The organism is Hydrogenibacillus sp. N12 (genome assembly GCF_019645935.1).
GTDB lineage: Bacteria > Bacillota > Bacilli > Thermicanales > DSM-22653 > Hydrogenibacillus > Hydrogenibacillus schlegelii.
In genome coordinates this window covers 801,839-859,509 of sequence record NZ_CP080953.1, presented here as the reverse complement: position 1 = coordinate 859,509, position 57,671 = coordinate 801,839, and the positions used below count along the sequence as shown (strand labels likewise).

Below are 57,671 nucleotides of genomic sequence, written 5' to 3'. Positions count from 1 at the left end.
GTTTTCTTACGACCGTCGAGGCGCCCATTTTTTCGCGTTCGTCATGAACGCGCGTCGCCATCCCGCCCCCCTCGCCGAAGAACGAGCCGGTGGTTGGCGAACGTATACGGTCCGGACGCGACCATCTCCCGCGGTTCGATCCGCTCCAGAAGAAAAGACGATCCGCCGTCTTGGCCGTAAACGTAAATGTAGAGCAAAAGGAGCGCTTCCTCCGGGCGTTCCGGCGCCCATTCGGCGAGCTCCATCGCCTGGCGCGAACCGAGACGCTCCCGGACGGCGGCCTCGACTTTGGCTCGCGTGATGGCCGTCTGAAGACGCTTCCTGCTCTCGGCCTGAACCGCCTGCCGAAGCGCGTCCGGGACGGGCAAAACGACGTGTGGCGCCATCTGATGCGCACGGGCGCGCCTTCTGGGCGTCATGAGCGAATCCGGAACGGCCGCTTCCGCGCGTCTGAAGGGAAACAGCGAAGGCAGCGACACCGCCTGAGTCCTTTCCGGAGCGCTCCCCGGGACGTCTTCCGGGGCATACGACGTGCCTTCCGGCGCAAACGCCGGTTCGTCCTCCGAAGACGCCCCGAATACGCTCTCTTCCGGCGCCCGGGCCAGGGCGTCCAGGATTTGCGCCAGCGCCTGATCGAGCCCGTCGTGCTGGCGGCTTAAGTATCGCGCCCGGTCGAAGGAAGCCCGCACGTATTGATGATGCCGCAAATCGATCTGATAAAGAATCTCGTCCATGTCGTTGTAGACCGATTCGATCGTATCGAGCGCCGACGTAAGATCCCGCTCGGCCTCTTCCCGCGAAGCGTAAAATTTCTCCTCCAGACCGTTTCGGATCGTCTGCTCCATCCGCTCGGCGTCGAGGCGCCACTCCCGAACGGTATTTAAGATCTGCAGCCGATAGCGGGAGACGTGGTCGGACGTCTTCAGGCGATGATAGCTTTTGTCGATGATCTCGCTTTGATACACCTCAAAATGGTGGACGAGCACGTCTCCCAGCGACGACTGCTTAACGACCGTTTCCATGTGGTGCTTCATGTTCTGATAGAGCGTCAAAAGCTCCCGTTCAAAGGAAAGCGTCATCTCCCGCGCTTCACGGACGGCGAGCGCCGGGCGGCGTCTGGCTTCCTCGCCGGTGAGCACGCCGTACGTGGCGAAGGCAAAGCGCTGGTATTCGATCGCCTTTGGATCCGCAAGTTCGTTCAGGAGCGCCAAAAAGCGGTTCGTATAGGCAGGCAGGACGACGTAATCGCGGAACGACTCCCGCGTCTCGATGTCGATCCAGCCGATTTCCGCCAGACGGCGGATGAGCGCGTTCGCCTTCTGCCGCGCATCTTCGGTCATACCCGGAAGGTTTTCGGGCGTTCCAGAAGGGTTCGTTACCGAACTTTCTGGCGTTTCCGGAGCGCCTTCGTTCGCTTCCCCGTCGAATTCGTCCAGCGCGCCGCTTAAGCCCTGTTCGATCCATGACTCAAACAGTTCTTGAAACGAGTCGCGGAGCACTTCGAGCGGAATGCCGAACCGCGCTTTCCGCGACTCCTCGTAGAGAAGGAGCGCCGCATCAGCGTAGATGTGCTTGTTCGGACCGGAAAGCGGCGAAAAAAAGCGCTCCGGCAACACTTCAAAGAGTTTCATTGTCCTGGCATCTCCATGTCGTCCTGGCATCCCCCTATCATCGATCGTCAACCGGCGTCATACAGCCTCCAAAGACCGCGCAGCGCATTGAAGTAGATCGCCGGGACCTCCCGAAGATGGCCGACGATTTCCTCCGGCCAGTATTCGCCGACGAAAACCCCCGCGTACGACGCTTCAACCTCCGTGAAGCGGGCGAGCAGCATGGCGCGAAAGAGATGAAAACGGTTGGAGACGATGATCGCCGTCGCGTCGCCGCGCTCGGCCATGATGCGGCGGGCGTGGATGAGATTTTCCAACGTCGACGTCGATGAAGTCTCCGCCACGATCGCCTCCGGCGGTACGCCGCGGGCGATCAAATAGTCGCGCCCGGCGATGCCCTCCGAAATCGGCTCCGTCGGCCCCTGTCCCCCGGTGGTGATGATCACCGGGGCGTAGCCGGCCTCATACAGCCGCACGGCCTCATCCAACCGCGCCCGATAGAACGGCTTCGGCCCGCGAGCGTCGACGTTGGCGCCGAGGACGATGATGACGTCGGCGGAGGCGGGCTTCGACCAGAACGGAAAGCCGATCACCAGCCCTTCGGGGATTAAAAAGAGAAGGGCCAGCGTCAAAAGCGCGATCCGCAAACGGCTCCGCTTCGCGCGCCGCCTTCGCCCCAACGTCAAGCGACCGAAAAGCGCACGCCATGCGTCCATCTCTCAAGGCACTCCTCAACCGTTTACGGACACCTTGCCTTCAATTTTAATGCATCGCTCATTTTAACGCATCAGCCACCCGCACCGAGGTCCCGCCTTGAGCAAAATGAGCATCACGTCGACGTGGTTGCCGGGCGGCCTAAGCGCGTTTGCCGGGCGGCCGAAAAGAAGCGCGCTCTCCCTACTGCCGAACCATCAGCCGTTCGGTGCACAGCCGTTCGTCAATGTGGCGGTACAAACGGAACACAGGAGTAGCCCCGAAGAGAAACAAAGGGGGCTTATGATCGGGATCCTACGTTATTTTCTTTAACGAACGCACCGACTCGGCGGCGGCCTTAACCTCACCCACCTCCTTGCCGAGGGCAGCTTCGACCGCTGCCGCGATCGCCCCTTCCACGAGCGGCGCATCAGCGATGACGACCCTTTCGCGAAACGGCTCGTCGAGAAGTTCGAGCGCCGCGGTGCTGCTCAGATAGGCGCTTCCGAGATCAAAAAGGAGGACCGCTGCCTCTCTTGCTTCAAGCGCCTGAAGGAGCGTCCGGCGAACTTCCTCGGTATCGGTGCCGAGTCCGCCGTCCGGCGTCCCGGCGGCGACATAGATCGCCACGCCCGGGCCGCCCATCCCTGCCGCAAGCTCCCGCACCCCTTCGGCCAGGGCGCGGCTGTGGGAGACGATCACCAAAGCGACGTTGCCGGCCGCCGTTTGCATCGTTTCACCGCCTTTTTGAGCCTGCCCGTCCATTTGGAGACGCCAACCGTCCGCCGCCGACTTTGCCGACCCCACCGATTCACCGGCCGGCGGCGCCGCCAATTTGGCCGCCGTCCTCCCCGGATTTCTTCGGAACCTCCCCGGCCGCCGCCTGGAACAAAAGCGCTGCGCTCAGCGACCCCGGATCCCGATGGCCGCGGGCGCGTTCGCCGAGGTAGCTCGCCCGGCCCTTTTTCGCCACCAGCGGAATCGTCGCCTCGGATCCGGCCAGGGCCGCCCGGTGGGCCGCCTGAAGCGCTTCTTCGAGGGAACGACCCGAACGAAGCGCCGTCTCCAGCGCCTCGACGGCCGGCCGAAACGCATCGACCATCGTTTTGTCTCCGGGCGCCGCCTTGCCCCGCTCTTCGATCCCGGCAAGGGCGGCTTGAAACGCCCGGAGCACGTCTTCCGGCGAAAGTGCCGGCAGCCCTTCGACCGCCCGGGCCGCCCGCAAAAACGCTGTCCCGTAAAGCGGTCCCGCGGCACCGCCGACGTGGGAAAGGAGCGCCATCGCGGTGCTTTTCAAGACGTCTGCCGGCAGAGCATCGCCCTCCGGCAACCGTTCGAGGGCCTTTTTCAGGCCCCGGTCCATGTTCGTCCCGTGATCGGCATCGCCGATGGCGGCATCGAGCGCCGTGAGCTCCTCCCGGCGCGCCTCGATGAGGGCGGCGTATCGCCGGATGAACGCCCGAACCGCCGCGGCGTCGATCGCGTCCCGGCCGCCCGTCACCGTCCATCCCCCCACCGGAGTGCCGGAGTCCGGACCGGCCGATCCCAGAGGTGCAAAAGCTCGTCGTCGGCCTTGAGAAGGGTCAGCGAGACGCCCTGCATCTCGAGACTGGTGATGTAATTGCCGACAAGCCGCCGGTCGATCGACACGCCCAGAGCAGAAAGTCGGGCATGAAGCCGCCGGTAGACGATGTAAAGTTCCATGAGCGGCGTGCCGCCCATGCCGTTGACCATCGCGATGACCCGATCGCCGGATCGGAGGGCGAGCTCCTCGAGGATCGGCTGAAGCAACCGATCCGTCAGCGCGTCGGCCATCTCCCACTTGATCCGCTCCCGCCCCGGCTCGCCGTGGATGCCGATCCCGAGTTCAATTTCATCGTCGGCGAGCTCAAACGTCGGCACCCCGCGGGCCGGCACCGTACACGACGAAAGCGCGAGGCCCATCGAGCGCACCCGCTCGCTCGCCTTTTGCGCCAGGCGGGCGACCTCTTCCAGCGTGGCGCCGTCTTCGGCGGCGGCACCGGCGATTTTCTCCACGAACACGGTGCCGCCGACCCCCCGTCGACCGACGGTATAGGTCGAGTGTTCGACGGCAACATCGTCGGCGACGAGCACCGACCGGACGGACAGTCCTTCGTCCCGCAGCATCTCCTCCGCCAGCTCGAAATTCATCACGTCTCCGGTGTAATTTTTGACAATAAAGAGGACGCCGGCGCCTCCGTCGACCGTTTTGGCCGCCGCCACCATCTGATCGGGAACCGGACTGGTAAACACCTCTCCCGGGCAGGCGGCATCGAGCATACCGACGCCGACATAACCGCTGTGGAGCGGCTCATGCCCCGAGCCGCCGCCGGAGATGACGGCGACCTTGCCTGAGCGCGGCGCACCGGCGCGGTAGACAAAAAGGGGATCCGGCGACCACCGCAAAACATCGGCATGAGCGGCCACCAGCCCCTCCGTCGCTTCCCGGACAACGTCTTCGACGCGATTGATCAGCTTTTTCATCGGACTCCCTCCCCGCCGAGATGGCCTTGCTCCACCGCCGGAGCCCCCATGCCCGCCCGGTATTGGCCCATTATTTTCGCTCGTCCGCTTCCTTTTTCCTTATTTTTCATCGCTCGCGTCAGTCGGATCGGTTTGGATTCGATCGGTTTGAAGCCGTCCATCTCTTAGTTCCTTTTTATTTAGCTCCTTTTTATTCTATGCTAATTTTTTTCGCGCCGTTATCAAGGGGGCGTCTTTTTACCGCTCGGCCGCCTCTTTCTCGGCCGCTTCCTTAAGGAAAGAGCGCACTTCCGTTGCCGACGCCTTCGCAAGCGCCTCGTCCGCTACGGCCGCCCACGCCCTCGCCGACGTCTCGCGGATGATCGCTTTTGCCGCTGACACCCTGCCCGGGCTCATGCTGAACTCATCGAGCCCGAGGCCGAGGAGAAGCGGGATCGCCTCCGGATCACCGGCCATCTCGCCGCACATGCCGGCCCACTTGCCCGCGCGGTGGGCGGCGTCGATCACGTGCCGGATGAGCCGAAGCACCGCCGGATGAAACGGCTCGTAAAGACCGCTGACGCGCTCGTTCGTCCGGTCGACGGCGAGCGTATACTGCACGAGGTCGTTCGTCCCTATGGAGAAAAAGTCGACTTCCCGGATCAGCCGGTCGGCGACGAGCGCCGCCGCCGGCGTTTCGACCATGATACCGACTTCATACAACTCGGGCACCGGCAACCCTTCCCTCCGGAGTTCCGTCTCGACCGTCTTCAAAAGACCTACGGCCGCCCGGACCTCCTCCACCGAGGTGATCATCGGGAACATCACCCGGAGCCGCCCATATGCGCCGGCTCGCAGGATGGCGCGAAGCTGGGTCCGAAAGAGCGCTTCATACTCCGGAAGCAGCCGAATCGCCCGATAACCGAGGAACGGATTCGCCTCGGCAGGAAGCTTCAGGTACGGAATCGGCTTGTCTCCCCCGATGTCGAGAGTGCGGAGGATGACGGGATGCGGCCGCACCGCCTTCAGGACGGTCCGGTACGCCTCAAACTGCTCCTCTTCGTCCGGCGCCGCGTCGCGGTCCATGAACAAAAACTCGGTTCGAAACAGCCCGACGCCTTCTGCGCCGCTTTCGAGCACGGCCGGAAGCTCCCGCGGATGGCCGAGGTTCGCCGCGACCTCCACCCGCCGGCCGTCCCGGGTGACGGCCGGCTCGCGACGAAGGCCCGCAAGGCGTTTCTTCTTTCTGTCCGCTTCCTGCCGTCGGACTTCGTAGGCGCGCCGTTCCGCTTCGTCCGGGTCGACGATCACCCGCCCGGCGGCGCCGTCGACGAGGAGCCACTCGCCTCCGCGGACGTGCGCCAGAAGATCCCGCACGCCAAAGACGGCCGGAATCCCCAGCGCCCGCGCCATGATCGCCGCGTGAGACGTCGGCCCGCCGGTTTCGGCAACGAGCGCCAAGACGGTTCGGCGGTCGAAAAGCGCCGTATCGCCCGGAGAAAACTCGTGCGCCGCGAGGATGACCGGCTCTTTCAGATCGTCGAGGGAGGGGAGCCCGCCTTCGCCCGAAAGCGAGTTCAGCACCCGGCGCTCAATGTCCTTCAGATCCTGGGCCCGTTCGCGAAGATACGGATCTTCGAGTGCCGCCAACTGTTCGACGTATCGCGCCGTGACGCGCTCGAGCGCCGCCTCGGCGGTCACGCCCTCCGCGCGGATGAGGGAGATCATCTCCTCCCGCCAGACGGGATCGTCCAGCATGACTTGCTGTGCCTTGAGAATCTCTGCCGCCTCCGCCCCCGCCCGGCGGGCCGCCGATTCGATGAGACGATCCGTTTCGGCGCGAGCCGCCTCGAGCGCCTGTAGGAGGCGATCAATTTCGGAATCGACGGTGACTTGGGCTTCATCTTGAGATGCTGCATTTTCGTTCGGCCCCGGATGTTCATCGTTCAGCTCCTGTTTCGGCCCCAACGCTTCCGACCTTTGCCGATCGATGTCCCCCATAGAACTTGTGCTTCCCGCGTACAAGCGATCCTTCCGACCGTCTTGCCGCTGCCAGACGACCACCGGAGCCATCACGATCCCTTCAGAAATTGCAGCACCTTGAAGTTCGCGCCGTGCCATCGCGCCCCTCCTCGCAGAGGCTTGCTTGCCCAATCGTTCTACCGCGTTTCCTCATCGACGCGGGTCAACAATCGAATCAGCACTTCCATCGCTTCATCTTCATCGCTCCCATCCACCCGCAAGGTTACCGTCTCCCCTGGGGCAACGCCGAGGCCGATAACGCCCATGATGCTTTTGGCGTTGGCCATGCGCCCGCCTTTGACTAAAGTGACCTCACTTTTAAATCGGTTGGCCGCTTGAACGAACTGTGCCGCCGGACGGGCGTGAAGGCCGTTCGGCAGCCGTACGTTGACTGTGCGTTCGATCATGCTGTAATTTCCACTCCCTTCGAATCGTCGACACGAATTGCGAAACGCGCCGATCCAAAACCGTATTGTCCATTAACCTTTTCGTTTTGATTATCTCTTAATTTCTACTTTCATCAGCAGTGACCTTCCGGCTTGGATATCGCCAAAGGGAAGTTTTTCAAGCCTCAAAATCCGCTCCATATTGGTAATCACAATCGGTGAGATGGCTTTCGCGCGCTCCCGAACCAAAGAAAGATCAAACGTTAGCAAGGGAGCACCGGCCTCCACCTGAGCCCCTTTTTTGACGTGAAGCGTAAAGCCCTCCCCTTTTAACCCCACCGTTTCTAGGCCGATGTGAACAAGCAATTCCAGTCCGGAAGGCGTTCGGAGGCCGACGGCATGTCCCATGGGAAAAACTTGCGCGACTTCTCCCGTCACCGGAGCCACGACGATTCCATCGGTCGGATCGATGGCAACGCCATCGCCGATCATCTTCTCACTGAACGTCGGATCGGGGACCTCCGCAATGTCAACAGAGCGACCGTTCATTGGAGCCACGATGTCGATGATGTTTCGGCCTTTGAACAACTTTTGCAGAAAGGTCATTGTCTCCCTCCCGGAAAACCCTTTACCGCAGCGGCGATGCGGCCATCCTTCGATACGTGTGGCGCCTGCCCCGAATCGCCAGCGAATACGCCATCACGTTTTCCGGAGGCGCGATGCCGCCCGGACCGCCATCCCCGATGTGGAAGAGATCCGCACCGCTCATTTTCCCCATCATCGCGAAGGAACGGATCGTCTCAGGATCCGCGCTTTCCTGGCTCGTCCCGACGGTCAGCATCGCCAGCGCTCCCTGAGCATGGACAATCTGCACCCAGGCCGACGCCGCTCGACGGTGACCCCGGGGACGGTTCCCGGCGCGGGAAGAAGAACGACGTCGGCGCCGGCGGCCGTAAGTTCCTTTAAAAACGACGCATCGACGATCCCTTCTCCGCTTTCCCCGGAAACTCCGGCGCTATGCATCTTCCCGGCGATAATCATCGTTTCAGGGCCGAGCACCTCCCTGGCGATCCGGACGGCTTGGATCAGAGACCGGTGTGTGACACCGGTTTTGGGATTGCCCGTAAGACAAAGAAAATCCACGCCCAACGTTTTGACCTGTTCATATGTCTTTTTTTCGGCGCGACGCCCTTTCGGAATCGAAAGCAGCTCCTCTAACCCTTCGGCGTCTGCGTCGACCGGCTCGAGGTTGATCCCGATCGGACGACCGACCAGCCGCCGCAGTTGTGCCACGGTCTGCCGCGCCTCCTCGACCGGAACACCGGCTACATAGGGTTGAAAAACATCAAACATATTCAGCAAAATCAAATCTGCTCCGAAGGATGCTGCAAGCTCGGCGTTGCTGATCGGCGGAAAAAGGGGCGGAGTGATCGCGATTACCTCCGCCACGATCGTCCGCCCCTCGGCGGCCCGGATCGATTTGACGAGCGCCCGCCCGTCCATTTGCGCAAAATCGCTCGCATCACAGTCAAGGATGCGTTTAATCATCATCCGATGCCTCCCCTTTGATCAGCGCACGCATTTCGTTCGCCACAAACTCCACATCGGTGCCGACGATGACCTGCAATTCCTTATCGCTTAATTTGACCATCCCTCTGGCACCCAAGCGTTTGAGCGCCTCTTCGTCAACTTGACCGGCATCATGAAGCGTCAGCCTGAGCCGCGTGATGCAGTTATCCAACGCCGCGATGTTCCCCTTACCGCCCAGCGCCGTCAAATACCCCTGCGCAAGCTCGCGATAGCGCCGCTCCCCGGTCTCTCGATCACTCTCTGCCGTGATGTCGGTATCTTCGCGCCCCGGCGTTTTCAAATTCAACTTCACGATCAATGCGTAAAACACGACGAAGTAGACCACGCCGTAGACGACGCCAACCCCCAGTAGCTCCCACGGATGCCGGGCAATGCCCATGTTCAGGAAGAAGTCGATGGCACCGGCAGAAAACGTAAAGCCGTGGTGAATGTCCAGCCAGTACGCGATCATCATCGAAAGGCCGGTGAGAAGCGCGTGAACGAAATACAGAACCGGCGAAAGGAACATAAAGGCAAACTCGATCGGCTCGGTGATTCCCGTGAGAAAGGCGGTAAACGCCACGCTGAACAACATGCCGGCCACCGCTTTGCGCCGGTCTTTCCGAGCCGCCGCCCACATCGCCAGGGCTGCTCCAGGCAGACCGAACATCATGACAGGGAAAAAGCCCGCCATGAAAAAGCCCGCCGACGGATCTCCGGCAAAAAAGCGGTGAAGATCGCCGGTCGCACCGTTGTACTCCCCGAACACGAACCACACCAGGCTGTTGATCACATGGTGCAAACCCAGCGGGATCAGCAATCGGTTCAAAACCCCGTAGAGGCCGACACCGATCGCCCCGGCGGTCGTAATCCATTCGCCGATCGCGTAAATGCCGCTTTGAATCGGCGGCCAGATGTAGCCGAAGATAAACGCCAGGACGATCATCGCCAGTCCCGTGATGATCGGCACAAAACGCCGACCGCCGAAAAATCCCAGCCAATCCGGAAGTTTTGTATCTTTGAATCGGTTATATAACAGCCCGGCAACCACACCCGAAAGAATACCGCCCAGGACGGACATGTTGATGGATTCATTGATGGTTCCGGCTCCTTTGGTTAAGACGAAATACGCGACGGCGCCGGCGAGGGCGGCCGCGCCGTTATTGTCTTTGGCCAATCCAACGGCTACCCCGATGGCAAAAAGGAGCGGCAATTGATCAAAGATGGACCCGCCGGCCGCCGCGATAAAGGGGATGTTGAGCAAATCTGGCTGCCCAAAGCGCAAAAGGAGTCCGGCGATCGGAAGCACGGCGATCGGAAGCATTAAGGCCCGGCCGATGCGTTGCAGGAACGCCAACATCTTAACACCTCCCAACAAAATGGAACCTACGAGTCCTTGGTAAAAAAAGGAATCGACGGTCAGCAGCAAAACGATCACTTAAACAGTTGCAGGATATTCCCCAGTATAATGCCCACAAATGCGAAGTCAGAGTCGCCAAACGTCGTGGCTTCAAATCCGAGTGAACCGAGGACAGGGAGCAGCAAAGCAGGCAAAAAGCTGATCAAAAGGCCGTTGGCCATCCCGCCGAGCAGGGCCCCTCTCAAACCGCCGGTGGCGTTCCCGAATACACCGGCCGTCGCTCCGGTAAAAAAGTGGGGTACAAGTCCCGGAATGATGACCGCCAGTCCCAGCCAGGGCATGACAAACATCAACGCCAGCCCCGTCCCAAAGCTGGATAAAAATCCGATGATCACCGCGTTTGGCGCATAGGGGAACACCGTGGGACAGTCGAGCGCCGGTTTTGCCTCAGGGATCACTTTATCGGCGATACCTTTGAACGCCGGCACGATTTCCGAAATCAACATGCGAACGCCGGCCAGAATGATGTAGACGCCTGCGGCAAACGTAATCCCTTGAATGATCGCGTAAACCACAAAGTTCGTTCCATCGCTCAGCGAACGCTCGACGTAACTCGGCCCGGCAACAAGCGCCACAAGCAAGAACAACACGGTCATGGTCAGTGAAACGGCGACGGATGAATCGCGTAGAAACCCAAGCGATTTTGGGACTTTGAGATCTTCGGTAGAGACCTTCCGATCGCCGAACCATTTTCCGATCGTTCCGGCTGTAAAATAGCCCAGCGAACCAAAGTGCCCGACGGCAAAATCATCGGAACCTGTGATCTTGCGGACGTAGGGTTGTAACAAAGCCGGAAACAAGACCATCGCCAGGCCGAGGAGGAGCGACCCAATCACCACCATCGGCGCCCCGGTGACGTTGGCTGCACTTAATATCGCCGAAAGCATGGCTGCCATATAAAACGTATGATGCCCGGTCAAAAAGACATATTTGAACGGCGTAATGCGCGCAACCAAAAGGTTAACAAGCATGCCGAAGACCATGATCCAAGCCGTTTCCCTGCCAAACATTTTTTGGGCTACGGCGACGATCGCCTCATTGTTCGGGACAACGCCTTTTAATTGAAACGCTGCCTGAAACATATTTCCGAAGACATCCAATGTCCCGATGATCACCTGAGCGCCCGCGCCGAGAATGACAAAGCCCATGATCGTCTTGAGCGTACCGGTCATGATCTGAACAAAACCTCTTTTCTGCAACACCAAACCGATAAGCGCAAAAAGTCCAACCAAGATAGATGGATTTCCGAGAACATCTTGCATAATCCATTTGGCCATGGTTTAACCTCCTTCGATATGCCGTCGAATTGCTTCTTTTAAGAACTGACGATCCATAATGTTGAGCACCTTGATCACTTTCCGTGTTCCATCCTCGAGTTGATCGGCGATATCTTGCGTTGCGATGTACAAATCGGCGCGTTCACTCTTCGCGCTGCTGAAATCGATATGACCGATCTCGGCTTCGATCCCCAATTCCTCGCATGCCTTACGCGCAGTCATCGAAAGCATAAAGCTGCTTCCCAGGCCATGCCCGCAAACGACCAAAATTCTCAACAGTGCAACCTCCTTCGTTAAACAGCATAACGGTCGATCAAATCGATAATCGATTCTTTTTGCTTGGCAGCGATAAGTTGTTCAATGTTATTATCCTCTGCCAACAAATTGGTCAATTGCGACAATGCCTTGAGGTGGGATGCATTGTCCACCGCCGCCACGACGAAAATCAAGTGTGCGCATCTCTCTTCGCATTCCGTCCGTGAGAAATCAACCGGCTCATTTAACTTCAGTAAGCTCATCGACAAGCGGCGTACGCCGTCTTCCGGACGAGCATGGGCCAGCGCAACGCCTGGAGCGATCACGATATATGGGCCGTATTTTTTTACGGTCTCGATCATCGCTTCAATATAATGTTCCGTAATCGCACCCTCGTCGAGCAGCGGCTTTGCAGCTTCTTGAATGGCCTCTTGCCAATTGTTCACGCGGTCCAAAATTCGAATTCTTTCGGTTATCAAAATTTCATTGAGCAAGGGTTCTTGATTCCTCCTTTCAAAAAAGACGGCAGTCGGATAACGATATCTCTGTCTGATAAAGCGTGACAACTCTAGTCTCAACCCATTTTCTTCCCTTACTTCGGCATATTTAGTTATGAGACGAAGTAAGTCCATTACAATCCTTTCCGCCTGGTTGATGTTAGCCAAAACCTGTTCGATCTTTTCTCCAAGACGAATTAGCCGATTTTGACTCAAAAAAGGTTCAACGAGAATCACCGGTTTGTTTAGGCTGGTAGTGATGGGCACGGTCGTCAGCACCAGATCCACCGAATCCAAATACTGATCGAGGGACCGGGTCGAGACCGTCGCCACGACATCAAGGAGGGGGAGGTGTTTGATTACTTCCGCCTTCAACAATTGAGCGGTTAATTTTCCCTGAGGACAGACGATCAATGCACGATACTGAATCAAGGAGCGCCTGTTGCGCTCGCTCTCGGAGATCGCTAACGCTAAATTAATAGCAATTAAAACATCATACATCTCTCGCCACTCATCGCCAATCAATCGTCTGGCCGCTGGTGCTATTCTCCGGGTCACGGAAAGCAGATCCACTTTTAGATTTAGATGAGGATGTAGCATTTTTACTCCCGAAGAAGGGAAAAGATCGAACTGGTGGCGATAATACAGTGCTCTCAACGATTCATAGATGCGCCAAACAATCGCGTCAACATGCTCGAAGTGAACTGCCGCTAAGCGCTGAAACTGTTCCACAATCTTTTGTGCCGTTAGGTATACACGCCTGTCGTCTTCTGAATGGAATTGGGGTTCGTGTAGTGGCGATTCGTTCCCGGAGAGGCGCTCTGTCCCCGCAAGCACTGCCGTCCAAAAAAACCGCTCGCTCTCCGGAACACGCCGTTTATGCGCATTTTCTATATAACGCACGATATGCAAAGCCGCTCTATCTTCAGGAAGCGCTTTCAAACGGGCGGTGTGTTTTGAATCGAGCTCCGCTACAAAATGCCCCTGATTCAAGCGGAAAGTGCTGAGGGCAATAAGAAGCGCCAATTCATCCAGATCGTCATCCGAAAAACGGAACTGTAATTCTTTCTCTACCCATGGAAGCACGTTATTTTTGATCGTTTCGACGTGAACCGTTAGATCGCTTTTCCCGGCAAACGGGGTTTCCACCATCTTTCTTAAGGGATGTTCAACAGGAATGGACCGCAAAAAACGTAAATCTTGTACGGCCTTTAAGCGAATCTTTCGTTCATCTCCACCGAGAACATAACCGCACCCTTTCTGATAGGTTAATGTAATCCCAAACTGCAAAAGCTCCTCTCGCAACCGCTTAAAATCTTGAGTGATCGTCACCCGACTCACGCCCAGCCAATCAACAAGGCGGTCCAGCGTAAGGTCTGACCAGAAGAAAACCGCTATGAAAATCCCGGCCCGACGCTCCTCATCGGTATAAACGTAGTGTGACGGCGGGATCTCGCTCATTAACTGTAAAACTTTGCTCTTGGTCACCTCCGTTAGATAAATGCCAGCATTTGGGCGACGTTGAACGGGTGGAAGGCGATTCGTCCGAAGCCAGTCATCAATTTTGCTCAAATCGTAATATAGCGTGCGCTTGGAGACACCCAAATCCATGCTGCACTCTTCAAGAGAAAGCGGCTCCACAGCCTGCAGCAGTCGGTAAAGTAGGTTGGTGCTTCGCCGGTCGAGCATCGATCCCCCCTCCCGCTTATTCAAAGTATAATGAATGGAGAGCGCTTTAATGAAGAGCGGATTTTGTACAGATGTAATCGAAAAACTTTACCGCAGTCCGCTTGGTGGTCTCTTACCTTGACTGATCGATAAAAAGCTGGCCACTTTATCGGTTTTCTCACGCTTGAATATGCACGAGCCGCCCCCGCACCCACACCATCCGCACCGCAAACGACCCATCGAGCAGCACGACGTCGGCCAGTCGGCCCGGCAAAAGCGCGCCCCGTTCCCCGTCGAGGCCGAGCGCTCGAGCCGGGTTGAGCGTCGCCGCCCGGACCGCCTCCGTCAGCGGAATGCCGGCGTCAACGAGATGTTTGAGCGCTTCGTTCATCCGAAGGACGCTCCCGGCGAGCGTCCCGTCCGCAAGTGTCGCCCGGCCGCAGCGCACCGTCACTTCCCGGCCGCCGAGCTCGTAGACGCCGTCCGGTCGCCCTTTCGCCCGGATGCCGTCGGTGATGAGGACGACCCGCTCCGTCCCCTTGGCCCGAAACACGAGCCGAAACAGCGCCGGATGGACGTGCACCCCGTCGGCGATCAGCTCGACCGTCAGCCGCTCGTCGACGAGCGCCGCGCCGAGAGCGCCCGGCGCCCGGTGGTGAAGCGGCCGCATCGCGTTGAAGACGTGGGTGACGTGCCGCGCGCCGCGATCGGCGGCGGCGACGACCGTCTCGTAGTCGGCGTCCGTATGGCCGACGGAGACGACCACGCCGGCCCGGACGAGCTCCGGGATGAGCTCAAGCGCCCCGGGAAGCTCCGGCGCCAGCGTGATGAGGCGGATCCGCCCGCCGGCGGCCTCGTTCAGCCGGCGAAACGCCGCGAGCGACGGCGCCCGAAGCGCCTCGACCGGCTGGGCGCCGGCGCGGTCCGGGTGAAGAAAAGGACCTTCCAGGTGAACGCCGAGGAGGGCGGCGCCGGCCTCCCCCGCGCGGTCGCCCGCCTGCTCGATGGCTTCCGGAGTCCGGCCGTCCGCCTTGGCTCCCCCCTGAGAGGAAAACGCCGACGCCGCCAAAGCTGAAGCCGCATCGAAGGACGCCGCGACGTTTCGAAGCGCCCGGACGAGCCGCTCCTCCGACGCCGACATCGTCGTCGCGCAAAAGGCCGTCGTCCCCTCCCGAAGAAGCGCCCGGGCGATCGTCCGGAGCGCTTCGGGCGTCCCGTCCATCACGTCCGCGCCGTCCGCCCCGTGAACGTGGAGGTCGATCATGCCCGGAATCGCGACGAGATCCGGCCCGAGGGCCCGTGCGTCGATCACCCGCGGCCGCTCTTCTGCGAAAGAAGAATCTCCGTCAGCGGACCAAGTTTCCTCGGGAAGATCGCCGCCCGAAGAACCGTTCTCGGCCGCCGCGCCATCTTCCCCGCCGCCCGCTTCTCCGACGAAGACGATGCGTTCTCCCCGCGTCCGGATGATGCCGTTCGGGAGCAGACGATCCGGAAGGACGACCTGCACGCCGCGAATCTCCCACGACATTTCGGTCATCGATATTTACGCCTCCTTCGGCGACGACCAGGTATCCGGCAAAAACCCCCGAGCCCGGAGCGCCTCGACGAACCGCCGGTAGCGCGCCTCGTAAAGGGAAACCCGATCCGGATCCGGCTCGATCACCTCGACCGGCCGGACCCAGGCCCCCACCATCGCGGCGACGCTTTGCCCCAAAACATGGGCGCCGGCAAGAATCGCGGCGCCGTAAGCCGCCTCCGGCATCGCCGGAACCGAGAGGGGGCGATTCAAAATGCTCGCCCGCACCCTGAGCCAGGCCCGGTTCCGGACCGTGCCGCCGGCGACCCGGATCGGCCCCTCGATCACCGCGCCGAGGGACAAAAGCCGCTCCAGAGCAAGCCGCTCAATGTAACCCATCCCTTCGAGATAGCCGGCGAAAAGCGCCGCCTCCTCCCGCTCCCCCGGCTCCCCTTTCGACCCGCTCGCCGCTTCTTCCGCCGGCACGCTCGTCGGACCGGGAGGGGCGCCCGCCGGACCGGTCGGATCTCCAACCGGCACGACAAACCCCTCGGCCGCCGGCGCGAGAAACGGAAACCGCTCCCCCCGACCGGCGAGCGGATAGACGAGGTACGGCGACGGAAACCGGGCCAGACGGCTCAACCGCTCCAACCGATCGGCTCCGAACCGTTCGACGAGCGCCTGCCCGCCGGCGTTGCTCGCCCCGCCGGGCATCCACCAGCCGTCCGGATGCCGGTGAGCATACACCCCGCCGTCCGGATCGGCAAGCAGCGTCCGGGTGACTCCTTTCACGACGAGGGTTGAACCGATGACGCTCGCCCACGCCCCCGGGAAGGCGGCGCCGGCGGCAAGCTGCGACGTCGCGCCGTCGGTCATCCCGGCCACGACCGGAAGCCCGACCGGAAGCCCCGTCCGCTTCGCCGCCCACCGCCCGATCGTGCCGAGGACCGCCCCCGAAGGGACGACCCGCGGCAGCCGCGCCGGATCGACGCCGAGGGCCGTCAGCACCTCCGACGGCCACCGCCGCTCGAGGAGATCGAAGCCCATCTTGAGGGCGTCCGATTCGCTCGTCACCCCGGCTTCGCCGGTCAAAAGGCCGACGACATAGTCCGCCGCGTGGACCACCCGCGCCGTCTCTTTCCAGACCGCCGGCTCATGGCGCTTCACCCACAGCACCTTCGGCAGGGCAAACGCCGGCGTCATGCGATACCCGAGGCGTCGCCAGAGCGACCGGCCGGCCGCATCCACCTCCGCCGCTTCCCGAACGGCCCGGAGATCCCCGTAAAGGATCGCCGGTCGAAGCGGCCGGCCGTCTCGGCCGAGAAACACGACCGTCCCCGACGTCCCGGTCACCGAAAGCGCCCGAAGTTCCGGGCGCGCCCGCCCCGTCATCCCGGCGCGTGCCATCTCCGAACCCGTCTGCGTCTCCGGCCCGGCGCCCGGCGCCGCCCGGCCGCCTCCGATCGACGTTTTGCCCGCCCCGTCGGCGCGGTACGCCTGAAGCGCCTGCCGCACCGCCCGTTCCACCTGCGGCCACCACGCCTCCGCCGGCTGCTCCATCCGGCCCGGCATCGGACGGTCCGGAGACGAAAGCGGCGCCCGTCCTTCGGCGAGCGGCACCCCGTCCTCGCCGACGATGAGCGCCCGCACCCCCGACGTCCCGAGGTCGATGCCCATGACCGCCATTCCGAGCCCTCCCCGATCTGCCGCCGGCGCAAAGCACGCCGGCCCTTCGTCGCCCTTGAAGCCGCGCCCCGGCTCCCGCCCCCGAGGACGCACTTCCCAACCGGAACCGCCGGTCTCAAAACGATCGTTCCAGCCGGTCCTTTCGCGCCGTCTCAGCTGCGCCTTCCGTGTCGCCTCAGCTCGGCCTGCTTAGCCGCTTCAGCCCGGCCCCTCTCCCCCTTCCTTCCGCCACGCGTGCATCGCCCGAACGGCCGCCCGAAAACCATCCATCGACCGCCGCGCCGCCTCCGGCGTAAGACCCAGCGCCTCCGCCAGCGCGTCATTCACCGCCTCCGCCACGCCGAGGCCGTTGTCCGGGCTGAACAGCGCCTCCGGATAGCGCCGGAAGAGCACGTCCTCCAGCGTGCGGGCCTGCTCCCGGACCGCCGCCCGGGCGACGGCCCGAAGCACCCGCGCCCGAAAAGAAAAGGCCGCCCCGACGGCCCCGCCGGCTTCCGCGGCGGCCTCCCGCGCCGCGTCCTCCAGGATCGCCTCCGCCTCCTCCGGACTGAAACAAAACAAAAGCCGCGCTCGCCATGCCGCCCATCCTTCCGTCTCGTCGGCCGGTTCCCTGCCGTCCGGAGCGAAAGCCTCGATCCGATCTTCCGGCCCAAAGGCGCCGGCTGCCGGGACGCGCTCGCCGGCACCGCCCGGCCCGCCGCCCCCCGAGGCAGCCCGCCCCTCTCCGATCGCCAGCGCCGCCCGGCGCGCGAAAGCGGCGCCCGGCGCGCCCCCTTCGACGGCAAAATCGGGCGCCTCGCCCCCGGACAGCGCCTTTTTTCGCCGGGTCGTCGGAAAGAGGGCATCGACGATGTGCCGAGCCATCGCCCGAAAGGCGGTGAGCTTCCCCCCGCCGACCGTCACGAGCCCCGACGGCGCCGCAAACAGCTGATAGTCCCGGGACACGGCGCTCGGGTCAGCCACGGACCCGGACGGCGCCACGAGCGGCCGAATCCCGGCCCACGTCGCGACGACGTCGTCCGGCCCGACGCCCGCCTCCGGAAACGTCTGCCGAAGCGCCCGAAGGATGTACGTCACCTCCTCCGCCTCCGCCCGCGGCCGGACGAGGTCGCCCGCATACGGCGTGTCCGTCGTGCCCGCATAGACGAAATCGTCCCGCGGCACGGCAAACATGAGCCGCCGATCCGGTCCCCGGAGGACGACCGCCTGCCGGAGCGGAAGCCGCCGCCGCGGCACGACGACGTGCACCCCTTTGGTCAAAAAGAGAAGCGGCGCCGCCGCCGGATCGTCGAGGCGCCGGACGGCGTCCGCCCACGGCCCGGCGGCATTCAGCACCGTCCGGGCCCAAATTTCGATCCGGGGCGCGCCGTCCGACCGATCGGCCGCACCGTTCGATGGACCTCCGCCGCGTTCCCGCCTTCCGGCCGCCGCCGGACCCGCCTTCTTCCCGGCGTCCGAAGCTTCGGCGCCGGCTTCCCCGCTCCCCCCGGAAGCAGGCGCCCCAGCCTCCGCCGCCCGATCCCGGGCGACGACCCCGACGATCCGCCCCGACGCCTCCCGCAAAAACCCGACCGCCGCCGAGTAGTTCACCGCCACGACGCCGGCCGCCGCCGCCTCCCGGAGCACCGCCATCACCAGCCGGGCGTCGTCCGTCACGGCGTCGACGTACATCGCCGCGCCGAGAAGCTCCGCCGGCGCCAGCCAGGGTTCCTCCCGAAGCGCCTCCTCCGCCGAAAGCCGCCGGTGGCGGTACGGCCCGAGCGCCGGCCCGGCGAAGCGATCGTACAGCCAGAGCCCGAGGCGAAGGAGCCAGAGCGGATCCGGATCGCCGCGGTAGACCGGAAAAAGAAACCACGCCGGTCGCACGAGATGCGGATACTGCCGCATGAGCGCCATCCGCTCCGCCACCGACTCCCGGACGAGGCGGAACTCCCGTTCCTTCAGGTACCGGAAGCCGCCGTGAATGAGCTTGGTCGACCGGCTGCTCGTCCCGGCGGCAAAATCGCACGCTTCGATGACCGCCGCCGAAAGCCCCCGCCGGGCCGCCTCGACGGCGACGCCGAGGCCGGTGATCCCGCCGCCGATCACCAGAAGATCCCACCGCCGCTCCGCCAGCGCCTCCAGCGCTTTTCGGCGGCGCACCCCGGGGTCGCCGGAAATTCGAACCGCTTCGCCGCCCATCGCTTGCGATGCACCTCCCCCGTCGGCAGACCACGGCGACCGGCCCGAAACCATCGCCAGCGCCCCTTCCGCCGTCGCCGCTTACCCGCCTTCCGACCGTCATTCCCCGCCCGAAGAACCCGGGGGAGCCGCTTGCCGCTCGCCCCCGGCCGACGCCCACCCCTTCGCCCGCTCGACCGCCCGCTTCCAGCCGGCATACGCCGCCTCCCGCCACGCCGGCGGCTTTTTCGGCTCAAACCGCCGATCCGCCTGCCAGAGCGCCCGGATCTCCTCGAGATCCCGGTACCACCCGGCCGAAAGTCCGGCGAGATAGGCAACCCCGAGGGCCGTCGCCTCCCGCTCTCGGGCCCGTTCCACCGGCAGGCCGAGCACGTCCGCCTGAAACTGCATCAACCAGTCGTTGGCCGCCGCGCCGCCGTCGATCCGAAGGACCGAAAGCGCCGTCCCCGCCGCCTCTTGCATCGCCTCGACGACGTCCCGCGTCTGATAGGCGATCGCCTCGAGGGCCGCCCGCACGAGATGCCGCCGGTCCGTCCCCCGGGTGAGCCCGACGATCGTCCCCCGGGCGTACGGATCCCAGTGCGGCGCCCCGAGGCCGGAAAACGCCGGCACAAAGTACACCCCACCGCTGTCCGGCACCGCCGACGCCAGCGCCGCCGTCTCCGCCGCTTCCCGGATGAGGCCGAGGCCGTCCCGAAGCCACTGCACGACCGCCCCGGCGATGAAGACGCTTCCTTCGAGGGCATATGCCGTCCGGGCGCCGAGGCGCCAAGCGACGGTGGCCAGAAGCCCCGCTTCGGCGATCGCCGGCCACTCCCCGGTGTGAAGGAGCAAAAACGCCCCCGTCCCGAGCGTGTTTTTCCCTTCCCCGGGTGAAAACGCCGCCTGGCCGAAGAGCGCCGCCTGCTGATCGCCGAGGACGCCGGCGATCGGGATCTCGGCGCCGAACCAGCGGGCTTCGGCGACGCCGAACGGTCCGTCCGAAGGCCGGATCTCCGGCAGCATCGCTTCGGGAACGTCGAACAATGCCAAAAGCGCCGGATCCCAGGCCCCGTCGGCCAGGGAAAACAGGAGCGTCCGGGACGCGTTCGACGGATCCGTCCCGTGCACCCGCCCCCCGGTGAGCCGATCGATGAGCCAGCTATCCACCGTCCCGAAGGCGAGGTCCCCCTGCTTCGCCTCGTCCCTCCGCCCCGTCGCCTCGAGGATCCAGCGGACCTTCGACGCCGAAAAATACGGATCGAGAAGAAGCCCCGTCCGCTCCCGGACGAACCCCTCGACGCCTTCCGCCCGAAGCCGATCGAGCCACTCCGCCGTCCGCCGGTCCTGCCAGACGATCGCCGGATGGACCGGCCGCCCCGTCCTCCGCTCCCAAACGATCGCCGTCTCCCGCTGATTCGTGATGCCGATCGCCGTCACCGCCTCCGGGCCGACGCCGGCCGCCGCGAGCGCCTCCCGCCCCGCCTCGACGACCGAACGGAACAGTTCCTCCGGGTCGTGCTCCACCCAGCCCGGCCGGGGATAATGCTGCCGGATCGGCCGCCGGCCGGCTCCGAGCGGCCGGCCCTCCCGATCGAAGACGATCGCCCGGGAGCTCGTCGTCCCCTGATCGAGGGCGAGAACGACGGCGCCCTTCTTCATGCTTCGCCCTCCCAGTACGGCATCACGTCTTCCATCGCCGCCTTCAAAATCCGGACGATCTCCTCCGCCTCGCTTCGGCCGATCGTGATCGGCGGCGCGATCCGGGCGACGTTGCCGTAGAGGCCGCCTTTGCCGATGAGAAGCCCCCGCTTCCGGGCCGCCTCCATCCAGCGCCGAAGAAGATCCGGCGCCGGGCGCTTTCCGCCGTGGACGAGCTCCACGCCGACCATGAGCCCCTTCCCGCGAACGTCGCCGATCGCCGGATAAAGTTCCTGAAGCGCCCGAAGGCCGTCCTGAAGCGTCTCCCCGACCCGTTCCGCGTTTTCCGGCAGATTTTCCGTCTGCACGACGTCCAGCACCGCCAGCGCCGCCGCCGTCGAGACGGGATTGCCGCCGAAGGTCGAAATCGTCGCCTTTCGGAACGCGGCGGCCACCTCTTCCGTCGCGATCGTCCAGCCGATCGGAAACCCGTTCGCCATCCCCTTCGCCGAGGTCATCACCTCCGGCACGACGTCCCAGTGCTCGATACCCCAAAGATATCGCCCCGTCCGCCCCCAGCCCGTCTGCACCTCATCGGCGATAAAAATTCCGCCGTACCGCCGGACGATGGCGACGACTTCTTTGAAATATTCCGTCGGCGGCGTGATGAACCCGCCCACGCCCTGGATCGGCTCGGCCATGAAGGCGGCCACCTCGCCGCCGGCGGCGGTGAGGATGACATCTTCCGCGTCTTTGGCGCAGCGGAGGTCGCACGCCGGATACGTCAGACCGAACGGGCAGCGGTAACAGTAGGGACTCGCCAGGTGATAAACGCCGGGGAGCGACCCGCCGGCCTTGTACGCCCCCTGTCCCCCGGCCGAAAGGGTGAGCGCCGAGCGGCCGTGGTAACTGTGCCGGAGGGCGAGCACCGCCTCACGCCCCTGTACAGCCGCGCGACGAGAAGCGCCGTCTCGTTCGCTTCCGTCCCGCTGTTCGTAAAAAAGCTCCGCTTGAGCGCCCCGGGCGTCACCTCGGCGAGGCGCGCCGCAAGCGTCACCATCGGCTCGTTCACGTACAGCGTCGACGTGTGCACGAGCCGCTCCACCTGCGCCTTCACCCGCTCCGTCACCGCCGGATGGGCGTGGCCGAGCAGCACCGTGAGGATGCCGCCGAACGCATCGAGGTACGGCCGGCCGTCGGCGTCCCAGACGGTCGCCCCCTCCCCCCGGACGAGGACGAGCGGCTCGTCGTAGTACGTCGCCACGTTGGCAAACACGTACGCCGCATGCTGTTCCCGAAGCGCCTCCGGCGACGTCCGTTCGAACATCGCACACCCCTCCCGTTTGCCGGCCGTTCAAGATACGGCCGATCGTTTTGAAAAGTTGCGCCCGAATCGGCCCCCGGCCTGAGAGCGCTCCCTACGGCGCCTGGTCCCCGGCCTCAAAGCGCCAAAACGGGCCGGGCCGGCGGCTCCTGACGCCTCTTGCGGTCTTCGCCGCTTTGTGCCTCATGCCGCGCCGCCGGCGCCGTTTGGCCGACCGTCTTACGCCTCGGCCGATTCTTCGACCCGCCGCGGGCGAATCCAGATCCGGGCCAGCGCCGCCGCGAGGGCGATCGCCACCGCCGTCCGGAAGGCAAACAGCGCCCACGGCGACACCCCGACCGGCACAAACAGGAGCGTATCTTCGACCACGGCGTGGCTGGCCGAAAGAAACGTGACGAGGATCATCACCTCCTGCCGGGAAAACCGGGCCTTCCGGGCGCTTTCGAGCATGAGGCCCGCCCCGTACTGGAGGCCGAACAAAAGCCCGGCCAAAAACGTCACCGCCGCCCGCTCCGAAAGGCCGATCCAGCGGAGAAACGGCCCCATCCCCCGGGACAGCCGGTCGATCGCCCCGACGGCCTTGAGCGCCTCGACGCCGACCATGAGCGGAAAGATGATGAGCGCCATCCGGACGAGACCGTGGACGCCCGTCTGAAGCGCCGCCCCCAGCCGCGCCGCCGCCCCGCCAAGACCGACCGCCGACGCGCCCCGAACAGCGGCGGATGAGGGGGAAGCGGCGGTTTCCGCCGCGGCGAGCGGCGCCTCTTCGGCGATACCGGGGGCCTGCCGGACGGCCGCCGCTTCCGTCAGCCCTTCTCCCGCCGCTCCCTCTCCCGCCGTCCCGCCCCTGTCGTCCGGCCAGAGGTGCGCCAGCACCAGAGCGCTCAAAAGCGCCAGACCGATCCTCAGGCCGATTGCCCAGATCGCCCGCATCCCGAGCCGGACGACGACCGCCGTCTCGACGAGCAGATTGTGGGAAAAGCCGAGCATCACCGCCAGGATGAACGCTTCCTTCGCCGAGAGATGGAGCCCGAGCATCGCCCCGATCGCGGCGTACAAATTCAGCACGTTGCCGAGGACGAGCACGAGCGCCGCCTCACCGGAAAGCCCCAGGGTATGCATCGCCGGCGCCAGCCATTCGGCCAGACGGGGTAAAAATGGCGTCTCCCGCAAAAGCGAGACGAGCACCGTCAGCGGAAAGACGAGCTTCGCAAGCTCGACCATCGTCCGGCCGCCGGCCCGGACGCCCTCCAGGGCGACGTCCCGCACCCGCCGAACGAAGGCGACCGACCCGATCAACCGCGCCCCTCCTCAAAAGCGTCGAAGATGTTCTCATCGTAAAAAGAAACGGTTCCCTCTGTCAACGAAGTTGCGGCGATTTCTGGAAGCCGGCGTTCTGTGCTAAGATGGAAATAACACCATGACCGCGGTCCTCGGAACCGTGCGTCTCATGCGCCCAATCGGGTCAAACCAACGTTCTGAAACGGGCCGAACATCGCGACCTCCCGTGAAACGGCCCGACCGGATGCGACGGAAGGGAGATGTGCCGATGACGGTTCACCCGGATCAAACGCCGGGGCCGGCGCCGGCCGAAGATATCGTCCGCCTCGGCGACGGCCTTGCCCTCATCGACGTTTACGACCTGGAGCTTCCCCGCCGGACCGGCGTCTACGTCTTCCCCGAGGACCGGATCATCCTCGAAACGGGGCCGGCGATGGGCGCCGAACGGCTTCTCTCCGGCCTCCGCGCCCTCGGCGTCGAGCCGGCAAGCATCGAGACGATCATCGTCACCCACATCCACCTCGACCACGCCGGCGCCGTCGGGCTCCTCCTTCGGGAGATGCCCCACGCCCGCGTCGTCGTTCACCCCCGGGGCGCCCGGCACCTCGTCGATCCGACCCGGCTCATTGCCGGCGCCCGGGCGGTCTACGGCGAGCGGTACGACCGGTGGTTCGATCCGGTGCTCCCGGTGCCGGAAGACCGCCTGATCGTCCCGGAAGACGGCGAGCGGCGGACGTTCGGCCGGCGGACGTTTCTCTTTCTCGACACCCCCGGCCACGCCCGGCATCACCTCGGCATCGTCGACCTCGACGCCGGCGGCCTCTTTGCCGGCGACACCCTCGGCGTTCTCTACGCGGACCTCCTCGCCGACGGCGTCTTTTTCGTCGTCCCGTCGACCTCGCCGAACCAGTTCGACCCCGAGGCCACGCTGGAAAGCGCCCGCAGGCTCGAAGCCCTCCGCCCGAAGACGATCTACTACGGCCACTTCGGCGCCACCGACCGGGTCGAAGAGGCGTTTTACGCGCTCAAGGAGCGCCTTCCGGGCATGCTGAAGACCGTCCGGGCCACCCTGGAAACGGCCCCCTCCGTCCCGGCCGCCCCGCCGGCGTGGCCCGATCGCGCCCTCGCCGAACGGGCCCGGGACGCCCTCCTCGACGCCTTCCGCCAGGAACTGGAGCGCCTCGGCGTGCCGGCCGATCATCCAGCCTACGCCATGCTCGGCTTCGATGCGGCGATCGACGCCCTCGGCATCCTGGACCATCTCGACCGGACCGGGAGATGAGGAGGAGGACCGATCTCCGAAGAGCCGGCACCGATCCCGACCGTTCGGAGGACGCCCGCGCCGAAGCAATGAAAAACGGAGAAATAAAAATACGGAGGAATAAAAGGAGAAATGAAAAGCGATGAAATAAAAAACGGGGAAATGAAATACGGCGAAGCGAAAAGCGGACCGGCGGATCGCGGCGCACCGGAAAGCGCCCTCCTCGGCGCCGATCTTCAGTTCGCCGTCGTCGCCGGCGACCTCACCCGCTTTCCCGCCGACGCCATCGTCAACGCCGCCAACGCCGAAATGGTCCACGGCGGCGGCGTCGCCTACGCCATCGCCCGGGCCGCCGCCGGCGACGCGGCCGCCTACACCCGCCTGACGCAGGAGGCCATGCAGAAGGAATACGGCCGCCCGTTCATCCGCCACGATGAAGTCGTCGTCACGCCGCCCCTCGCCCTCGCCGAACACGGCATCCGCCTCGTCTTGCACATCGTCGGCCCTCGATGCGACGGGCGGTGGGACAAAGAGATGGAGGCGAAGCTCACCTCCGCCCTCTTCGCCGCCCTTCGGCGGGCCGATGCCGAAGGCATCCGGCACATCGCCTTCCCGGCGGTGAGCGCCGGCATCTACGGATGCCCCTTCGACGCCGTCGTCCGGACGTTTGCCGCCGCCGTTCAGGGATACGCGGCATCCTTCCCCCGCCGGACGCTCCGGCAGGTCACCCTCGTCCTCCGAACCGAAGACGACGTTCGGCGGGCCCGGCAGGCCCTCGGCTGGGACGAACAAGACCCCTGAAGCCGGCCGCGCCTCCCGACGCCAAGCCGACGGCAGACCGCCGAGCCGCCGGGAAAGGAGGTTTGCGCGTGCATCCGGATCCATCGCCCACCGAGGAGCTCGGGGCCCTTCGCCCGTACGGCATCCGCGACGTCGCCCGCTGGGACGAAAACGCCCGCTGGCTCGGGCTTTTGCCGCTTCAACTGATGGAAAATGCCGGCCGGGCGGTGGCCGACGTCATCGAGACCGCCTTCCCCGACGCCCGCCGCATCGCCGTCCTCGCCGGCCCCGGCAACAACGGCGGCGACGGCTTCGTCGCCGCCCGCCATCTTGCCCGGAGCCGCACGGTCGACGTCTACCTCGTCGGCCGGCCGGAAGAGATTCGCTCGCCGGAGGCCAAGCACAACTTCGCCCTCATCGCCGCTTCCCCTCACGTTCGGGTGACGGCGCTTTGGGCGGAAGACGACGTCCGGGCCCTCCGCCTCGAGGCGTACGACCTCATCCTCGACGCTCTGCTCGGCGCCGGCCTGCGCGGCGCGCCCCGGGGACTCATGCGGGCGGCGATCGAGGCGATCAACCGGCACCGGCCGCGCCGGCCGGTCGTCGCCGTCGATCTTCCGAGCGGCCATCCGCACGGGCCGACGGTCGAGGCCGACGTCGCCGTCACGTTTGAATGGGACAAGCGGGAGTATGCCGGCTTTGCCCGCATCGTCCGCCCGATCGGCTTTCTCCCGGAGCTCGCCCACATCGTCGGGCCGGCGGACGTCCGGCCGCATCTTAAGCGGCGCGGCGCCCACAAAGGGGAAAACGGCGATCTGTTGATCCTCGCCGGAAGCGCCCGCTATCCCGGCGCGGCGGCCCTCGCCGCCCTGGCGGCGGCGCCCTTCGTCGACCGGGTCTTTCTCGCCCGGCCGGGGGAGACGCCGCCGCCGTCGCCGACCGTCATCCCCGTCCCCCTTCCCGACCGGCCCGGCGGAGGACGGGAGGCGTTTCATCCTGACGACGTCGCCCTCCTTCGATCGTACCTGGAAGCGGCCGACGCGGTCGTCCTCGGCCCCGGCCTCGGCCGGACGCCGGAAGCGCTCGCCTTTGTGCGAAGCGTGCTGACCTTCCTTGAGGCGTTTCGCCGGCCGCACGTCGTCGATGCCGACGCCCTGTACGCCCTCGAACCGTCCGGATCCCCGGGGTCGGAGCGGGCGGTCGGGCCGAACGCCTCGACCGAAGATGCCCCTTCCGGCGGCGGAGAGGCCGCCGATCCGATCCGCGTTCTTACCCCTCACGGCGGCGAATTCCGCCGCCTTTGGACGGCCGCCTTTGCCGCCGCCGAAGGAAGCGCCGAGCAAAGGGACGATCTCGGAAGCGTCGATCGAAGCGCCGATTCGATCGATCCGGCAACGCCGTGGACCGACATCGCCGCCCTCGGAGAGGCGACCCGACGCCTCGCCGAGCGGTGGCACGCCGTCGTCCTCCGGAAAGGCCGCCTCGACATGATCAGCGACGGCCGCCGCTGGCGCTACAACCTCACCGGCGACGTGGGGCTCACGGCCGGCGGAACCGGCGACGTCCTCGCCGGCCTCGTCGGCGCCTTCCTCGCCCGGGGCGTTCCGCCGTTCGAGGCGGCGATGACCGGCGCCTTTCTCGTCGGCCTCACCGGCGAAACCCTCGCCCGTAAGGTCGGTCCCCACTACACCGCCGAAGCCGTCGCCCAAGCGCTGCCGGAGGTGACCGAACGCATCCGCCGAGGGGACGCGCCGCCCAGGATCGCCTCGCCGTTTTTCCCTTGAGACGTCGCCGAGACCGAAACGTTCGCCGAGCGGTCGTCGCACCGAGCGGATGTTGAGCCGAACGAACGTCGTTTGTGCGGATGTCGGGCTTAGCCGCCGTCGTGCCGATCGTCTGCCGAGCTCAGCGGTCGTCGAAAGGAGAGCAAAGATGCCCGCACCGAAAACGGCGCCCATCTGGTCGGGCGCCTTTGTCCGCGTTACCGCCGGAAACTTCCTCCTTTTTACGGCCTTTCAGTTTCTTTTGCCCACGATCCCCCTCTACGCCGCCGACCTCGGCGCCGCCGAAACGGCCGTCGGCCTCATCGTCGGCACGATGACCGCCTTTGCCGTCCTCGTCCGGCCGCTTGCCGGCGCCGCCCTCGACCGCTACGGCCGCCGGGGGCCGCTTTTCGCCGGGCTTTTGCTTCACGGTCTCGCCATGGGGCTCTACGCCCTCCCGCTCGGCTTCGCCGGGCTCATCGTCGCCCGGGTGGTGCACGGCCTCGGCTGGGGGATGGCGACGACCGCCTTCGGTACCCTCGCCGCCGACCTCGTGCCGGCGGAGCGCCGCGGCGAAGGGATCGGTTATTTCGGCCTCTCCTCGGCCCTCGGCATGGCCGTCGGCCCGGCGATCGGCGACGGGCTCTACGCCTTCGGGCCGGCGGCCGTCTTCGGCGTCGCCTTCGCCTTCACCGCCTTCGCGCTCCTCCTCATGTTGCCGCCCCTCCCGGCACCGGCCGGCGATTTGCCGCCGCCCGACCGGGCGGGCACGGCAGTCCACAAGACCGTCCCGCCCGCCGCCGCTTCCCGCGCCGGGCGGTCCGCGCCGCGCCTCATCCCGGCCCTCCGCGACCTCGTCGAACCGGCGGCCGCCTGGCCGTCGGCGCTCGCCATGCTCATGACGCTCACGTACGGCGGCATCGTCACCTTCCTCACCCTCTTCGGGCGGGAGACCGGCATCGCCGGGGCGGGGCTTTTCTTTTCCGCCAACGCCGTCATGACACTCCTCGTCCGGCTCGTCGCCGGCCGGCTGTTCGACCGCTACGGATACGTCGTCATCGCCGTCGCCGCCGCCTTTGGCGGCATCGGCCTCCTCCTCATCGCCGGCGCCCGAACCCTCGGCGACCTCCTCGTCGCCGCCCTCTTTTACGGCGTCGCCTTCGGCGTCATCCAGCCGGCGCTTCAGGCGTGGGCGGTGAGCCTCGCGGCGCCCGAGCGGCGGGGGGCGGCCAACGCGATGTATTTTTCTGCCTTTGACCTCGGCATCGGCGGCGGCGCCATCCTCCTCGGACCCGTCGCCACCGCCGTCGGCTTTCGTTCCATGTACCGGGGGCTGGCCGCTCTCTTCGCCCTGTTCATCCTCCTCGGCGGCCTCGCGCCAAAGCCTCGCCGACGGCCCGCACGTCTCCGGCCCCCAGCGTGACGACGACGTCGCCGGGGCGAAGGGCTGCCCGAAGCTCGGCCAGAATCGCCGATCGGTCCGGAATGTAGAAGGTCGGACGCCCGCTTTCGCGGGCGATCTCTCCGGCGAGGGCCTCGGCGCTCACCGCCTCCGGCGCCCGATCCCCTTTCGGCGCGTAGACGTCGGTGACGTAGATGAGGTCGGCGTCGTCAAACGCCCGGACAAACTCCTGCCAGAGGTAGTACACCCGCGCCTTCCGGTGCGGCTGGAACACGGCGATCACCCGGCGCCGAAGCGACCGGGCGGCGGCGAGCGTCGCCCGGATCTCCGTCGGATGGACGGCGTAGTCGTCGACGACGAGGGCGCCGTCGACCTCCCCCAGCCGCTCGAAGCGCCGCTTCACCCCCGGAAAGGCCGAAAGCCCCTCGACGATCGCCGGCGCGGGGACGCCGAGAACCCGAAGCGCCGCGGCGGCGGCGAGGGCGTTCATCACGTGGTGGGCGCCGATCACCTGTAGCCGCACCTCGCCGACCGGCTCGCCGAAAAGCTCCAGCCCGAACGTCGCCCGGCCGTCCTCGTCGAGCCGCACCTCGGCTTCCTCCGCCACCGTCACGTCGGCCCAGTGACGGCCGAACGTGACGAAGCGAAGCCGACGCCGCTTTTGCCGTTTTTTCAGCGCTTCGAGGATCGCCACCCCTTCGGGGTCCTCGACGCCGAGGACGACGGTGCCGCCGAGGCGGGTGTTTTTGGCAAAACGCAAAAACGCCCGCTTGAGCGCCTCGTAATCGCCACCGTAATTTTCCAGGTGGTCCGGCTCGATGTTCGTGATGACCGTCATCGCCGGGTGGTAGCGGAGAAACGAGCCGTCGCTCTCATCCGCCTCGGCGACGACGATCGAGCTTTGGCCGGCGCGGCCGCCGCTTTCCCAGCCGACCACCTCTCCGCCGACCACCGCCGTCGGAGAGCGGCCGGTCCGCTCCAGAACGTACGCGATCATCGCCGTCGTCGTCGTCTTGCCGTGGGAGCCGGCGACGGCGATGCCGTAACCGGCGTTCAACAGGTGCGCGAGGAGATCCGACCGGTGCACCACCGGCTGTCCCCGGAGGCGGGCCACCGCCAGCTCGACGTTGTCCGGCGGGACATCGGACGAATAGACGACCGTCGCCTCCGGCGGCACGTGCGCTTCGGCGTGGCCGATGAAGATGCGGGCCCCGGCGGCCCGAAGGGCGCCAAGCACCGGCTTCTCCCGGAGGTCCGAGCCGCTCACCTCGGCGCCCCGGCCGAGGTAGACCGAGGCCAAGGCGCTCATCCCGGTGCCGCCGATGCCGATAAAGTGAATCTTCACGCCTTCACCTTCCTTCCGCCGGACTCCCCGGAGGCATCGAAAGAGGCGTCCGAACCCCCGCCCTCGAGCGGCGCCCGGTAAGCGGCCGCTTCGGAGGAGGGAGGACCGGGCGGTTCGCCCGTTCGCGCCCGCCGGAGCACCGCCGGCCGGACGGCCTGGATGAGGTAGAGCGAACCGGTGACGGCGACGACCGGCGGGCCTTCTTCCGGGGGCACACGGCCGCTCCCCTCTTTCACCGGGCGCCCCGGCGCCTCCTTGTCCCCGCCTGCGGCCAGGCGGATCGCCGCCGAAAGGGCCGCCTCCGGCGCCTGGTGGATATATACGGGCACCTCCGGCCGGATCATGCGCGCCGTCCGGGCGACGTCTTCCGGATCCCGGGCCCGAGGCACGTCCGGCGCCGTGACGACGAGGCCATCGACACGGGGGAGAAGGTGCATGAGCATCGCCCGATGGTCTTTGTCTTTCATCGCCGCAAAGACGGCATACCGCCGCCGAGCCGGGAAGAGCGCCTCCAGCGATCGAGAGAAGGCGTTCATGCCGTCTTCGTTGTGGGCCCCGTCGAGGACGATCGGAACGCCGGTCTTTGCATCGACGAACCGTTCAAACCGCCCGGGATGTTCGGCCTTCCGCAGCCCTTCCGCGATGTGGTCGTCTTCGATATAAAAGGCGTAAAAGAGCCGCAGGACCTCCGCCGCGACGACGGCGACGGCGGCGTTTTCAAACTGGTGCACGCCGACGAGACCAAGGGCGAGATCGGGGTAGCGCCGGTGAAGCGTCGCCACGGTGAGCCGCTGCCCCTCGGGACCGAGGGAGCGCGCTTCGATCCAGTAGTGCGTCTCCGGCCCGTAGAGCGTCGTCCGGCGGGCCCGCGCCGTCTCCTCCAGCACCGCCATCGCCTCCTGCGCCTGGGGGGCGGTGACGACCGGGACGCCGCTTTTGATGATGCCGGCCTTTTCCCGGGCAATGTCCCGGAGCGTCGGACCGAGGAGCCGGACGTGGTCGTAGCCGATGCGGGTGATGATCGAAAGGATCGGGTAGACGACGTTCGTCGAATCGAGCCGTCCCCCCATGCCCGTCTCCCAGAGGACGACGTCCGGATACGCCCGGCGGGCGAAGTAGACGATCGCCGCCGCCGTGAGGAGTTCAAATTCCGTCGGCGCCCCGAGGGGCCCCGCGGCGAGCGCCTCGGCGTGGGGCCTTAAGGTCTCGTAGACGAACCGGAGCCCCTCCGGATCGATCGGCGCGCCGTTCAGCTGGATGCGGCTTTCATACGTCGTCACGTGCGGCGAGATGTACGCGCCGACGTCGTAGCCGGCGGCCCGGAGGATCCCGTGCAAAAAGGCAAGGGTTGATCCCTTGCCGTTCGTGCCGGCGATGTGCACGAATTTGAGCCGCCGCTCCGGATGGCCGAGCCGCTCGAGCAGGGCCTCCATGCGCACCGTCCCCGGCTCATACACGTCCTTCCGATGAGCTTCAAACCAGGCGATGATCGCTCGGACGTCCATCCCAACCCCTCCTTTTCCCCGCCGGCCTGATGTCTCCCACGCCGGAGCGACCGGGCGCCCGCCGCCGCATCAAGCGGGCGCCGATCGCCCCTCCGCGGCGCCTCCCCACGCCGCGCTTGCATAGGCGGCCAGGCCTCCGGTTCCGGCCGCCTCGGCCGCCCCTCTCTCAGCCGCGCTTCTCCCGGGATTGCGCCTTGTGCTCGTCGTTCAGCATCCGGGTGAAAAGCTCGAGCCGTTCCCGCACTTTCTCCCGTCGCTCGAGGTAGTCCCGCTCTTTTTCCCGCTCCGCCTCGACGACCGCCGGCGGCGCCTTTTCGACGAAGTCCGGGTTGGCGAGTTTTTTCCGCACCCGCTCGACCTCGCCGTCCCAGCGGGCCCACTCTTTCTTCAGCCGCTCGAGTTCCTTCTCCACGTCGACGAGGCCCCGAAGCGGCAGCCGGTACTCGGCGTGTCGCGTCACGCCGCCCAGGGCGTAAACCGTCTCCGGCGCCTCGCCCCGCTCCCGCGGCGCGACCGTCACGTCCGCCTGGGCCAGCCGGGCAATGTATGGCCGGTGAGCGGAAAACCGCTCGATCGCCTCCGGGTCGGCGGCGATGTGGAGGGCGACCGTCTTCCCCGGCGCGACGCCGACCTCCTGCCGGATGTTCCGAACGCCGCGGATGAGCTCCATCACCTCGCCGATCACGTCTTCCGCTTCCCGGTCGCGGTGGTGTTCGGCCGAACGCGGCCAGTCGGCGATGACGAGGCTTTCCGGGCGGCCCTCCGGCGCCGCCGGAAGCAGGTGGTAGATCTCTTCGGTGACAAAGGGCATGTACGGGTGAAGGAGCTTGAGCGCCCGCTCCAGCACGTAGAGGAGCACGCCGAGGGCCTGCCGCCGGGCCGCCGGATCGGCGCCGTAGAGGTCTTCCTTGGAAAACTCGATGAACCAGTCGCAGTATTCGTCCCAGATGAAATCGTACACGAGGCGGCCCGCCTCGCCGATTTCAAACCGCTCCAGCCGCTCCGTCACCGCCTCGATCGTCGCCGCGAGGCGCGAGAGGATCCACCGCTCCGTCATCTTGAGGGTCCCGGCCCGATGCGCCGCCTCGACGATCTCCTCGGCGTCGAAGACGGCGTCGTCGACGTTCAGGAGGACGAAGCGGGAGGCGTTCCACACCTTGTTGGCAAAATTCCGCGCCGCCTCCATCCGGTCTTCCCGGAAGCGGAGATCCTGCCCCGGAGCAAAGCCGGTCGACAGCATGAAGCGAAGGGCGTCGGCGCCGTATTTCTCGATCATCTCCATCGGGTCGACGCCGTTGCCGAGGGACTTGGACATCTTCCGCCCTTCGGCGTCCCGGACGAGGCCGTGGATGAGGACGGTCCGGAACGGATTTTTCCCGGTGAACTCGAGGGCGGTGAAGATCATCCGCGCCACCCAGAAGAAGATGATGTCGTGGCCGGTGACGAGGACGTCCGTCGGGTAAAAGCGCCGGAAATCGTCCGTCTCCTCCGGCCAGCCGAGGGTGGAAAACGGCCAGAGGGCGGAGCTGAACCACGTGTCGAGGACGTCCTCGTCCTGGCGGATCCGCTCGCTCCCGCAGTGGACGCACCGGGGCGGCGTCTTGCGGTCGACGGTGATGCCGCCGCAGTCGTCGCAGTGCCACGCCGGGATACGGTGGCCCCACCAGAGCTGCCGCGAGATGACCCAGTCCCGGACGTTTTCGATCCAGTTCAGGTAGATCTTCTTAAAGCGCTCCGGGACGAAGCGGACGGGGACGTCTTCGCCGGAGCCGCTTCGCCCGAGCGTCGGCGCGCCGGGCGCGAACGCCCCCGCCCCGCCGGCCGCCGAACCGCCCGTCCCGCCGTCGTCTTCCGCCGCCGGCGCCCCGCGTTCTCGATCCGCCAGCAGGCGATCGTCGGCGTGGGCCTGGGCGATCGCCCGCTCGGCGAGGGGCTTCATGCGGACGAACCACTGGGTCGACAGATACGGCTCGACGACGGCGCCGGTCCGCTGGCTGTGGCCGACGTTGTGCACGTGCCGCTCCGCCTTGACGAGGACGCCGGCGGCCGCGAGGTCATCGGCGAGCCGGCGGCGGCATTCGAAGCGGTCGAGGCCGGCGTACGGCCCGGCGTGTTCGTTCATCCGGCCGCTTTCGTCCATGACGACGATCCGCGGCAGATCGTGCCGGAGGCCGATCTCGAAGTCGTTCGGATCGTGGGCCGGCGTCACCTTCACCGCGCCGGTGCCGAAGGTCGGGTCGACGTAGGCGTCGGCGATGATCGGGATCTCCCGGCCGATCACCGGCAGGACGACCGTCTTCCCGACGAGCTCCCGGTAGCGCTCGTCATCCGGGTGGACGGCAACGGCGACGTCGCCGAACATCGTCTCCGGCCGCGTCGTGGCGATTTCGATCCAGCCGCTCCCGTCCTTGAGCGGGTAGCGGAGGTGGTAGAGCTTCCCTTCCACCTCCCGGTACTCGACTTCGATGTCCGACAGGGCCGTCCGGGCGACCGGGTCCCAGTGGATGATGTACTCGCCCCGGTAGATGAGTCCCTTTTCGTAAAGGCGGACGAACACCTCCCGCACCGCCCGGGAAAGCCCCTCGTCGAGGGTAAAGCGCTCCCGGCTGTAGTCGAGGGAGAGGCCGAGGCTCGCCCACTGCTTCCGGATGACGTCGGCAAAGTGCTCCTTCCATGACCACACCCGCTCCAAAAACGCCTCCCGGCCGAGGTCGTGCCGCGTGAGTCCTTCTTCGGCAAGCTTCGCCTCGACCCGCGTCTGGGTGGCGATCCCGGCGTGGTCCATCCCCGGGAGCCAGAGGGCGTCGTAGCCCTGCATCCGCTTGAAGCGGATGAGGATGTCCTGAAGCGTGTTGTTGAGGGCGTGGCCGATGTGAAGATTCCCGGTCACGTTCGGCGGCGGGATGACGATCGTAAAGGGCGGTCTGGAGCCGTCGCCCTTCGGCGTGAAATACCCCCGCTCGACCCAGTGCCGGTACCACTTCTCCGCCGCCTCGTGAGGCCGGTACGTCTTCGGGATGTCCTTTTTCCCGGCGCCGGTCGCCCCGGCGCCGTTCGTCACCGACGAACCTCCCCCGTTCGTCGGCGCCGCCTGCATCTCTTCGCGCGCCATACGAACGCCTCCTCTCACGTCCGGTTGCCGTTCTCTGGCCTTCCCCGGCCTTCCCATCCATCGCTCCATCCCATGCGCCATCAAAAAAGCTCCGTCCTTGCCAAAGGACGGAGCAAAACTCCGCGGTACCACCTTTGTTCACCGCCCATGCGCCACAGCCGGCCGTCGCCGGCCCGCCGATCGATCCGGGGTTCGAAGCCGCTCTCCGGCTTCTTGCCCGGATCCCGGGAGCGATCCGGCCGGATCCGGGCGAAGACCGCCCTCCGGCGCCGATGCGGTGCCCTCGCGGCCCGTATCGCGGGCCAGGCGGTCCGCCCTACCGGCCGGCGGGTCCGGCGTTCGGGCGGACGGCTCCGGGGCGACCTTCGCCGCCGGCCTTAAGGGACCTTCCAGCCGCGGATCCCCTCTCTGGATAAGGCGCAGGCGACTACTCCTCCCCGTCATCGCCGGCGATTCGTCCTGTCGACGTCGCGCCCCCGGCGTACCCCGGGTCGTGTGCACCATTGTACTGAACCGGCGGGAAAATGTCAAAGGTCCTTCGCCCACCGAAGGACGATCTTCCCGAACTGTTCCGAGCGAAAGAGCCGTTCGAACGCCTCCCGAGCCGCTTCCGCCGGGTACACCCGGTCGACGACCGGCCGCAGGCCGTGGACAGCAAAAAACGTCACCATTTCCCGGAACTCCTCCGTGCTCCCCATCGTCGTCCCGAGAAGCGTGTACTGCCCGTAGAAAAAGCTCCGGATGTCGATCTCCGCCGTCCCGCCGTAGCCGGCGGCAAACGTCACCAGCCGGCCGCCCCGCCGAAGCGCCCGAAGGGACGTCCCGAAGGTCACCCCACCGACCGTCTCGACGACGACGTCCACCCCGCGGCCGCCGGTCGCCGCCCGCGCCGCTTCGGCGAAGTCCCCGGCCGTGTCGAACACCCGCTCGGCGCCGAGGGCCCGGGCCCGCTCGGCCTTCTCCGGGCTCCGGGAGGTGGCGAACACCCGGGCGCCGAGGGCCCGGGCGATGAGGAGGGCGCTTTGGGCCACCGCGCCGCCGATTCCCGGGATGAGCACCGTCTCGCCGGCCCGGACGGCGGCCCGGGTCACGACCGCCCGGTAGGCGGTGAGGGACGACAGCGGAAGCGCCGCCGCCTCCTCCCACGAAAGATACGGCGGCTTCGGCACGACGCCCTCCGCCGGCACGACGATCGCCTCTGCCAGCGTGCCGGGGTCCGGCACCCCGAGGATGCGAAACCCCTCCGGCGGCGCGTCGCTTTTGGCCGGCCAGCCGAGGCTCGGCACGATCAGCACTTCGTCGCCGACGCGGACGCCCGTCACGCCGTCGCCGACCGCCTCGACGACGCCGGCGCCGTCGGAGCCGAGGATGGCGCCCGGATCGGCCTTCGAGCGGCCTTCGAGAAAGTAGAGATCCCGGTGGTTGAGGGCGCTCGCCCGGAGCCGGACCCGCACCTCGCCGGGGCCCGGTTCCGGAAGCGGCACGTCTGTCCACGCGAGCCCCTCAAGCCCCGTCCGTTCGAAAACCCACGCCTTCATCGTCCCGGCCATCCGTCCCGCCTCCTCCATTCGCTCGCTTTTGAACCCGACCGCGGATCTCGACCGCGTGCCAAATGGCCGTGTGCCGACTTGCCTCGCACCGGAGGGCGCCGCCATCGGCCGGCGGCGCAACCGGCTTCCGCCGCAAGCGGCACCCACCTCGCCGCCGCCACGGCTCATCAACCGCCATCCCACCGCTCGAGCCGCCCGAGGAGCTTCCGGCGGTAGCCGTCGGCGAGCGCCGGGTGATCCGCCAGACGGCAAAGGAGCCCCGGATCCGGCGGCTCAGCGTCGGTCGCCGCCATCACCGCCGCGACGCTCACCCCGCGGGGGTCCCGCTCCAAGCGGATGAGCCGATCGCCCGGCCGCACCATCCCTTCTTCGAGCACGCGAAAATACCATCCGCTCTTCCCCGTCTGGCGCACCTCGGCCGGAAGCTGCCGGTTCTGATATCGGAGCTCCAACTTAAAGCAGGGCCGCCGCGGTTGGGCGACCTGAAGCAGCGCCGTGCCGAGCCGAAAGACGTCGCCGATGCCGACCGCCTCCTCGGTGAGGCCTTCGACGGTCAGGTTTTCGCCGAAGGCCGCCGGCGGAAGCGGCCGACCGAGCCACCGTTCCCAGCCGGCATAGTGATCGAGCGGGTACGCTGAGACGGCCTTGTCCGGCCCCCCGTGCCGGACCGGATCGCCCTGCGCATCGCCGACAAAACCCGTCCGGGTGAGCCGAAGGGGTCCGTCGACCGGCCGCTTGTCGATCGCGCTCCAGGCCCCCCGCCCGTCCCAGGCCAGCCACCGCACCGGGCCGATGTTCGGTCCCCGAACTCGAAACTGATTCTCCACGTCCTGCCCCTCCCGGACATCGAACGACCGGTGATTCCCGGACGGCCAAACCGCCCGGCTCTTTTCCCCCTTTCACGCCTTTCATGTCAACTTTGCGTGTTATCGTTCACATCTTCATCCATGCCCGTTTGGTTCATGACCGTATTTTAACAGATTTTCGATCGATCGAGAAACGTCTTCAGGGCTCTTCAACCGCCGAATGCGTCGATCGGCCTCCATCGGGCGGTATCTACCGTTTTCACCGTAATTACGGGTTTTATCGTTAGAATAAAACGATAAATGATGTCTTATAAGTAAAATCTTAATGACAATCCGTTGACAAAAAACATTCTCCGCGTTACAATGATCCCGACCCGATAAACCCTCCCCGGTATCGGAGCGGCCCGATTTCCCGATCCCGGGAGGCCAAATGTCTTCGAAGGAGGGTTCGCCATGGCGGAATGGATGCGCCTTCAGCCGGCAGAACTGGCGCAAAAGCTCGGCACCGACGAACCGGTCTTCCTCATCGACGTCCGCTCCAACCCGAAAGACGTCCAGGACTGGCACATCGAGCACCGGAACGTCGAGTTCCGCCACTTCCCCGCCGCTCTGTTCCTTGAAGAGGCGTCGGAAGCGTACGCTGAGCTTCCCAAAGACCGAGAGATCCACGTCGTCTGCGCCAAAGGCCTCACGAGCGCCGAAGTCGCCCGGCGCCTCGCCGAACGGGGCTATCAGGTCGCCGAACTCGTCGGCGGCATGGAGGCGTGGAGCCAGTACTACCATCCGGTGACGGCTTACGAAGACGAAAAGCTCAAAATCGTCCAGTTCAACCGTCTCGGGAAAGGCTGCCTGTCCTACGCCATCATCTCCGAGAACGAGATGATGGTCGTCGATCCCCTCCGCCGGGCCGACGTCTACGCCGACTTCGCTCGGGAGCACGGCCTGACCATCCGCCACATCGTCGACACCCACATCCACGCCGACCACATCTCCGGCGGCCAGGCCCTCTCCCGCCTGACCGGCGCTCCCTACTACGTCTCGTCCCACGACGTGTTCACCCATCAGGGCGGCATCACCTTCGAGCCGCTGGAGCAGTACAAAACGCTTCGGGTCGGCGACGTGGAGGTGGAAGTCGTCATCATCCCGACCCCCGGACACACCCCCGGTTCGACGTCGCTGCTCGTCGACCGGCGCTTCTTCCTCTCCGGCGACACCGTCTTCGTGAGCGGCCTCGGCCGGCCGGACCTCGGCGGGATGGCCGAAGCGTGGGCCAAAGACCTGTACGAGACCGTCGTGACGAAGCTGAAGGACCTTCCGGACGACCTCCTCGTCCTCCCGGCCCACTACTCCCACCACTCGGAAATCAACGCTCAGGGGATCGTCGGCGCCACCCTCGGGGAGCTCCGGCAGGCGAACGACATGCTCCGGGAGATGGACCGGGAGACGTTCCTCGCTCGGGTCGAAGCGGCCGCCTCGACGGTGAAGCCGCCGAACTACGAAAAGATCATCGCCATCAACGTCGGCAAACTCGCCGTGAGCGACCAGGAAGCAATCGAACTCGAAATCGGGCCGAACCGCTGCGCCGTCCACCACGCGACGGCCTGATCGTTCCATCCCGTCATCCGCGCCCCCGCCCACTGCCGCGGGGGCTTTTTTCTTGCTTAGACCCCTATTGACAGCGGCGGGGCCCGACCGTATCGTGAGGGTGTCAGCTCCGCTGAAACGAGGTGAGCCCATGTCCAAGCGGATCCGCGCCGCCGTCGTCGGCCTCGGCAACATCGGCCACGCCGCCCTTGAGGCGATCGAGGCGGCCGACGATTTTGAACTCGCCGGCCTTGTCCGAAGGAAGACTTCCCTCGACCAGCCGCTCCCCCGGGCGCTCGCCGGCCTTCCGGTCGCCGCCGACGTCGCCGATCTCGGCCCCGTCGACGTCGTCCTCCTCGCCACCCCGACCCGCGAAACGCCGGCGATCGCCCGGACGTATCTGGAGCGGGGCATTCGCACCGTCGACAGCTTCGACCTCCACGGCGACATCGTCCGCGTCCGACGGGAACTCGATGCCGTCGCCCGGGCCGGCGGCGCCGTCGCCGTCGTCGCCGCCGGCTGGGACCCCGGCACCGACTCGGTCGTCCGGGCCTTGTTTGAGCTGATGGCGCCTCGGGGCATCACCACCACGAACTTCGGCCCCGGCATGAGCATGGGCCATACCGTCGCCGTCAAAGCGATCCCCGGCGTCCGGGACGCCCTCTCCCTGACGATCCCGGTCGGGGCCGGCGTCCACCGGCGGATGGTCTACGTCGCCCTCGAACCGGGCGCCGATCCCGACGCCGTTCGGCAGGCGATCCTCGCCGATCCGTACTTCGCCCACGACGAGACGCACGTCGCCTTCGTCGACGACGTCGAGCGCCTGAAAGACGTCGGCCACGGCGTCGTGATGGAACGAAAGGGAACCTCCGGTCGGACGGCAAACCAGCGGTTCTCTTTCGAGATGCGGATCCACAACCCCGCCCTCACCGCCCAGGTGATGGTCTCGGCCGCCCGGGCGGCGATGCGCCTTCAGCCGGGGGCCTACACCCTGATCGAAATTCCGCCGGTCGCCTTCCTGCCCGGCGACGCCGAGACGTGGATCGCCCGCCTCGTCTGAGGGGACGGGCTTTCCGGCCGGGAAACCGTTCCGCTCCGCGCTCGCCTGCAAAAAGCGCAAAACGCCGCAAAAAGCGCCGCTTCCGGAGAAAGCGGCGCTTTTTCATGACCCCCGCTCCCTTTCCGGCATACGATGCCGGGAGGGGGGAGAGCATGCTCAAGACGATCCTCAACTGGTTCAAAGACGCCAAAAAGCACGTCAAGACGTTTATGCTGCCGGTGATCATCCTCTACTTCATCCGCACGATGTTCATCCCGACGTTCATCGACGTCCTCGTCCTCTTTATTTTATTTTTGATCTACGTCGGGGCGCTCCTCGAGTGGTACTGACAGCGCCTCCGCCAGGGCGACACGGGCGTAAAACGCCCGGAGCGCCGCCTGGGCCGCCTCCGTCCGATCGAGCAGGTGATCCCGGGCCTCGCCGGAAAAATGCCGCCGAAAAAATGCCAGCACCGTTCCGGGATAAAACAGGGCGGCGCGAAGGAGCGCCGCCTCCTCCGGCTGCCAGAGCCGGCGGCGCCGGTACGCGAAAAGCCCCGCCCTCAGGCGTTCCGCCGCCTCCGACCGAGCGGCGAGTTCCGGCGCCAGCGACTGAAAAAAAACCGCGAGATCCCGCACCGCCGGCCCCTCTTCCGCGCCCGTCCAGTCCAGAAGCACGATCCCGCGGGGCGTCAGGGCGATCCGCTCCGGCGCCGGCCGGGTGTGAAGGAGCACGACGTCCGTCGTCTCCCCTTCAAGGGCCGCCCGGAAGCGCCGCGCCGCCTCAATCGCCGCATCGAGGGCAAGCGTCAGCGCCTCTCGGGCGTGGACGAAAAGCACGTCCACCGGCGACGGATAGGCCCGACCGGCGGCATCCGCCGCCCACGCCTCGAGCGCCGAGCGCTCCGCCGTCCACCGGGCGATGAGGTCGTCCGCGGCGGCCCGAACCGGCGCCGCCGGCGCCGGGCGCCGGTAGGCGGCGTGAAACGCCGCCAGCGCCTCCAAAAACGCCGGCAACCAGCGCCACTCCCCGGCCCGCAGGGCGTGCCGGGCGGTGTCGGCCGCCACCCACGGAAACAGCGCGTACGCCCGGTCGCCGACGACGGTCACCGGCCGGCCCGATGGCGTCGGCACCGGAAGCAGGACGAACGGCTGCCTCAGGGCATAACCCAAGAGCCGCTCCACCGCCCGTTCGAACCGGCCGGCATCCGGAACCGCCGTGAGGGCGAAGAGCCCGCCGTCCGTCTCCACCCGAACCGTCCGGCGGAAGCGCGTCCACCGCCGGAGCTTGAGGCCGTACGCCCGAAGCGCCTCGCGAAGGAGCCCATCCTCCATCGGCGCCACCGCCCGACCCTTACCGCCGACGATCCGGCGCGTCGGGGATCAAAAGGCGCATCCCGGGCCGGAGATCGTTCGCCGCCCGGTTGGCGGCCCGGATCGCTTCCGGCGCCACCCCGTACCGCTCGGCGATCGTCTCGAGCGTCTCCGTCTCGCGGACAAAATGCCAGAGGAGCGGCCGGCGTCCCCCCTCTTTGATGCCGAACAGGCGCGTCCACAGGGACCCCGGCGAATCGGCGCCGGAAGGCGAATCGGCTTCGGCCGCATCCGTCGCCGAAGCCGCCGGCCCGACCGCCGGCGCTTCGCCGTCGCCCGGTTCGACGCAGGGACCCCGACCGACCGCGCCGAAGGCGTCCGTCGCCCCGACCGGCCCGCCGGACGCCGGCACGAGGACCGGTTCGGATCCGGCGGGACGGACCGCCTCCGGGCGCTCTCCGCCCGAACGCGCCTCTTTCGGCGCCTCCGGTGCATCGCCATAAGGCGCGCCGGCCGGACCGGGAGCCGGCGAAGCGTCCGGCGCGGCACCGCTTTCCGGCGGGCGGTCCGCTTCGGCGACCGCAGCCCCGCTTTCCGATGCCGGCGGGGATTCCGGGAACGCTTCCGGCTCCGACGCATCGCCGGCGCTTTCGAGCGAAGGCTCCGCCCCCGAAGGGGGCAGTTCTTCGATCCAGCCGAACGGACCCGGCGCCGCCTCTTCCCCGGCCGGATAAACCGGGTGCGGCCAGTGGCTCGTCGCCTCGAAGACGTCCTCCCGCTCCGCCTGGACCGGCTGAACGTACCCTTCGGCGGATACGCCCTCGAGGTCGATCACCGCCCGGATGAGGAGCCGATTCGGCGAAAGGAGCTCATACGCCAGGTCCTGGATGATCAGTTCGACGCCCGATTCGTCGACCCGTTCCCGGCCGAAGGCGATGTCGACCGGGATGCGGTAGTAGACGTGCCCTTTGCGGGCCTTTTTCGGCGTCACCGCCTCATCGAGGACGTCGGGGCGCACGTCGCCCTCCCCGGCGCCGGCCCGGTACTCGGCGGTAAAGGCGAGATGTCCCCGAAGGCGCAGGTGTTTCCCTTCATCGATGAGCTCCACATCCGGGATGAGCTCGACGCGTTCCATCCCCTCGATGTCCTCCAGCGGGACGTCGAGGGGAATCCGCTCCTTAAGCTCAAACGTCACCCGTCGCACCGCATCTTGCACCGCGTCCACCTCCTGCCACCCGGCCGGGATCTCCCGTACACCTTACGGCAGAAGGCGGACGTTTAGACCTTCCCCGGCGCCCGAAAGCCATGCTCGCGCCGCGATGAGGCGTCGATGCGCTCGGTCGGGCCGCTCTCGCCACGGCCAGGTTCCCTTCGTTTTTCAGCTGGGCACCCCGGTGCTCCGGGATGTCCTCGGCTGCGGCAAGATCGCCAGAAGGGGCAGCGGTTCCGGATGGCGCCACGTCTTGGGGTCGTCCGGATCGAACGCCTCGAGGTAGCGGATGACGGCGTTCGTAATCGGCGTCGGCGTCGAGGCGCCGGCAGTGACGGCGACGCGCTTTTTGCCGATCAGCCACGCCGGGTCGATCTCGTGAACGTTCGAGACCCGGACGGACGGCACCCCCGCGATCTTCTCCCCCACCTCGACGAGGCGGGCGGTGTTGTTGCTCCGAGGGTCGCCGACGACGATAAGAAGATCGGCGCCGCGGGCCTGGGTGGCGACAGCCGCCTGCCGGAGCTCGGTCGCCTGACAGATCTCGTTTTCCACCTCGGCGTGCGGATAGCGCCGGAGGACGGCCGCGATCAGATCTTCGACGTCCCACCGGCTCATCGTCGTCTGGTTGGTGACGAGGATCCGCTCCGCCGTGATCCGGAGGGCCTTCAGGTCTTCCTCCGTTTCGATGAGGTGGACCTTGCCCGGCGCGACGCCCATCGCCCCCTCCGGCTCCGGGTGGCCTTTTTTGCCGATGTAGATGACCTCGTAGCCCCGGGCGACCTTTTCGGCGATGAGCGCGTGGGTCCTCATCACGTCGGGGCAGGTGGCGTCCAGGACGACCAGGCCCTTTTCCGCCGCCCGGCGCCGGACTTCCGGAGAGACGCCGTGGGCGGTGAAGATGACCGTTCCGCGGTCGATCGCCTCCAGCGCCTCGAGCCGGTTCGGCGCGTCGACGGCCAGAACGCCGAGGGCGCGAAACGCCTCGACGACGTGCCGGTTGTGGACGAGCATGCCGAGGATGTGGATCGGCCTTGGAAGCGACGGATCTTCCGCCGCCCGCCGGGCAAGGACCATCGCATCGACGACGCCGTAACAGTATCCCCGCGGGGTGATCTTTACGACCTCCATCGCCTGTACCCGCCCCTTTCTCGCCTTTGCCGGCCGCCCGCGGCGCCTTTCGGCCGCCGGTCGCACCGGAGCCGTCGACCTGCCGCTTTGCCCGTGCCCGCTTCTCCGTTTGCCCGCCGGCCACGGCACGGCAGCAGAAACAAGCTCCCCGCGCCGCTTCAGCCGCCTAGGGCCGCCCGCGCCGCCCGGAACGCCCGCGCCGCCGCCTCGACCGTCCGATCGATCTCCGCTTCCGTATGGGCGAGCGACACGAACCACGCCTCGTACGCCGAGGGCGGGGCGTAGATGCCCTCCGCGAGGAGGGCGTGATAAAAGGCCCGAAAGGCCGCCTCGTTCTGCCGTTTGGCGGAGGCGAAGTCGGTCACCGGCCCGTCGGCGAAAAACGGGGTCAGCATCGACCCCACTCGGTTTAACGTGAGCGGCACCCCCTCGGCCCGGGCAGCCTCCGCCAGGCCGTCGGCGAGCCGTCGGGAGAGGGCTTCGAGCCGCTCGTACGCCGCCGCGTCGAGTTTCCGGAGCGTCGCCAGCCCCGCATGCATGGCGAGGGGGTTCCCCGAAAGCGTTCCGGCCTGATAGACCGGCCCGCTCGGCGCGACCTGCTCCATGATCGCCCGACGGCCGCCGTAGGCGCCGACCGGAAGCCCGCCGCCGATGACCTTCCCCATCGTCACGAGGTCTGGCATGACGCCGTACAGCCCCTGAGCCGAATGGAAATGCACCCGAAAGCCGGTCATCACCTCGTCGAAGATGAGGAGCGCCCCGGCCGCGCTCGTAAGCGCCCGAAGTCCCGCGAGAAAGCCCGGCGCCGGCGGGACGACGCCCATGTTCCCGGCGACCGGCTCGACGATGACCGCCGCGATGTCATCGCCATAAGCGTCGAAAAGCGCCCGAACCGCCTCCAGATCGTTGTACGGCGCCGTGAGCGTGAGCTCCGCCAGCGCCCCCGGGACGCCGGGGGAATCCGGCAGCCCGAGCGTCGCCACGCCGGATCCGGCCTTGACAAGGAAGCTGTCGCCGTGGCCGTGATAACAGCCGATGAACTTCACCACCCGCGAGCGGCCGGTCACCGCCCGGGCGAGTCGGAGAGCGCTCATCGTCGCCTCGGTGCCGGAGTTCACCATCCGGACCATCTCCACCGCCGGCATGCGGCGGATGACCTCCTCGGCCATCTCGAGTTCGACTTCCGTCGGGGCGCCGAAGCTCGTCCCCCGGCGGGCGGCCTCCGTCACCGCCCGGACGATGTCCGGGTCGGCGTGGCCGAGGATCAGAGGCCCCCACGACAGGACGTAATCAATGAAGCGGTTGCCGTCTTCGTCGAAAAGATACGGCCCTTCCCCTCGGACGATAAAAAGCGGCGGCCGGCCGACGGCGCGGAAGGCCCGCACCGGGCTGTTGACGCCGCCGGGAAGAAGGCCGACCGCCTTGTCGTAGAGCGCCCGAGAACGGCCGTCGCGCAACGTGATCAACGCCTCGGCTCCTTTCTGTGCAACGTTCGCCGCCCGTTGCCTGACCCTTCTCCCATTATGCCGGAGCCATGAATCTCTTGCAAGCCAGGTGCAGACCATCTTTTTCGGTCTGCTTCACGAACCGGCGCTCATCGTCGACGTCAACGCTTCATCGTCTGGTTCATAAAACGCTTTCTCATCGAATTGGCCTTCCCGTCGAGCGATAAACAAAGCGATAATCGGATCGCCCGTACGGTTGATCAGCGTCCGTCCCATATCCACAAGCGCATCGACGGCCAAAACAAGTCCTAAAGCCTCAAGCGGAAGTCCCAGGGCGGTGAGCACGACCGTGGTGGAGATCGATGCAGGTCCTGGCACGCCGGCGACGCCAATCGAAGAGATCGTCGCCACAAAAACGATCAGAATATCGTCGGTCCAGTTCAAAGGGATGCCGTACGCTTCGGCAGCAAAGATGGCGACGACGGCCGGCCAAACGCCTCCACAGCCGTTATAGTTCATGGCCGTCCCCAATGAGGCGACAAAGCTGGCGATGTTTTCGGGGATTTTCAACCGCTTGACCATGATCTCAATGTTGATCGGCAAGACCGCATAGCTGGAGCGCGTCGTAAAAGCCACAATCATCATTGGGTAGATTTTGCGTAAAAAAACCAAAGGCTGTACGCGATTCAAGAAGATGATCATGGGGATAAAAACGATGAGAAAATGAACGGCCAAGGCACCGTAGGTGGCGATGATGACTTTCATTAATGGCAGAAGCGTCTCCCATCCATAGGACGCACTCATCGCCGCGATGAGCATAAAGACGCCATAGGGAGTCAGACGGATGACGCTTTTGGTCACTTCATACATAATGTTTGCAAACGATTGCACAAAATTTTTGACGGATGCCACCTGATCAGGGTTCTTCCGTTCCAGTCCGACCATGGCCAGGGCAAAAAACAGCGCAAAAATGATGGCCGGAACGACCTTCCCTTTCGCCATGTCATCGATCGGATTCAAAGGCCATAAATCAAGCAGGACTTGCCAAAACGTCGGGATCTCGCGCGCTTTAAAATCGGACGGCAAACTTAAATTTACTCCGGAACCCGGGTGAATCAAAAGCGCGACGATGACGCCGATCGCCGCACCGAGTCCGGTGGTGATGAGAAACAGACCGATGGTGAGCCCACCGATGCGTTTGAGCTGCTCCGGTTGTGCCAAAGAAGTGATCCCGGATATAACAGCAGCGACGACAAGGGGCATGACGATCATTTTGATGAGATTGACGAACATTTGCCCAAACGTTTTGAGGCTATCATACGACGCTTGCGTTTGATGAAGAATCATACCGGTGACAAGACCGAGTCCTAAGGCGATCATGACCCGCGAACCAAAGGAAACGCGACGGGATCTGAGCCACGCCAAAACGAAAACAGCCAAAAACGCGAGGGTGAGCGACAAGGCATTCGTGGAGATGGCCTCAATGACGTTATGTTGCATGGTCTCTTCCCTCCAGCTGGCTGAAGACGAGGCGGTCGTCGACGAACTTTACCCCCCGAACCCGCTCGAAGGCCCGGAGAAGGTCGTCGATCTCCATTTGCGCCTTTTCCTCCGCCGAAAGATCGAGGACGATCTCCCCGGCGTGCATCATGATGAGCCGGTCGCCCATTCGGAGCGCGTGGGCCATGTTGTGGGTGATCATGAGGGTGGTGAGGCGCTTCTCCCGAACGATCTTCTCCGTGAGCCGAAGGACGAGCTCCGCCCGCTTCGGGTCGAGGGCCGCCGTATGCTCGTCCAAAAGGAGGAGCTTCGGCTCGACGAACGTCGCCATGAGGAGCGAAAGGGCCTGCCGTTCCCCGCCGGAAAGCGTCCCGACCTTCGTCTCGAGCCGCGCCTCGAGGCCGAGCTCCAGCGTCGCGAGCGCCTCCCGGTAGAGGGCCCGCTCTTTGGCCCCGACGAACGACCGAAGCACCCGCCGGCGCCCCCGGCGGTAGGCGAGGGCCATATTTTCTGCAATGGACAAAGACGGCGCCGTCCCCATCATCGGATCTTGAAAAACCCGTCCGATGAGGGCCGCCCGGCGATGTTCCGGCCAGCGGGTGATGTCGACGCCGTCCAGGACGATCCGGCCGCGGTCGACCGGGATGCGGCCGGCGATGGCGTTCATGAGCGTCGATTTGCCGGCGCCGTTCGAGCCGATGATGATGACGAACTCCCCCGGGACGATCGAAAGGGTCACGTCCTTGAGCGCCCGCCGGGCGTTCGACGTACCGGGATGGAACGTCTTCGACACCCGCTCGAGCCAAAGCCCGCCGGTCATCCTCCCTCCCCTCCTTTTTCCGCGGGCCGCACCCGGCCTTCCGCCTTGGGCCCTGCTCCGGCGCCGGCGCGGCCGGCCGCCGCCTGACGGCGGTCATCGCCGAAGACGTCCTCGGCGCCTTCCGCTTCCAGAAGCCGCTGAAGGCGGCGTTTTTCCAGAATCGGCGGGACGACGAGGGCGACGACGACGATGAGCGCCGTGAGGAGCTTGAGATCGTTCGGGTCGACGTTCAGCCGAAGGGCGGCGGCGATGACGAACCGGTAGGCGACGGCGCCGGCCGCCGCCGCGAGCGTCGCCCGGAAGATCGTCTGCGCGCCGAAGAGGACTTCGCCGATGATGACCGAGGCCAGCCCGACGATGATCATCCCGATCCCCATCTGCACATCGGCGTAACCCTGGTACTGGGCGATGAGACCGCCGGAGAGGCCGACGAGGGCGTTCGAGAGGATGAGGCCGAGGAGGATCGTCCCGTCGGTGTCGACACCGAAGCTCCGGATCATGGCCGGATTGTCGCCCGTCGCCCGGACGGCGGTCCCGAGATCGGTCCGCAAAAACCAGTCGACGGCGAGTTTCGCCGCGAAGAGAAGCAGGAAAAACACCGCCACGAATACGACGTGCCGGTCGACGCCGGCGGCCTGGGCCCATGCCTCGAGCTCGGTCTTGATGGTCTTCTGGTTGAGGAGCGACACGTTCGCCCGGCCCATCACCCGGAGGTTGACGGAATAAAGGGCGATCATCGTGAGGATCCCGGACAGAAGCCCATTGATCTTTCCTTTGGTGTGGAGAAGCCCGGTGATGAGCCCCGCCCCGGCGCCGGCCAAAGCCGCGATGGCCGCCGCCGCCCAACCGCTGACCCCGGCGACGATGAGGCTCGCCGCCACCGCCCCGCCCAGGGCGAAACTCCCGTCGACGGTGAGGTCGGGAAAGCTCAGCACCCGAAAGGTGAGATAGACGCCGATGGCCATGATGCCGAACAGAAGTCCTTGTTCCAGCGAACCGATCCAGAGGGCCATGGTGAGTCGGACACCCCGTTTTCTTCGTCATGAGACAGAGGCCCGTCCGCGAAAAAGGGCGCGATCGAAAGGCGCCATCACCGGTTCATTCGGGCAAAGAAAAAGAGCGGACCGGCTCCCGGCACACCGGCCCGCCGGACGCTCGGCGGCGCCCGATCAATATGTCACGTCCGCCCGTTCGAGGAGATCCCGGGGGATCTCAAGGCCGATTTTGTCCGCTTCCGTCTTGTTGACGTAGAGTTTGAGCTCCTTCTGCCGTTCGATCGGCATCGATTCGGGCTTCGCCTCGCCCTTTAAGATCTTGATCGCCATCTCTCCGGTCTGATAGCCGAGCTTGTAGTAGTCGATGCCGTAGGTGATGAGCGCCCCTTCCTTCACCGAATCGCCTTCGGCGGCGATCAGGGGAAGCTTGGCCGACTCGGCGACGTCGACGACCGCCCGGATGGCGGAGACGACGGTGTTGTCCGTCGGGATGTAGAGGGCATCGACCTTGCCGACGAGCGATTCCGCCGCCTGCTTCACCTCGGACGTGTTCGTCACCGCCTTCGGCACGAGCTCAAGGCCGAGGGACGCGGCCGCCTCCTTCGCCATTTCGACCTGCACGAGGGAGTTCGACTCGCCGCTGTTGTAGAGGACGCCGATGCGGTTGCCTTTGGCCAGCCGCTTGGCGAGCTCGAGCTGTTCCTTCACCGGGTTCATGTCCGTCGTTCCGGTGACGTTCCGGCCCGGCCGCTCGAGCGACTCCACCAGGCCGGCGCCGACCGGATCGGTGACGGCGGTGATGACGATCGGGATGTCCTTCGTCGCCTCGGCGACCGCCTGGGCCGTCGGCGTCGCGATGGCGAGGATGAGGTCGACCCGATCGGCGACGAACTTGTCCGCGATCTGCTTCGCCGTATCCTGGGATCCTTCGGCGTTCTGAATGTCGTACTTGACGGTCTTGCCTTCGACGTAGCCGCCGTCCTTGAGCGCATCGATAAAGCCCTGTCGGGCATTGTCGAGGGCGGGATGCGAGAGGATCTGCGTGATGCCGATCCGCTTCAACCCCGTACCGCCCGACGCGCCGTGGGTATCTCCGTTCTCCCCGGCCGTCGTGCCGCCCGAGGCCTGACCGCTCGCCCCGCTCTCTGAGGTCTTGCCCCCTGCCCCGGTGCCGCAGGCGGAGACGGCGACGAGGACGAGCGTGAGCGCGGCGAACGCCCCGAGCGCCTTGTGCCAACCCGACCATCCCCTGCGCCGCATGCGTATGGTCCTCCCCCGCTCTCCCGGGCGCCGATGCCCGGTTCATGCTGGATTTTTCCTTTACTCTCCGCTGCCCCGCTTTTGCGGTTCCGCATTCGCTTTTTCACAGCTCCCTTTTCCGCGGAAAAGGAGCGGCGCGGCAAAGCAGGATCGCCGCAAAGCGGTGGCGCTCTAAAACAAAAAATCTTGGATCAATCATAGCAGCCTTGCGGCGCCGCCGCAAGCGGATTTTCTTGCAAAGTTTTTCCGGGCGTTCCCCTTGACCGGCCCAATGCATAGCGGATAATGGATAAGGGAACCTTCTTTTTGCCGCTTTTGGACGCGGGGCCGGGGCGACGCTCCGGTGACGAGCCGGGAGCCTTCGGCCCACCTGGAAGCCCGGGAAGGCCGGCAGGCACCGATCGGCGGGCCGAATGCTTTTCGCCCCCCGGCAGCCGGGGCACCCCGGCTTGAGACCGAGCGAAGGGAGGAGGGTGTAGGATGAGCCGCTGGTGGCCCGATCGCCGGCGCCGGTCCAACTGGCCGATGTGGGACGACGTCGAGGCGATCATGGAACGCTTCTTCGCCGAGCCGCTGGCCGTCTTCGCCGGAACCGGCCGTTTCCGCACGGACATTCGGGAGACGGAAGACGCCTACATCGTCGAAGCCGAGCTTCCCGGCGTCGACAAAGACCACATCCAGATCCACTACGACGACGGCGTCTTAAGCATCACCGTCGAAGAGGCCGGCGGCGTCGACGAAGAGCGGGAGGCGTACGTCCGCCGGGAGCGGTACCGGGGCCGGCTGGAGCGGCATTTTTCCCTTGAGAACGTCGATCCGGACGGCATCCGGGCGACGTACAAAAACGGCCTGCTCACCGTCACGCTGCCGAAACTCAAGCGGACGCCGCCCAAAGGCCGGCGCATCGACATCGAATGATCGCCGAAAAAGCCGCCCGGACCCTCCGGGCGGCTTTTTTATCCGCGATCTTCCTCCCGCAGCCAGCGGGCAACGTCTTTGGCGTGGTAGGTGATGATGAGGTCGGCGCCGGCCCGCTTGACGCCGGTTAAGAGCTCCAGAACGACCGCCCGTTCGTCGAGCCAGCCGTTTCGGGCCGCCGCCTTGATCATCGCGTACTCGCCGCTCACGTTGTAGGCGACGAGGGGGTGAGGGAACGCCTCCCGGAGCGCCTTCACCACGTCCAGGTAGGCCATCGCCGGCTTCACCATGAGAAAATCGGCGCCTTCTTCGACGTCGCTGCGGGCTTCCCGGAGCGCCTCCCGGACGTTGGCCGGATCCATCTGGTACGTCCGCCGGTCGCCGAACGCCGGCGCCGAATGGGCCGCCTCCCGGAAGGGCCCGTAAAAGGCGGATGCGTACTTCACCGAATAGGCCATGATCGGCGTATGCTTGAATCCGGCCGTATCGAGCCCGTCCCGAATCGCGGAGACGAACCCGTCCATCATGTTCGACGGGGCGATGATGTCGGCGCCGGCTTCCGCCTGCGTCACCGCCGTCCGGACAAGGAGCTCGAGCGTCTCGTCGTTTAAGATCTCCCCGTCCCGGACGAGGCCGCAGTGGCCGTGGCTCGTGTATTCGCACAGGCAGTTGTCGGCGATGAGGACGAGCTCCGGATACGCCTTTTTCAGCTGGCGGAGCGCCCGCTGGACGATCCCCGCCTCATCGTAGGCGCCGCTTCCGACCTCGTCTTTGTGGTCGGGAATGCCGAAGAGGATGACCGCCGGGATGCCGAGGGCGAGGACGTCCTCGACCTCCTCGTTCAGCCGGTCCAGGGAAAGCTGGTAGACCCCCGGCATCGACGGCACTTCTCGCCGGATGCCGCTCCCCTCGGTGACGAACAACGGATAAATGAGATCGTCGACACGAAGATGCGTCTCCCGCACCATCCGTCGCAGGTTGGCCGACCGCCGGAGACGGCGGTGGCGGATAAAATCCCGCACGTCGATCGCTCCTTCTTGACGGGATCGACCCAAAGGCGCCGCTTAAGACAGAGGCCGCCCCGGCGCCTCGCCGAAACGGACCGCCTCGACGAGGGCGGCGACGAGTCCTTCTTCGGTGAAGGGCCGGGCCTCGATGACCGGCGCGAGGCCGAGGGCGCGGGCCCGGCCGGTCGTCACCGGACCGATGCTCGCGTACCAGAGCGGCCCACGCCCGGCGGCCGCCACCGCCTCGGCGACCGCCTCGGCAATCGACGGGCTCGTGAGCGTGACGACGTCGACGACGGACTCCCGGAGGAGCGCCTGGAGCCGTCGCACGCCCGCCTCGTCCCGGACGTTGTCATAGACGACCGCCGAGGTGACCTCAAGGCCGTACTCCCGAAGCGCCGGCGCCACGACGTCCCGGCTCAGCGTTCCCCGGACGATCACCGCATGTTCGCCGGGAGCAACCCGGCCGGCGAGCGCCTCGACGACGCCCTCGGCGGTGTACTCTTCGGCGACGACGTCCGCCGGAAGCCCGAAGGCGGCCAGGCGCTCCGCCGTCTTCGGGCCGACGGCGACCCGCTTCGGCCGCGCCGGAGAAAGGGGCGGAAGGGCCGCCTCCCGGTAGCGGGCAAAGAACGCATCGACGCCGTTTTGACTCGTGAAGATGAGCCAGTCCGCGGTCCGCGCCGCCTTCAGCGCCGCCGCCAGATCGTCCGTCAGAGGAAGCGGCGAGACGCAGATGAGCGGGACGTGGTACGCCCGGGCGCCGAGGGCCTTAAGTCGCCCGACGAGGTGTTCTCCCTGATGCTTGGCGCGGGTGACGACGACGACGCGCCCCGCAAGCGGCCGATCGCCGACGACCGCTTCGCCATCCACCGCCGCCTGCCCGCCCGGGCCGGACCCGGCGAACCCCGTCTCCCGTCTCGTCGGATCACCGGCCGGCGCCGGCCCGTCCCCGCGCCCCGACGCCCCGGAATCGCCGACGGCGGCAAAAAAGGAAAACCGCCTCATGCCTTCTGACCCTCCGTCGATCCATCATCGTCCTCTCCGGCCGCAAAGCGGGCGACCGTCTCCCCGGCGCCCTTGGCGATCAGCCGCTCCGCGAGCGCCGTTCCGACGTCCGGCGATGGTCCCCGGAGAACGCCCGACCAGAAACCGGAGCCGTCGGGTTCCGCGATAAATCCTCGGAGCGTCACCGTTCCGTCGGCCTCCACCGTCCCGTATGCTCCGAGGGGAACCTGGCAGCTCCCTCCGAGTCGGGCCAAAAACGCCCGCTCCGCCTCGACCGCTCGCCGCGTCGGCGCGTCGTCGAGGGGCTCGAGCCACCGAAGGACGGCCCCATCTCCCCGCCGCGCCTCGATCGCCAGCGCCCCCTGTCCGACCGCCGGGATGAACACCGTCGGGTCGAGCGGGACCGACCGGACGTCCAGCCCGAGGCGCTCGACGCCGGCCCGGGCCAGCACGATCGCGTCAAAGTCCCCCGCCATGAGGCGCCGGAGGCGGGTATCGACATTCCCCCGGAGCGGCCGGACGTCCAGGTCCGGCCGGAGGCGCCGAAGGAGGACGGTGCGCCGGAGGCTCGACGTGCCGACGACGGCGCCGGGCGGAAGCGCGTTCAGTTCCCGGCCGTCGCGGGTGATGAGGACGTCCTCCACCGGGCCCCGCGCAAGGATCGCGACGAGGGCCAGGCCTTCCGGCAGCACCGCCGGAACGTCTTTCAGGCTGTGGACGGCAAAATCCACCTCCCCGCTCAGCATCGCCCGCTCGAGCTCTTTGACAAAAAGCCCCTTCCCGCCGATCTTCGCCAGCGTCACCTCGAGCCGGCGATCGCCCTCCGTGACGTAGGGGGCGATCCGCACCCGGAGCGCCGGGTGACGGGACTCGAGGAGCGCACGCACTCGTTCGCTCTGGGCTAGGGCGAGGGGGCTTTTTCGTGACGCCAAAACAAGTTCCGGCATCGGCTGCCTCCTTTTTGTTTCCCCTCTGTAATCTTAACGCAAGCGGCGGCCTTTGGCGAGCCCGGACCGGCCGGCGCCGGACGGAAAAAGGCCCCGCCGCCGGCGGGGCCCGAAGCCGTCAGCCCGGCCAGGCGGCCAGGGCCAAAGAATGGGTCGTCCAGAAATTCAGCCAGAGCAGAAAAAACGCACCGGCGCCGACCCACATCGCCCGCCGCCACGGCCAGCGGGCGAACGTCCGGACGTAGACGAAAAAGCCGTAGGCCAGAAGGACCGCTCCGGAAAAACCGACCTTCGGATCCCGGAGAGCGCCGAAGCCGGCCTCCCCGAAGGCCCAGACCCCGCCGAGAAAGAGGGAGACCGCAAACACCGGCACCCCCACGAGCGCCGCCGTCCCGGCGTAGCGGGCAAGCTGTTCGAGAGGCGGCATGCGAAACGCCCGGCCCCGGACCCGCTTGGCGGCGAGCCACCCGTCGAGGAGGAGGTACAGCACGGAAAAGACGCCCGCCAGGACGAACAGGACGTACGCGACGAGGGCCCCGACGATATGGAGCACGAGAAGCTCCTCCCGGCCCGAAGGCCCCGCCGCCGGCGCCCCCGGCGGAAAGAGGTTGAGCGTGACGACCGCCAGGCCGACCGCGTTCGTCAAAAGCAAAAAAAGATCCGCCCGCACCACGGCGCTCAAAAGAAGCGAGGCGGCAAGAAGCAGCCACGCGTAAAGGAGCCGCGTCCGCTCGGCGACAAAGGCGGCCAGGGAGCCGTAGCCGATGAGTTCGACGGTGATCCCCGCCGTGAGCAAGAGAAACGCGCCGTTCAAAAAGACGAAGGCCGTTCGTCCGGCCGCCGGCGTCGGCCGGACGACATCGATAAACATGACGCTCACCGCCAGGCCGTAGACGGCGATCGCGAGATCAAGCAGCCAGCGCCCCACGAGCACGGCGGACGCCTCCGTCAGGTCGTCGCCGGCTCGCTCCGCCGGACGAGACGGACGCCGCCTACGCGGGGATCGCGGCGCGGCGCCTCCGGCGCCGGGCGTTCTCCCGTCTCCTCCTCTGAGCCGGAGCGATCAGCCAGATACGGTTCCAGGCGAAAGCTCTGGACGATGGCCGCCTGCGCCGCCCGGCCTTCCCGCGTTCCGGCGGTCTCCTTCAGGTAGAGGACGGCGTCTTGAAGCAGTCGGTTGACGAGGTTTTTCGTATGCTTCTCCAGAAGCCGCCGGCTCCGCTCATCGAGCGGCGGGAGCTTCCGAAGGAGGCTCTCCATCGTCTCCGCCTGAAGGGCCATCCCTTTCGCCTGCAGGGCGGCGATCACCGGCACCGCATCGAGCGTCTCCAGCCACCGCTCGTACGCCGCCACCTCACCGTCGATCGTCCGCTCGATCGCGGCGGCGATCCGCCGCCGCTCGGCGAGATTTTCCTCGACGATGCCCTGGAGATCATCGATGTCGTAGCAGAACACCTGCCCGAGGCCGTGGAGCGCCGGGTCGACGTCCCGGGGAACGGCGAGATCGAGAAAAAGAAGCGGCCGCTCCCGGCGCCCGAGCGCCGCCTCCAGCGCCGGTCGGGTAAAAATTGGCTCCGGCGCCGACGTCGCCGTCGCCACGACGTCCGCTTCCCGGGCGATCTCTACCCGCCGCTCAAACGGCACCGCCCGGGCGCCAAACCGCCGGGCCAGTTCCTCCGCCCGCTCCGGGGTCCGGTTGGCGATGAAAAGCGCCCGTACGCCCTGATCGGCAAAATGCTGCAAAAGAAGCCGGCCCGTTTCTCCGGCGCCGACGACGAGCACCCGCTTGGACGCGAGATCGCCGAAAAACGTCCGGGCGAGGCCGATCGCCACGTACGCCACCGAAAGGGGGCGGTCGTTCACCCGCCACGTCGTATGGGCGCGCTTGGCAAAGGCGATCGCCCGCTGGAAGAGGACGTTCAAAAGCTTCCCCGTCGCCCGATGCGCCCGCGCCGTCTCCCACGCCTCCCGGACCTGGCCGAGGATCTCCGTCTCGCCGAGGACCATCGAATCGAGACCGGCGGCGACGCGAAAGAGGTGCCGCACCGCCTCCCGATCTCGGAGCACGACCAGATGCGGCCGGAGGACATCGGCCGGGAGGCGAAACCAGCGCACCATAAACGAAAGCGCTTCCTCCTCGGCCGCTTTCATCGTCATTCGGTCGGTGACGAGGTAAAGCTCCGTGCGATTGCATGTTGCGACGATCACCGCTTCGACGAGGCTCCGGTGCGAAAGAAGCGTCCGGTACGCCTCCGGAAGCTGTTCCGGCTGGAACGTGCAGCGCTCCCGGATTTCGACCGGCGCCGTCCGGTAGTTGAGACCGACGGCAAGAAGATGCATCCCCCATCCCTCCTTTTCCGCCCGGCTTGCGCCGGCGGCGGAGGAAAAACGATTCGCCGATGAGTCCGATTCCAATCTGCGGTTATTATATCACAACCGCTTTCATCGCCGGACATCGAAAAACGGCCGTTTTTGTCACCGACGTGACAAAGCCGGACGTCCTTGGGGAACGCCGCGCACGGAGGGCGTGTCCCTCACCGCTTCCCGCTCACCGGACGGCACGACCCCCTCCGGTCCCCGTCCGCCGGAGGGCCTGTCCCTCGCCGCTTTTCGCTCACCGGACGTAGGTCAGTTCCGCGCCGATCACCTGGCCGCGGCCGTTTCGAATCGGACGGGCCTCGATCGTCATCCCTTCGACGGGCGTCGCCACCGCCGGCTCCCCGGTTTGAAACACCTGTTCCGCCGCCCGGCGAAACGGCGATTCGTGGGAAAGGAGGGTGTGGACGAGCTCGAGCTGCGGCCGGCCAAAGTAGCGGACGCCGCCGGGGTTGACGGCCATGATGCGAAAGCGGCGGTTGACGATCAGCCGGACGACGGTATCCGGATGGCCGAGGGTGTAGATCGGCCGCACAAGGTCCATCGGATCGACGCCGAGCACCTGGGCGAGTTCCGCCAGCTTGCGGATGGAGATGTTGTTTTTCCCGCTTTCGATCCGGGCGACGAACGGCTGTTTGACCCCCATCTTTTCCGCCAGGTCGGCCTGCGTGAGCTTGAGCGCTTTTCGAAGGCGCTTGACGTGGTAGGAGACCCGCTTTTCGATGCTGTCGTCGATCGTTTCCAAAAAGAGCGGGTCGTCCTTCAGGACCTGTTTGACGTACTGGGCCAGTTCATTCATCGTCGCTTCGGCTCCCCGTCGTTTCCCGAGTTCGGCGGATACAGAGTAGGCTATATTATAACAAACCTGCTCGGAAAGTCCATAGAAAAATTCGCCCGACGCCGATATAATAGCCCTTAACGCGACCGGTCCCGTCGATCGGCCCGGCGGGCCTTCGGTGCAGAACGCCCACCTTTCCGAAGGAGCGTGTCCATGATTTCCCCTTCCGTTCCCTCGGGGCGAACGGCTCTCGCCGGCGACCTCGCCCTCCTGTTCGTCACGTTCGTCTGGGGGACGACGTTCGTCGTCGTCCAGGACGCCATCGCCCACCTCCCGCCGTTTTCCTTTCTCGCCGTTCGCTTCGGCCTCGCCTTTCTCCTCCTCCTGCCGTTCGCCCTCCGGTCGGGCGGCGCCGGGGCAACCCGGGCCGGGATCGGCATCGGACTCTTTCTTTTCGGCGGCTACGCCTTTCAGACGTTCGGCCTGCTCTTTACGACGCCGGCCCGATCGGGATTCATCACCGGTCTGTCGGTCGTCCTCGTTCCGGCTTTGAGCGCCCTTTGGCTCCGGGAGCGGGTGCCGACGGCGGCGTGGGCGGGCGTCGCCCTGGCCTTCAGCGGGGTCCTGCTCCTCGCCGCCGGGGGACGGCCGTATCCCGCCGACGGCCCGGCCGGCGGATGGGAGACGGGCTTGGGCGATTTCTTGACGTTTCTCGGAGCGCTCTCATTTGCGCTGCAGATCGTCGCCACCGCCCGAGCCAGCCGCCGGCACCCGCCGGCGGCCCTGGCGACTTTTCAGGTCGGCACCGTCGCCGCCCTCTCCGCCGCGGCGGCGTTCGCCGTCGAAGGGGGAGCGATGCTCGATCCGGCGCCTTACCGGGTGCCGGCGGTCGCCTTCGGCCTTTTTGTCACCGCCGTCCTGGCGACGGCCCTCGCCTACTGGGTGCAGTCGGCGGCGGGGCGCCGGACAAGCCCGGTGCACGTGGCGATCATCTTCGCCCTGGAGCCGGTGTTTGCGGCGCTCACCTCGTGGGCGACCGGCCACGAGCCGCCGGCCGGCCGGGTGATCGCCGGCGGGCTTTTCATCGTCCTCGGGATGCTCGTCGCCGAGCTTCCGTCGGCCGTCCTCGCCGCCCGGGCGTCCGGAAGCGACGGAACGTCCGGAAGTCTCGAAGCGGCGGCCGATAAACGACGGCGCCCGGCCGGGGCGCCCGGCCTCAGCGGAGCACCCGGAGGGCGCCGTGGATCGCCTTCCAGAGGTCGTCTTTTCCTTCGCCGGTAACGGCGGAAAAGAGGATCGGCCCTTCGTCGACGGCGAGGCGAAGCTC

General features: G+C 66.2%; 47 protein-coding genes and 2 pseudogenes (1 of these 49 cut by a window edge). 9 read left to right on the top strand and 40 right to left on the bottom strand.

Annotated features, from left to right (window positions below; translation table 11 throughout):
• Positions 1-41: 41 nt before the first annotated feature.
• From K2M58_RS03995 to K2M58_RS03900, 20 genes and pseudogenes are all read right to left on the bottom strand, one after another.
• On the bottom strand, positions 42-1,631 hold the full coding sequence (locus K2M58_RS03995) for a Wadjet anti-phage system protein JetA family protein (RefSeq protein WP_220678382.1): 1,590 nt from the start codon (positions 1,629-1,631) through the stop codon (positions 42-44).
• 47 nt (positions 1,632-1,678) lie between these two features.
• Entirely contained in the window at positions 1,679-2,326 is a 648-nt protein-coding gene (locus K2M58_RS03990; protein ID WP_220678381.1) for a YdcF family protein, read from the bottom strand.
• Positions 2,327-2,618: 292 nt separating this feature from the next.
• Positions 2,619-3,035 (bottom strand): dihydroxyacetone kinase phosphoryl donor subunit DhaM, encoded by a 417-nt coding sequence (gene dhaM / locus K2M58_RS03985; protein WP_220678380.1) that lies wholly within the window; start codon positions 3,033-3,035, stop codon positions 2,619-2,621.
• A gap of 79 nt (positions 3,036-3,114) precedes the next feature.
• Positions 3,115-3,804 carry a dihydroxyacetone kinase subunit DhaL gene (gene dhaL / locus K2M58_RS03980; RefSeq protein WP_252393524.1) on the bottom strand — a complete coding sequence of 230 codons (690 nt, stop codon included), beginning with the start codon at positions 3,802-3,804 and terminating at the stop codon, positions 3,115-3,117.
• Entirely contained in the window at positions 3,801-4,808 is a 1,008-nt protein-coding gene (gene dhaK / locus K2M58_RS03975; protein WP_220678379.1) for a dihydroxyacetone kinase subunit DhaK, read from the bottom strand. The genes dhaL and dhaK overlap by 4 nt, the downstream gene beginning before the upstream one ends.
• Positions 4,805-4,969, bottom strand: coding sequence for a hypothetical protein (locus tag K2M58_RS03970; protein ID WP_220678378.1), 165 nt, complete (start codon positions 4,967-4,969; stop codon positions 4,805-4,807). The genes dhaK and K2M58_RS03970 overlap by 4 nt, the downstream gene beginning before the upstream one ends.
• A gap of 76 nt (positions 4,970-5,045) precedes the next feature.
• On the bottom strand, positions 5,046-6,908 hold the full coding sequence (gene ptsP, locus K2M58_RS03965) for a phosphoenolpyruvate--protein phosphotransferase (protein WP_220678377.1): 1,863 nt from the start codon (positions 6,906-6,908) through the stop codon (positions 5,046-5,048).
• Positions 6,909-6,946: 38 nt separating this feature from the next.
• Positions 6,947-7,216: an HPr family phosphocarrier protein gene (locus K2M58_RS03960; RefSeq protein ID WP_220678376.1), complete on the bottom strand. Its 270-nt coding sequence runs from the start codon at positions 7,214-7,216 to the stop codon at positions 6,947-6,949.
• A 90-nt stretch (positions 7,217-7,306) separates the two neighbouring features.
• Entirely contained in the window at positions 7,307-7,801 is a 495-nt protein-coding gene (locus K2M58_RS03955; RefSeq protein ID WP_252393523.1) for a PTS sugar transporter subunit IIA, read from the bottom strand.
• Positions 7,802-7,823: 22 nt separating this feature from the next.
• Positions 7,824-8,740 (bottom strand): annotated as a pseudogene (locus tag K2M58_RS03950) (haloacid dehalogenase-like hydrolase).
• The gene (gene nagE / locus K2M58_RS03945) at positions 8,736-10,124 is read right to left on the bottom strand and encodes an N-acetylglucosamine-specific PTS transporter subunit IIBC (protein WP_220678375.1); all 1,389 of its coding nucleotides are present in this window, start codon (positions 10,122-10,124) and stop codon (positions 8,736-8,738) included. The pseudogene K2M58_RS03950 and the gene nagE overlap by 5 nt, the downstream one beginning before the upstream one ends.
• 74 nt (positions 10,125-10,198) lie before the next feature.
• Positions 10,199-11,461, bottom strand: a complete 1,263-nt coding sequence (locus K2M58_RS03940; protein ID WP_220678374.1) for a PTS ascorbate transporter subunit IIC — start codon at positions 11,459-11,461, stop codon at positions 10,199-10,201.
• Between the two features lie 3 nt (positions 11,462-11,464).
• Positions 11,465-11,740: a PTS sugar transporter subunit IIB gene (locus K2M58_RS03935; RefSeq protein WP_220678785.1), complete on the bottom strand. Its 276-nt coding sequence runs from the start codon at positions 11,738-11,740 to the stop codon at positions 11,465-11,467.
• A 14-nt stretch (positions 11,741-11,754) separates the two neighbouring features.
• Positions 11,755-13,902 carry a BglG family transcription antiterminator gene (locus K2M58_RS03930; protein WP_220678373.1) on the bottom strand — a complete coding sequence of 716 codons (2,148 nt, stop codon included), beginning with the start codon at positions 13,900-13,902 and terminating at the stop codon, positions 11,755-11,757.
• Positions 13,903-14,059: 157 nt separating this feature from the next.
• The gene (gene nagA / locus K2M58_RS03925) at positions 14,060-15,418 is read right to left on the bottom strand and encodes an N-acetylglucosamine-6-phosphate deacetylase (RefSeq protein ID WP_220678372.1); all 1,359 of its coding nucleotides are present in this window, start codon (positions 15,416-15,418) and stop codon (positions 14,060-14,062) included.
• Between the two features lie 6 nt (positions 15,419-15,424).
• Positions 15,425-17,083, bottom strand: coding sequence for an FGGY-family carbohydrate kinase (locus K2M58_RS03920; RefSeq protein ID WP_220678371.1), 1,659 nt, complete (start codon positions 17,081-17,083; stop codon positions 15,425-15,427).
• A gap of 198 nt (positions 17,084-17,281) precedes the next feature.
• Positions 17,282-19,225 (bottom strand): glycerol-3-phosphate dehydrogenase/oxidase, encoded by a 1,944-nt coding sequence (locus tag K2M58_RS03915; protein ID WP_220678370.1) that lies wholly within the window; start codon positions 19,223-19,225, stop codon positions 17,282-17,284.
• A gap of 138 nt (positions 19,226-19,363) precedes the next feature.
• Positions 19,364-20,905, bottom strand: a complete 1,542-nt coding sequence (gene glpK, locus K2M58_RS03910; protein ID WP_220678369.1) for a glycerol kinase GlpK — start codon at positions 20,903-20,905, stop codon at positions 19,364-19,366.
• Positions 20,902-22,211: pseudogene (locus K2M58_RS03905) on the bottom strand (aspartate aminotransferase family protein). Before K2M58_RS03905 ends, glpK begins: the two are co-directional and overlap by 4 nt.
• A gap of 216 nt (positions 22,212-22,427) precedes the next feature.
• Positions 22,428-23,507: a nucleoside recognition domain-containing protein gene (locus K2M58_RS03900; protein ID WP_220678367.1), complete on the bottom strand. Its 1,080-nt coding sequence runs from the start codon at positions 23,505-23,507 to the stop codon at positions 22,428-22,430.
• Positions 23,508-23,757: 250 nt separating this feature from the next.
• Here K2M58_RS03900 and K2M58_RS03895 point away from each other — a divergent pair, with 250 nt between their 5' ends.
• The 4 genes from K2M58_RS03895 (at position 23,758) to K2M58_RS03880 (ending at position 28,716) form a co-directional block, all read left to right on the top strand.
• Positions 23,758-24,771: an MBL fold metallo-hydrolase gene (locus K2M58_RS03895; protein WP_220678366.1), complete on the top strand. Its 1,014-nt coding sequence runs from the start codon at positions 23,758-23,760 to the stop codon at positions 24,769-24,771.
• Positions 24,772-24,882: 111 nt separating this feature from the next.
• Complete coding sequence (locus K2M58_RS03890; RefSeq protein WP_220678365.1) at positions 24,883-25,551, top strand: [protein ADP-ribosylglutamate] hydrolase; 669 nt, start codon at positions 24,883-24,885, stop codon at positions 25,549-25,551.
• Positions 25,552-25,619: 68 nt separating this feature from the next.
• Positions 25,620-27,314 (top strand): NAD(P)H-hydrate epimerase, encoded by a 1,695-nt coding sequence (locus tag K2M58_RS03885; protein WP_220678364.1) that lies wholly within the window; start codon positions 25,620-25,622, stop codon positions 27,312-27,314.
• A gap of 148 nt (positions 27,315-27,462) precedes the next feature.
• The gene (locus tag K2M58_RS03880) at positions 27,463-28,716 is read left to right on the top strand and encodes an MFS transporter (protein WP_220678363.1); all 1,254 of its coding nucleotides are present in this window, start codon (positions 27,463-27,465) and stop codon (positions 28,714-28,716) included.
• On the opposite strand, the gene murC is transcribed toward K2M58_RS03880, so the two are convergent.
• The 5 genes from murC to K2M58_RS03855 form a co-directional block, all read right to left on the bottom strand.
• Positions 28,649-30,040: a UDP-N-acetylmuramate--L-alanine ligase gene (murC, locus tag K2M58_RS03875; protein WP_220678362.1), complete on the bottom strand. Its 1,392-nt coding sequence runs from the start codon at positions 30,038-30,040 to the stop codon at positions 28,649-28,651. The genes K2M58_RS03880 and murC overlap by 68 nt on opposite strands.
• Complete coding sequence (locus tag K2M58_RS03870) at positions 30,037-31,545, bottom strand: bifunctional folylpolyglutamate synthase/dihydrofolate synthase (protein ID WP_220678361.1); 1,509 nt, start codon at positions 31,543-31,545, stop codon at positions 30,037-30,039. The genes murC and K2M58_RS03870 overlap by 4 nt, the downstream gene beginning before the upstream one ends.
• A 166-nt stretch (positions 31,546-31,711) precedes the next feature.
• The gene (locus K2M58_RS12830; RefSeq protein ID WP_289628268.1) at positions 31,712-34,657 is read right to left on the bottom strand and encodes a valine--tRNA ligase; all 2,946 of its coding nucleotides are present in this window, start codon (positions 34,655-34,657) and stop codon (positions 31,712-31,714) included.
• A gap of 527 nt (positions 34,658-35,184) precedes the next feature.
• Positions 35,185-36,207, bottom strand: a complete 1,023-nt coding sequence (locus K2M58_RS03860; RefSeq protein ID WP_252393521.1) for a zinc-binding dehydrogenase — start codon at positions 36,205-36,207, stop codon at positions 35,185-35,187.
• 167 nt (positions 36,208-36,374) lie between these two features.
• Positions 36,375-37,034, bottom strand: a complete 660-nt coding sequence (locus K2M58_RS03855; protein ID WP_220678360.1) for an MOSC domain-containing protein — start codon at positions 37,032-37,034, stop codon at positions 36,375-36,377.
• A 432-nt stretch (positions 37,035-37,466) separates the two neighbouring features.
• Between K2M58_RS03855 and K2M58_RS03850 the strand changes: the two genes are divergently transcribed.
• The 3 genes from K2M58_RS03850 (at position 37,467) to K2M58_RS03840 (ending at position 39,986) form a co-directional block, all read left to right on the top strand.
• Positions 37,467-38,618 (top strand): MBL fold metallo-hydrolase, encoded by a 1,152-nt coding sequence (locus tag K2M58_RS03850; protein ID WP_220678359.1) that lies wholly within the window; start codon positions 37,467-37,469, stop codon positions 38,616-38,618.
• Positions 38,619-38,748: 130 nt separating this feature from the next.
• Positions 38,749-39,657, top strand: a complete 909-nt coding sequence (locus K2M58_RS03845; protein ID WP_220678358.1) for a diaminopimelate dehydrogenase — start codon at positions 38,749-38,751, stop codon at positions 39,655-39,657.
• A gap of 152 nt (positions 39,658-39,809) precedes the next feature.
• Complete coding sequence (locus K2M58_RS03840; RefSeq protein ID WP_169793297.1) at positions 39,810-39,986, top strand: hypothetical protein; 177 nt, start codon at positions 39,810-39,812, stop codon at positions 39,984-39,986.
• Here the strand turns inward: K2M58_RS03840 and K2M58_RS03835 are convergent.
• The 8 genes from K2M58_RS03835 to K2M58_RS03800 form a co-directional block, all read right to left on the bottom strand.
• Positions 39,945-40,979, bottom strand: coding sequence for a hypothetical protein (locus K2M58_RS03835; RefSeq protein WP_220678357.1), 1,035 nt, complete (start codon positions 40,977-40,979; stop codon positions 39,945-39,947). The two genes, K2M58_RS03840 and K2M58_RS03835, sit on opposite strands and share 42 nt — an antisense overlap.
• Before the next feature lie 10 nt (positions 40,980-40,989).
• A complete protein-coding gene (locus K2M58_RS03830; protein ID WP_220678356.1) occupies positions 40,990-42,174 on the bottom strand; it encodes a LysM peptidoglycan-binding domain-containing protein in 1,185 nt (394 codons plus the stop codon).
• Between the two features lie 153 nt (positions 42,175-42,327).
• Positions 42,328-43,290 (bottom strand): 4-hydroxy-3-methylbut-2-enyl diphosphate reductase, encoded by a 963-nt coding sequence (locus K2M58_RS03825; protein WP_220678355.1) that lies wholly within the window; start codon positions 43,288-43,290, stop codon positions 42,328-42,330.
• A gap of 158 nt (positions 43,291-43,448) precedes the next feature.
• Entirely contained in the window at positions 43,449-44,747 is a 1,299-nt protein-coding gene (gene hemL / locus K2M58_RS03820) for a glutamate-1-semialdehyde 2,1-aminomutase (RefSeq protein ID WP_252393589.1), read from the bottom strand.
• A gap of 123 nt (positions 44,748-44,870) precedes the next feature.
• Positions 44,871-46,235, bottom strand: a complete 1,365-nt coding sequence (locus tag K2M58_RS03815; RefSeq protein ID WP_220678353.1) for a dicarboxylate/amino acid:cation symporter — start codon at positions 46,233-46,235, stop codon at positions 44,871-44,873.
• Positions 46,225-47,055: an ABC transporter ATP-binding protein gene (locus tag K2M58_RS03810; RefSeq protein ID WP_220678352.1), complete on the bottom strand. Its 831-nt coding sequence runs from the start codon at positions 47,053-47,055 to the stop codon at positions 46,225-46,227. The genes K2M58_RS03815 and K2M58_RS03810 overlap by 11 nt, the downstream gene beginning before the upstream one ends.
• Complete coding sequence (locus tag K2M58_RS03805) at positions 47,052-48,068, bottom strand: ABC transporter permease (RefSeq protein ID WP_220678351.1); 1,017 nt, start codon at positions 48,066-48,068, stop codon at positions 47,052-47,054. Before K2M58_RS03805 ends, K2M58_RS03810 begins: the two co-directional genes overlap by 4 nt.
• 156 nt (positions 48,069-48,224) lie before the next feature.
• Positions 48,225-49,310 carry an ABC transporter substrate-binding protein gene (locus K2M58_RS03800; RefSeq protein ID WP_220678350.1) on the bottom strand — a complete coding sequence of 362 codons (1,086 nt, stop codon included), beginning with the start codon at positions 49,308-49,310 and terminating at the stop codon, positions 48,225-48,227.
• Between the two features lie 480 nt (positions 49,311-49,790).
• Here K2M58_RS03800 and K2M58_RS03795 point away from each other — a divergent pair, with 480 nt between their 5' ends.
• The gene (locus tag K2M58_RS03795; RefSeq protein ID WP_220678349.1) at positions 49,791-50,228 is read left to right on the top strand and encodes an Hsp20/alpha crystallin family protein; all 438 of its coding nucleotides are present in this window, start codon (positions 49,791-49,793) and stop codon (positions 50,226-50,228) included.
• A 38-nt stretch (positions 50,229-50,266) separates the two neighbouring features.
• Here K2M58_RS03795 and hemB read toward each other — a convergent pair whose 3' ends face one another.
• From hemB to K2M58_RS03765, 6 genes are all read right to left on the bottom strand, one after another.
• A complete protein-coding gene (gene hemB / locus K2M58_RS03790; protein ID WP_220678782.1) occupies positions 50,267-51,256 on the bottom strand; it encodes a porphobilinogen synthase in 990 nt (329 codons plus the stop codon).
• Between the two features lie 36 nt (positions 51,257-51,292).
• A complete protein-coding gene (locus tag K2M58_RS03785; RefSeq protein WP_220678348.1) occupies positions 51,293-52,243 on the bottom strand; it encodes a uroporphyrinogen-III synthase in 951 nt (316 codons plus the stop codon).
• Positions 52,240-53,190, bottom strand: a complete 951-nt coding sequence (hemC, locus tag K2M58_RS03780; protein ID WP_220678347.1) for a hydroxymethylbilane synthase — start codon at positions 53,188-53,190, stop codon at positions 52,240-52,242. The genes K2M58_RS03785 and hemC overlap by 4 nt, the downstream gene beginning before the upstream one ends.
• Before the next feature lie 118 nt (positions 53,191-53,308).
• A complete protein-coding gene (gene ccsA / locus K2M58_RS03775) occupies positions 53,309-54,124 on the bottom strand; it encodes a cytochrome c biogenesis protein CcsA (protein WP_220678346.1) in 816 nt (271 codons plus the stop codon).
• A 14-nt stretch (positions 54,125-54,138) separates the two neighbouring features.
• Positions 54,139-55,530, bottom strand: a complete 1,392-nt coding sequence (gene hemA, locus K2M58_RS03770) for a glutamyl-tRNA reductase (RefSeq protein ID WP_220678345.1) — start codon at positions 55,528-55,530, stop codon at positions 54,139-54,141.
• Positions 55,531-55,804: 274 nt separating this feature from the next.
• Positions 55,805-56,365, bottom strand: a complete 561-nt coding sequence (locus K2M58_RS03765; protein ID WP_220678344.1) for a helix-turn-helix domain-containing protein — start codon at positions 56,363-56,365, stop codon at positions 55,805-55,807.
• A gap of 192 nt (positions 56,366-56,557) precedes the next feature.
• On the opposite strand from K2M58_RS03765, the gene K2M58_RS03760 reads away from it, so the two are divergent.
• The gene (locus K2M58_RS03760) at positions 56,558-57,625 is read left to right on the top strand and encodes a DMT family transporter (protein ID WP_220678343.1); all 1,068 of its coding nucleotides are present in this window, start codon (positions 56,558-56,560) and stop codon (positions 57,623-57,625) included.
• On the opposite strand, the gene yihA is transcribed toward K2M58_RS03760, so the two are convergent.
• Positions 57,561-57,671, bottom strand: the final stretch of a protein-coding gene (gene yihA, locus K2M58_RS03755) for a ribosome biogenesis GTP-binding protein YihA/YsxC (RefSeq protein WP_220678342.1). The gene runs 477 nt beyond the window's last position; the window shows 111 of its 588 coding nt (coding positions 478-588); the start codon falls outside the window, past its right edge — the gene reads right to left on this strand; the stop codon is at positions 57,561-57,563. The two genes, K2M58_RS03760 and yihA, sit on opposite strands and share 65 nt — an antisense overlap.

Bases quoted from the DNA above. Each gene is read 5' to 3' on its own strand.
- hemA (WP_220678345.1), bottom strand. From the start codon at position 55,530: ATGCATCTTCTTGCCGTCGGTCTCAACTACCGGACGGCGCCGGTCGAA.
- K2M58_RS03870 (WP_220678361.1), bottom strand. From the start codon at position 31,545: ATGGACGTCCGAGCGATCATCGCCTGGTTTGAAGCTCATCGGAAGGAC.
- K2M58_RS03765 (WP_220678344.1), bottom strand. From the start codon at position 56,365: ATGAATGAACTGGCCCAGTACGTCAAACAGGTCCTGAAGGACGACCCG.
- K2M58_RS03815 (WP_220678353.1), bottom strand. From the start codon at position 46,235: ATGCAACATAACGTCATTGAGGCCATCTCCACGAATGCCTTGTCGCTC.
- K2M58_RS03920 (WP_220678371.1), bottom strand. From the start codon at position 17,083: ATGGCGGTCATGGGCATCGACCTCGGGACGTCGGGGGTGCGGGCGCTC.
- K2M58_RS03930 (WP_220678373.1), bottom strand. From the start codon at position 13,902: ATGCTCGACCGGCGAAGCACCAACCTACTTTACCGACTGCTGCAGGCT.
- K2M58_RS03840 (WP_169793297.1), top strand. From the start codon at position 39,810: ATGCTCAAGACGATCCTCAACTGGTTCAAAGACGCCAAAAAGCACGTC.
- dhaM (WP_220678380.1), bottom strand. From the start codon at position 3,035: ATGCAAACGGCGGCCGGCAACGTCGCTTTGGTGATCGTCTCCCACAGC.
- K2M58_RS03845 (WP_220678358.1), top strand. From the start codon at position 38,749: ATGTCCAAGCGGATCCGCGCCGCCGTCGTCGGCCTCGGCAACATCGGC.
- nagA (WP_220678372.1), bottom strand. From the start codon at position 15,418: ATGACCGAAATGTCGTGGGAGATTCGCGGCGTGCAGGTCGTCCTTCCG.
- K2M58_RS03795 (WP_220678349.1), top strand. From the start codon at position 49,791: ATGAGCCGCTGGTGGCCCGATCGCCGGCGCCGGTCCAACTGGCCGATG.
- K2M58_RS03990 (WP_220678381.1), bottom strand. From the start codon at position 2,326: ATGGACGCATGGCGTGCGCTTTTCGGTCGCTTGACGTTGGGGCGAAGG.
- K2M58_RS03760 (WP_220678343.1), top strand. From the start codon at position 56,558: ATGATTTCCCCTTCCGTTCCCTCGGGGCGAACGGCTCTCGCCGGCGAC.
- K2M58_RS12830 (WP_289628268.1), bottom strand. From the start codon at position 34,657: ATGGCGCGCGAAGAGATGCAGGCGGCGCCGACGAACGGGGGAGGTTCG.
- glpK (WP_220678369.1), bottom strand. From the start codon at position 20,905: ATGAAGAAGGGCGCCGTCGTTCTCGCCCTCGATCAGGGGACGACGAGC.
- K2M58_RS03805 (WP_220678351.1), bottom strand. From the start codon at position 48,068: ATGGCCCTCTGGATCGGTTCGCTGGAACAAGGACTTCTGTTCGGCATC.
- K2M58_RS03825 (WP_220678355.1), bottom strand. From the start codon at position 43,290: ATGGAGGTCGTAAAGATCACCCCGCGGGGATACTGTTACGGCGTCGTC.
- nagE (WP_220678375.1), bottom strand. From the start codon at position 10,124: ATGTTGGCGTTCCTGCAACGCATCGGCCGGGCCTTAATGCTTCCGATC.
- K2M58_RS03860 (WP_252393521.1), bottom strand. From the start codon at position 36,207: ATGGCCGGGACGATGAAGGCGTGGGTTTTCGAACGGACGGGGCTTGAG.
- K2M58_RS03800 (WP_220678350.1), bottom strand. From the start codon at position 49,310: ATGCGGCGCAGGGGATGGTCGGGTTGGCACAAGGCGCTCGGGGCGTTC.
- hemC (WP_220678347.1), bottom strand. From the start codon at position 53,190: ATGCCGGAACTTGTTTTGGCGTCACGAAAAAGCCCCCTCGCCCTAGCC.
- K2M58_RS03785 (WP_220678348.1), bottom strand. From the start codon at position 52,243: ATGAGGCGGTTTTCCTTTTTTGCCGCCGTCGGCGATTCCGGGGCGTCG.
- K2M58_RS03960 (WP_220678376.1), bottom strand. From the start codon at position 7,216: ATGATCGAACGCACAGTCAACGTACGGCTGCCGAACGGCCTTCACGCC.
- K2M58_RS03895 (WP_220678366.1), top strand. From the start codon at position 23,758: ATGACGGTTCACCCGGATCAAACGCCGGGGCCGGCGCCGGCCGAAGAT.
- K2M58_RS03955 (WP_252393523.1), bottom strand. From the start codon at position 7,801: ATGACCTTTCTGCAAAAGTTGTTCAAAGGCCGAAACATCATCGACATC.
- K2M58_RS03940 (WP_220678374.1), bottom strand. From the start codon at position 11,461: ATGGCCAAATGGATTATGCAAGATGTTCTCGGAAATCCATCTATCTTG.
- K2M58_RS03850 (WP_220678359.1), top strand. From the start codon at position 37,467: ATGGCGGAATGGATGCGCCTTCAGCCGGCAGAACTGGCGCAAAAGCTC.
- K2M58_RS03810 (WP_220678352.1), bottom strand. From the start codon at position 47,055: ATGACCGGCGGGCTTTGGCTCGAGCGGGTGTCGAAGACGTTCCATCCC.
- K2M58_RS03890 (WP_220678365.1), top strand. From the start codon at position 24,883: ATGAAAAGCGATGAAATAAAAAACGGGGAAATGAAATACGGCGAAGCG.
- K2M58_RS03970 (WP_220678378.1), bottom strand. From the start codon at position 4,969: ATGGACGGCTTCAAACCGATCGAATCCAAACCGATCCGACTGACGCGA.
- ptsP (WP_220678377.1), bottom strand. From the start codon at position 6,908: ATGGCACGGCGCGAACTTCAAGGTGCTGCAATTTCTGAAGGGATCGTG.
- K2M58_RS03880 (WP_220678363.1), top strand. From the start codon at position 27,463: ATGCCCGCACCGAAAACGGCGCCCATCTGGTCGGGCGCCTTTGTCCGC.
- K2M58_RS03995 (WP_220678382.1), bottom strand. From the start codon at position 1,631: ATGAAACTCTTTGAAGTGTTGCCGGAGCGCTTTTTTTCGCCGCTTTCC.
- dhaK (WP_220678379.1), bottom strand. From the start codon at position 4,808: ATGAAAAAGCTGATCAATCGCGTCGAAGACGTTGTCCGGGAAGCGACG.